At 68.0% G+C, this 56,175-nt stretch carries 56 protein-coding genes, 4 tRNA genes and 1 pseudogene (2 of these 61 only partly in view); 20 read left to right on the top strand and 41 right to left on the bottom strand.

Annotated elements, in window-relative coordinates:
• The 7 genes from tuf to hppD all read right to left on the bottom strand — a co-directional run.
• Positions 1–616: the 5' portion of an elongation factor Tu gene (gene tuf, locus AB0H54_RS04370; RefSeq protein WP_355273724.1), read on the bottom strand. The gene continues 575 nt to the left of window position 1, outside the view; the window shows 616 of its 1,191 coding nt (coding positions 1–616); its start codon is at positions 614–616; its stop codon lies off the left edge, out of view.
• Between the two features lie 115 nt (positions 617–731).
• Positions 732–2,834 (bottom strand): elongation factor G, encoded by a 2,103-nt coding sequence (gene fusA, locus AB0H54_RS04365; protein ID WP_355273726.1) that lies wholly within the window; start codon positions 2,832–2,834, stop codon positions 732–734.
• A 150-nt stretch (positions 2,835–2,984) separates the two neighbouring features.
• Positions 2,985–3,455 (bottom strand): 30S ribosomal protein S7, encoded by a 471-nt coding sequence (gene rpsG, locus AB0H54_RS04360; protein WP_019049358.1) that lies wholly within the window; start codon positions 3,453–3,455, stop codon positions 2,985–2,987.
• 1 nt (position 3,456) lies between these two features.
• The gene (rpsL, locus tag AB0H54_RS04355) at positions 3,457–3,831 is read right to left on the bottom strand and encodes a 30S ribosomal protein S12 (RefSeq protein WP_019049359.1); all 375 of its coding nucleotides are present in this window, start codon (positions 3,829–3,831) and stop codon (positions 3,457–3,459) included.
• 273 nt (positions 3,832–4,104) lie between these two features.
• On the bottom strand, positions 4,105–4,659 hold the full coding sequence (locus AB0H54_RS04350; RefSeq protein ID WP_355273730.1) for a DUF3558 domain-containing protein: 555 nt from the start codon (positions 4,657–4,659) through the stop codon (positions 4,105–4,107).
• Positions 4,656–5,183, bottom strand: coding sequence for a DUF3558 domain-containing protein (locus AB0H54_RS04345; RefSeq protein WP_355273733.1), 528 nt, complete (start codon positions 5,181–5,183; stop codon positions 4,656–4,658). The genes AB0H54_RS04350 and AB0H54_RS04345 overlap by 4 nt, the downstream gene beginning before the upstream one ends.
• 31 nt (positions 5,184–5,214) lie before the next feature.
• Positions 5,215–6,360: a 4-hydroxyphenylpyruvate dioxygenase gene (gene hppD, locus AB0H54_RS04340; protein WP_357342641.1), complete on the bottom strand. Its 1,146-nt coding sequence runs from the start codon at positions 6,358–6,360 to the stop codon at positions 5,215–5,217.
• A gap of 142 nt (positions 6,361–6,502) precedes the next feature.
• Between hppD and AB0H54_RS04335 the strand changes: the two genes are divergently transcribed.
• The gene (locus AB0H54_RS04335) at positions 6,503–7,018 is read left to right on the top strand and encodes an Lrp/AsnC ligand binding domain-containing protein (RefSeq protein ID WP_355273739.1); all 516 of its coding nucleotides are present in this window, start codon (positions 6,503–6,505) and stop codon (positions 7,016–7,018) included.
• Between the two features lie 4 nt (positions 7,019–7,022).
• Here the strand turns inward: AB0H54_RS04335 and AB0H54_RS04330 are convergent, their stop codons facing one another.
• The 9 genes from AB0H54_RS04330 to AB0H54_RS04290 all read right to left on the bottom strand — a co-directional run bounded on the left by AB0H54_RS04330 (position 7,023) and on the right by AB0H54_RS04290 (position 16,916).
• On the bottom strand, positions 7,023–7,658 hold the full coding sequence (locus tag AB0H54_RS04330) for a GntR family transcriptional regulator (RefSeq protein ID WP_355273742.1): 636 nt from the start codon (positions 7,656–7,658) through the stop codon (positions 7,023–7,025).
• Positions 7,659–7,665: 7 nt separating this feature from the next.
• The gene (locus AB0H54_RS04325; RefSeq protein ID WP_357342639.1) at positions 7,666–8,658 is read right to left on the bottom strand and encodes a 2-oxoglutarate and iron-dependent oxygenase domain-containing protein; all 993 of its coding nucleotides are present in this window, start codon (positions 8,656–8,658) and stop codon (positions 7,666–7,668) included.
• Between the two features lie 11 nt (positions 8,659–8,669).
• The gene (locus AB0H54_RS04320; RefSeq protein ID WP_357342637.1) at positions 8,670–9,839 is read right to left on the bottom strand and encodes a nitrate ABC transporter substrate-binding protein; all 1,170 of its coding nucleotides are present in this window, start codon (positions 9,837–9,839) and stop codon (positions 8,670–8,672) included.
• Between the two features lie 27 nt (positions 9,840–9,866).
• Positions 9,867–10,715, bottom strand: coding sequence for an ABC transporter permease subunit (locus AB0H54_RS04315; RefSeq protein WP_357342635.1), 849 nt, complete (start codon positions 10,713–10,715; stop codon positions 9,867–9,869).
• Positions 10,715–11,500: an ABC transporter ATP-binding protein gene (locus AB0H54_RS04310; protein WP_357342634.1), complete on the bottom strand. Its 786-nt coding sequence runs from the start codon at positions 11,498–11,500 to the stop codon at positions 10,715–10,717. The genes AB0H54_RS04315 and AB0H54_RS04310 overlap by 1 nt, the downstream gene beginning before the upstream one ends.
• Before the next feature lie 112 nt (positions 11,501–11,612).
• A complete protein-coding gene (locus AB0H54_RS04305) occupies positions 11,613–12,926 on the bottom strand; it encodes an amidohydrolase family protein (RefSeq protein ID WP_357342633.1) in 1,314 nt (437 codons plus the stop codon).
• Positions 12,927–13,054: 128 nt separating this feature from the next.
• Positions 13,055–14,167, bottom strand: coding sequence for a winged helix DNA-binding domain-containing protein (locus tag AB0H54_RS04300; RefSeq protein ID WP_357342632.1), 1,113 nt, complete (start codon positions 14,165–14,167; stop codon positions 13,055–13,057).
• A 59-nt stretch (positions 14,168–14,226) separates the two neighbouring features.
• Positions 14,227–15,201 carry an NADPH:quinone oxidoreductase family protein gene (locus AB0H54_RS04295; protein ID WP_355273763.1) on the bottom strand — a complete coding sequence of 325 codons (975 nt, stop codon included), beginning with the start codon at positions 15,199–15,201 and terminating at the stop codon, positions 14,227–14,229.
• 56 nt (positions 15,202–15,257) lie between these two features.
• On the bottom strand, positions 15,258–16,916 hold the full coding sequence (locus tag AB0H54_RS04290; RefSeq protein WP_357342631.1) for a protein kinase: 1,659 nt from the start codon (positions 16,914–16,916) through the stop codon (positions 15,258–15,260).
• Between the two features lie 142 nt (positions 16,917–17,058).
• Here AB0H54_RS04290 and AB0H54_RS04285 point away from each other — a divergent pair, with 142 nt between their 5' ends.
• The gene (locus AB0H54_RS04285; RefSeq protein WP_357342630.1) at positions 17,059–17,832 is read left to right on the top strand and encodes an acyl-ACP thioesterase domain-containing protein; all 774 of its coding nucleotides are present in this window, start codon (positions 17,059–17,061) and stop codon (positions 17,830–17,832) included.
• A gap of 33 nt (positions 17,833–17,865) precedes the next feature.
• Here AB0H54_RS04285 and AB0H54_RS04280 read toward each other — a convergent pair whose 3' ends face one another.
• A complete protein-coding gene (locus tag AB0H54_RS04280; RefSeq protein WP_357342629.1) occupies positions 17,866–19,533 on the bottom strand; it encodes an FAD-dependent oxidoreductase in 1,668 nt (555 codons plus the stop codon).
• Positions 19,534–19,691: 158 nt separating this feature from the next.
• Here AB0H54_RS04280 and AB0H54_RS04275 point away from each other — a divergent pair, with 158 nt between their 5' ends.
• Entirely contained in the window at positions 19,692–20,183 is a 492-nt protein-coding gene (locus AB0H54_RS04275) for a histidine phosphatase family protein (protein ID WP_355273775.1), read from the top strand.
• Between the two features lie 11 nt (positions 20,184–20,194).
• Here AB0H54_RS04275 and AB0H54_RS04270 read toward each other — a convergent pair whose 3' ends face one another.
• Complete coding sequence (locus tag AB0H54_RS04270) at positions 20,195–20,398, bottom strand: hypothetical protein (protein WP_355273778.1); 204 nt, start codon at positions 20,396–20,398, stop codon at positions 20,195–20,197.
• Positions 20,399–20,446: 48 nt separating this feature from the next.
• Here AB0H54_RS04270 and AB0H54_RS04265 point away from each other — a divergent pair, with 48 nt between their 5' ends.
• From AB0H54_RS04265 to AB0H54_RS04240, 6 genes and pseudogenes are all read left to right on the top strand, one after another.
• Positions 20,447–20,815 (top strand): VOC family protein, encoded by a 369-nt coding sequence (locus AB0H54_RS04265; RefSeq protein ID WP_218719632.1) that lies wholly within the window; start codon positions 20,447–20,449, stop codon positions 20,813–20,815.
• A gap of 89 nt (positions 20,816–20,904) precedes the next feature.
• The gene (locus AB0H54_RS04260; protein WP_357342628.1) at positions 20,905–21,369 is read left to right on the top strand and encodes a MerR family transcriptional regulator; all 465 of its coding nucleotides are present in this window, start codon (positions 20,905–20,907) and stop codon (positions 21,367–21,369) included.
• Positions 21,366–22,382, top strand: coding sequence for an aldo/keto reductase (locus AB0H54_RS04255; RefSeq protein ID WP_357342627.1), 1,017 nt, complete (start codon positions 21,366–21,368; stop codon positions 22,380–22,382). The genes AB0H54_RS04260 and AB0H54_RS04255 overlap by 4 nt, the downstream gene beginning before the upstream one ends.
• A gap of 55 nt (positions 22,383–22,437) precedes the next feature.
• Positions 22,438–22,899 (top strand): annotated as a pseudogene (locus tag AB0H54_RS04250) (carboxymuconolactone decarboxylase family protein); the annotation flags it as partial.
• Positions 22,900–22,914: 15 nt separating this feature from the next.
• Positions 22,915–23,253 (top strand): GNAT family N-acetyltransferase, encoded by a 339-nt coding sequence (locus tag AB0H54_RS04245; RefSeq protein ID WP_357344193.1) that lies wholly within the window; start codon positions 22,915–22,917, stop codon positions 23,251–23,253.
• Positions 23,250–24,239 carry a pirin family protein gene (locus AB0H54_RS04240; RefSeq protein WP_357342626.1) on the top strand — a complete coding sequence of 330 codons (990 nt, stop codon included), beginning with the start codon at positions 23,250–23,252 and terminating at the stop codon, positions 24,237–24,239. Before AB0H54_RS04245 ends, AB0H54_RS04240 begins: the two co-directional genes overlap by 4 nt.
• A 37-nt stretch (positions 24,240–24,276) precedes the next feature.
• Here the strand turns inward: AB0H54_RS04240 and AB0H54_RS04235 are convergent, their stop codons facing one another.
• Together AB0H54_RS04235 and AB0H54_RS04230 are read right to left on the bottom strand one after the other, a co-directional pair.
• Positions 24,277–24,756, bottom strand: coding sequence for an SRPBCC family protein (locus tag AB0H54_RS04235; RefSeq protein WP_355273790.1), 480 nt, complete (start codon positions 24,754–24,756; stop codon positions 24,277–24,279).
• Positions 24,753–25,085, bottom strand: coding sequence for a metalloregulator ArsR/SmtB family transcription factor (locus AB0H54_RS04230; RefSeq protein WP_357342625.1), 333 nt, complete (start codon positions 25,083–25,085; stop codon positions 24,753–24,755). Before AB0H54_RS04230 ends, AB0H54_RS04235 begins: the two co-directional genes overlap by 4 nt.
• 125 nt (positions 25,086–25,210) lie before the next feature.
• Here AB0H54_RS04230 and AB0H54_RS04225 point away from each other — a divergent pair, with 125 nt between their 5' ends.
• Positions 25,211–26,464, top strand: a complete 1,254-nt coding sequence (locus AB0H54_RS04225; RefSeq protein WP_357342624.1) for an FAD-dependent oxidoreductase — start codon at positions 25,211–25,213, stop codon at positions 26,462–26,464.
• Positions 26,465–26,589: 125 nt separating this feature from the next.
• Complete coding sequence (locus AB0H54_RS04220) at positions 26,590–27,267, top strand: hypothetical protein (protein WP_357342623.1); 678 nt, start codon at positions 26,590–26,592, stop codon at positions 27,265–27,267.
• A 4-nt stretch (positions 27,268–27,271) separates the two neighbouring features.
• Here AB0H54_RS04220 and AB0H54_RS04215 read toward each other — a convergent pair whose 3' ends face one another.
• Entirely contained in the window at positions 27,272–28,114 is an 843-nt protein-coding gene (locus tag AB0H54_RS04215; RefSeq protein ID WP_357342622.1) for a helix-turn-helix transcriptional regulator, read from the bottom strand.
• Positions 28,115–28,215: 101 nt separating this feature from the next.
• On the opposite strand from AB0H54_RS04215, the gene AB0H54_RS04210 reads away from it, so the two are divergent.
• Together AB0H54_RS04210 and AB0H54_RS04205 are read left to right on the top strand one after the other, a co-directional pair.
• Positions 28,216–29,232, top strand: a complete 1,017-nt coding sequence (locus tag AB0H54_RS04210; RefSeq protein ID WP_357342621.1) for an aldo/keto reductase — start codon at positions 28,216–28,218, stop codon at positions 29,230–29,232.
• Positions 29,233–29,293: 61 nt separating this feature from the next.
• On the top strand, positions 29,294–29,980 hold the full coding sequence (locus AB0H54_RS04205) for a hypothetical protein (RefSeq protein ID WP_357342620.1): 687 nt from the start codon (positions 29,294–29,296) through the stop codon (positions 29,978–29,980).
• Here the strand turns inward: AB0H54_RS04205 and AB0H54_RS04200 are convergent.
• A complete protein-coding gene (locus AB0H54_RS04200; protein ID WP_357342619.1) occupies positions 29,977–30,507 on the bottom strand; it encodes a CGNR zinc finger domain-containing protein in 531 nt (176 codons plus the stop codon). The two genes, AB0H54_RS04205 and AB0H54_RS04200, sit on opposite strands and share 4 nt — an antisense overlap.
• Positions 30,508–30,545: 38 nt before the next feature.
• Here AB0H54_RS04200 and AB0H54_RS04195 point away from each other — a divergent pair, with 38 nt between their 5' ends.
• On the top strand, positions 30,546–31,538 hold the full coding sequence (locus AB0H54_RS04195; protein WP_357342618.1) for a DMT family transporter: 993 nt from the start codon (positions 30,546–30,548) through the stop codon (positions 31,536–31,538).
• A 1-nt stretch (position 31,539) separates the two neighbouring features.
• On the opposite strand, the gene cynS is transcribed toward AB0H54_RS04195, so the two are convergent.
• Positions 31,540–31,989, bottom strand: a complete 450-nt coding sequence (gene cynS / locus AB0H54_RS04190; RefSeq protein ID WP_355273815.1) for a cyanase — start codon at positions 31,987–31,989, stop codon at positions 31,540–31,542.
• Between the two features lie 156 nt (positions 31,990–32,145).
• Here cynS and AB0H54_RS04185 point away from each other — a divergent pair, with 156 nt between their 5' ends.
• Genes AB0H54_RS04185 through AB0H54_RS04175 form a run of 3 tightly spaced genes read left to right on the top strand, consistent with a single transcriptional unit; the run spans position 32,146 to position 33,622 of the window.
• On the top strand, positions 32,146–32,973 hold the full coding sequence (locus AB0H54_RS04185; protein WP_357342617.1) for a formate/nitrite transporter family protein: 828 nt from the start codon (positions 32,146–32,148) through the stop codon (positions 32,971–32,973).
• Entirely contained in the window at positions 32,970–33,296 is a 327-nt protein-coding gene (locus tag AB0H54_RS04180) for a type II toxin-antitoxin system RelE/ParE family toxin (RefSeq protein WP_357342616.1), read from the top strand. Before AB0H54_RS04185 ends, AB0H54_RS04180 begins: the two co-directional genes overlap by 4 nt.
• Entirely contained in the window at positions 33,293–33,622 is a 330-nt protein-coding gene (locus tag AB0H54_RS04175; protein ID WP_357342615.1) for a helix-turn-helix transcriptional regulator, read from the top strand. The genes AB0H54_RS04180 and AB0H54_RS04175 overlap by 4 nt, the downstream gene beginning before the upstream one ends.
• A 40-nt stretch (positions 33,623–33,662) precedes the next feature.
• Here the strand turns inward: AB0H54_RS04175 and AB0H54_RS04170 are convergent, their stop codons facing one another.
• From AB0H54_RS04170 to rplJ, 6 genes are all read right to left on the bottom strand, one after another.
• The gene (locus AB0H54_RS04170) at positions 33,663–34,859 is read right to left on the bottom strand and encodes a DUF3558 family protein (protein ID WP_357342614.1); all 1,197 of its coding nucleotides are present in this window, start codon (positions 34,857–34,859) and stop codon (positions 33,663–33,665) included.
• 93 nt (positions 34,860–34,952) lie between these two features.
• Positions 34,953–38,906 carry a DNA-directed RNA polymerase subunit beta' gene (locus AB0H54_RS04165; RefSeq protein ID WP_357342613.1) on the bottom strand — a complete coding sequence of 1,318 codons (3,954 nt, stop codon included), beginning with the start codon at positions 38,904–38,906 and terminating at the stop codon, positions 34,953–34,955.
• A gap of 100 nt (positions 38,907–39,006) precedes the next feature.
• Positions 39,007–42,507 (bottom strand): DNA-directed RNA polymerase subunit beta, encoded by a 3,501-nt coding sequence (locus tag AB0H54_RS04160; protein ID WP_355273827.1) that lies wholly within the window; start codon positions 42,505–42,507, stop codon positions 39,007–39,009.
• Positions 42,508–43,038: 531 nt separating this feature from the next.
• Complete coding sequence (locus AB0H54_RS04155) at positions 43,039–44,109, bottom strand: ABC transporter ATP-binding protein (RefSeq protein ID WP_355273829.1); 1,071 nt, start codon at positions 44,107–44,109, stop codon at positions 43,039–43,041.
• Positions 44,110–44,352: 243 nt separating this feature from the next.
• Positions 44,353–44,739 (bottom strand): 50S ribosomal protein L7/L12, encoded by a 387-nt coding sequence (gene rplL / locus AB0H54_RS04150; protein WP_355273832.1) that lies wholly within the window; start codon positions 44,737–44,739, stop codon positions 44,353–44,355.
• A gap of 60 nt (positions 44,740–44,799) precedes the next feature.
• On the bottom strand, positions 44,800–45,330 hold the full coding sequence (gene rplJ / locus AB0H54_RS04145; protein WP_218719611.1) for a 50S ribosomal protein L10: 531 nt from the start codon (positions 45,328–45,330) through the stop codon (positions 44,800–44,802).
• Positions 45,331–45,733: 403 nt separating this feature from the next.
• Between rplJ and AB0H54_RS04140 the strand changes: the two genes are divergently transcribed.
• On the top strand, positions 45,734–47,344 hold the full coding sequence (locus AB0H54_RS04140; protein ID WP_357342611.1) for an MFS transporter: 1,611 nt from the start codon (positions 45,734–45,736) through the stop codon (positions 47,342–47,344).
• Between the two features lie 78 nt (positions 47,345–47,422).
• On the opposite strand, the gene rplA is transcribed toward AB0H54_RS04140, so the two are convergent.
• From rplA to AB0H54_RS04090, 10 genes are all read right to left on the bottom strand, one after another.
• Positions 47,423–48,136, bottom strand: coding sequence for a 50S ribosomal protein L1 (rplA, locus tag AB0H54_RS04135; RefSeq protein WP_336084266.1), 714 nt, complete (start codon positions 48,134–48,136; stop codon positions 47,423–47,425).
• Between the two features lie 80 nt (positions 48,137–48,216).
• Positions 48,217–48,651 carry a 50S ribosomal protein L11 gene (gene rplK, locus AB0H54_RS04130; RefSeq protein WP_019049397.1) on the bottom strand — a complete coding sequence of 145 codons (435 nt, stop codon included), beginning with the start codon at positions 48,649–48,651 and terminating at the stop codon, positions 48,217–48,219.
• Between the two features lie 239 nt (positions 48,652–48,890).
• Complete coding sequence (gene nusG / locus AB0H54_RS04125; RefSeq protein WP_355273838.1) at positions 48,891–49,685, bottom strand: transcription termination/antitermination protein NusG; 795 nt, start codon at positions 49,683–49,685, stop codon at positions 48,891–48,893.
• A gap of 112 nt (positions 49,686–49,797) precedes the next feature.
• A complete protein-coding gene (gene secE, locus AB0H54_RS04120) occupies positions 49,798–50,169 on the bottom strand; it encodes a preprotein translocase subunit SecE (protein WP_357342609.1) in 372 nt (123 codons plus the stop codon).
• A gap of 31 nt (positions 50,170–50,200) precedes the next feature.
• A tRNA-Trp gene (locus AB0H54_RS04115) sits at positions 50,201–50,273 on the bottom strand.
• Between the two features lie 197 nt (positions 50,274–50,470).
• A complete protein-coding gene (locus tag AB0H54_RS04110; protein WP_357342607.1) occupies positions 50,471–51,538 on the bottom strand; it encodes a fused (3R)-hydroxyacyl-ACP dehydratase subunits HadA/HadB in 1,068 nt (355 codons plus the stop codon).
• Positions 51,539–51,682: 144 nt separating this feature from the next.
• Positions 51,683–51,853 carry a 50S ribosomal protein L33 gene (rpmG, locus tag AB0H54_RS04105; protein ID WP_019049401.1) on the bottom strand — a complete coding sequence of 57 codons (171 nt, stop codon included), beginning with the start codon at positions 51,851–51,853 and terminating at the stop codon, positions 51,683–51,685.
• Positions 51,854–51,889: 36 nt separating this feature from the next.
• Positions 51,890–51,965, bottom strand: a tRNA-Met gene (locus tag AB0H54_RS04100).
• Between the two features lie 58 nt (positions 51,966–52,023).
• A tRNA-Thr gene (locus AB0H54_RS04095) sits at positions 52,024–52,096 on the bottom strand.
• A 311-nt stretch (positions 52,097–52,407) separates the two neighbouring features.
• Positions 52,408–52,490 (bottom strand) — tRNA-Tyr (locus tag AB0H54_RS04090).
• A 177-nt stretch (positions 52,491–52,667) separates the two neighbouring features.
• On the opposite strand from AB0H54_RS04090, the gene AB0H54_RS04085 reads away from it, so the two are divergent.
• Positions 52,668–53,159, top strand: a complete 492-nt coding sequence (locus AB0H54_RS04085) for a YajQ family cyclic di-GMP-binding protein (RefSeq protein WP_316576178.1) — start codon at positions 52,668–52,670, stop codon at positions 53,157–53,159.
• Positions 53,160–53,178: 19 nt separating this feature from the next.
• Here AB0H54_RS04085 and htpX read toward each other — a convergent pair whose 3' ends face one another.
• Entirely contained in the window at positions 53,179–54,042 is an 864-nt protein-coding gene (gene htpX / locus AB0H54_RS04080; protein WP_357342605.1) for a zinc metalloprotease HtpX, read from the bottom strand.
• Between the two features lie 37 nt (positions 54,043–54,079).
• Positions 54,080–55,102, bottom strand: coding sequence for a polyprenyl synthetase family protein (locus AB0H54_RS04075; RefSeq protein WP_355273851.1), 1,023 nt, complete (start codon positions 55,100–55,102; stop codon positions 54,080–54,082).
• Between the two features lie 145 nt (positions 55,103–55,247).
• Here AB0H54_RS04075 and AB0H54_RS04070 point away from each other — a divergent pair, with 145 nt between their 5' ends.
• On the top strand, positions 55,248–56,175 hold the 5' portion of the coding sequence (locus tag AB0H54_RS04070) for a geranylgeranyl reductase family protein (protein ID WP_355273853.1). 338 nt of this gene lie beyond the right edge of the window; the window shows 928 of its 1,266 coding nt (coding positions 1–928); its start codon is at positions 55,248–55,250; its stop codon lies off the right edge, out of view.

The raw sequence follows: 56,175 nt of genomic DNA, 5'->3' as shown, positions 1-56,175 counted from the left end.
GGACCGGGTCCGGGATCGACTCGTCGACGGCGTTCATCAGCTCGAGGACCGCGTCGGCCCACTTCTGGTCACCCTCGAGGGCCTTCAGGCCGGAGACACGCACGACCGGCGCGTCCTCGTCGAACTCCTGCGAGGCCAGCAGCTCGCGGACCTCCATCTCGACGAGCTCGAGGATTTCCTCGTCGTCGACCATGTCCGACTTGTTCAGCGCGACCAGGATGTAGGGCACGCCGACCTGACGGGCGAGCAGCACGTGCTCACGGGTCTGCGGCATCGGGCCGTCGGTGGCGGCCACGACCAGGATCGCGCCGTCCATCTGGGCGGCACCGGTGATCATGTTCTTGATGTAGTCGGCGTGACCGGGGGCGTCGACGTGCGCGTAGTGGCGCTTCTCGGTCTGGTACTCGACGTGGGAGATGTTGATCGTGATACCACGAGCCTTCTCCTCCGGCGCCTTGTCGATCTGATCGAACGCGAACGCGGCGTTCAGATCCGGGTACTTGTCAGCCAGCACCTTGGTGATCGCCGCAGTCAGCGTGGTCTTGCCGTGGTCGACGTGACCGATGGTGCCGATGTTGACGTGGGGCTTCGTCCGCTCGAACTTCGCCTTCGCCACTGTTGTCCTCCTGGACTAGTTAGTGCGTGCTTTTTTTGCAGCAGTGCGGTTATTAAGGGGGGTCGTGCTGACGCCCGGTTGCCGGGGCCAAGCGTACTTGGCCCCGGCAAGCGAATTACTCGCCGGTCGCCTTGGCGATGATCTCCTTGGACACGTTGGCCGGAACCTCCGCGTACTGGGCGAACACCATGGAGTAGTTCGCGCGACCCTGGGTCTTCGACCGCAGGTCACCGATGTAGCCGAACATCTCCGAGAGCGGAACCAGCGCCTTGACGACACGGGCACCACTGCGTTCCTCCATGGCCTGGATCTGGCCACGGCGGGAGTTGAGGTCGCCGATCACGTCGCCCATGTAATCCTCGGGCGTGATGACCTCGACCGCCATGAGCGGCTCGAGGATCACCGGACCGGCCTTACGGGCCGCTTCCTTGAGGGCCTGCGAGCCCGCGATCTTGAACGCCATTTCCGAGGAGTCGACGTCGTGGTACGCGCCGTCGAGCAGGGTGACCTTCAGGTTCACCAGCGGGTAGCCGGCGAGCACGCCGTACTGCATGGCGTCCTGGGCACCCGCGTCGACCGACGGGATGTACTCACGGGGCACGCGACCGCCGGAGACCTTGTTCTCGAACTCGTAGTGCGCGCCGTCCTCGCCGACGAAGGGCTCGACCGCGATGATGACCTTCGCGAACTGGCCGGAGCCACCCGTCTGCTTCTTGTGCGTGAACTCGAGCTTCTCGACGGCCTTGGTGATCGTCTCGCGGTAGGCCACCTGCGGCTTACCGACGTTCGCCTCGACCTTGAACTCGCGCTTCATGCGGTCGACGAGGATGTCGAGGTGGAGCTCGCCCATGCCGCCGATGACGGTCTGGCCGGTCTCGGCGTCCAGCTTGACCGAGAACGTCGGATCCTCGCGCGCCAGCTTCTGGATCGCGGTGCCGAGCTTCTCCTGGTCGGACTTGGTCTTGGGCTCGATCGAGACCTCGATGACCGGGTCCGGGAACGTCATCGACTCGAGGACGACCTGGTTCTGCGGGTCGGAGAGGGTGTCACCGGTGGTGGTGTCCTTCAGACCGATCACGGCGTAGATGTGGCCGGCCGACGCGGTGGTGACCGGGTTCTCCTTGTTGGAGTGCATCTGGAACAGCTTGCCCAGGCGCTCCTTCTTGCCCTTGGTCGAGTTGACGACCTGCGAGCCGGAGTCGACCTTGCCCGAGTACACGCGGACGTAGGTGAGCTCACCGAAGAACGGGTGCACCGCGATCTTGAACGCCAGCGCCGCGAACGGCTCGTCGACGTTCGGCTTGCGGGTGACGAGCTCCTCTTCCTTGCCCGGGATGTGGCCGGTGGTGGCCTCGACATCCAGCGGGGAGGGCAGGTAGTCGATGACCGCGTCGAGCATGGGCTGCACGCCCTTGTTCTTGAACGCGGAACCACACAGCACCGGGTACAGCTCGGAGTTGACCGTCATCTTGCGGATGGCGCCCTTGATCTCCTCGACCGAGAGCTCCTCGCCGCCGAAGAACTTCTCCAGCAGGGACTCGTCGGACTCGGCGACGGTCTCGAGCAGCTCCTGACGGTACTGCTCGGCCTTGTCCTTGAGATCGGCCGGGATCTCGACGACCTCGTACTCTTCGCCGAGCTTGGTCTCGCCCTTCCAGACCTTGGCGTTGTTCTCGACCAGGTCGACGATGCCCTCGAAGTCGTTCTCCGCGCCGATCGGCAGCTGGATGACCAGCGGCTTGGCACCGAGACGGTCCTTGATGGTCTGCACCGTGAAGTAGAAGTCGGCGCCGAGCTTGTCCATCTTGTTCACGAAGCAGATACGCGGCACGTCGTACTTGTCGGCCTGACGCCACACCTGCTCGGACTGCGGCTCGACACCCTCTTTGCCGTCGAACACGGCGACCGCACCATCGAGCACGCGCAGCGACCGCTCCACCTCGACGGTGAAGTCGACGTGCCCGGGGGTGTCGATGATGTTGATCTGGTTGTCTTTCCAGAAGCAGGTGGTAGCGGCGGAGGTGATGGTGATACCACGCTCCTGCTCCTGCTCCATCCAGTCCATCGTGGCCGCGCCGTCGTGGACCTCACCGATCTTGTACGTGATACCGGTGTAGAAGAGGATGCGTTCGGTAGTGGTGGTCTTGCCCGCATCGATGTGGGCCATGATGCCGATGTTGCGGACCTTGTTCAGGTCGGTGAGCACGTCCTGTGCCACGGAAATCTTCCCCGCTCGTTAGCTAGTTGGAATTCTCGGGAACGACCCTGGTTCGGGTCGTCACAATGTCAACGCCGGGGGCGGCACCGAAGTGCCGCGTCCCGACTGAAAGCCTTCCGGCGCCGACACTAGCGACGGGCCGGGCGGCAATCACCAGCGGTAGTGCGCGAAGGCCCGGTTCGACTCGGCCATCTTGTGGGTGTCCTCGCGACGCTTCACCGAAGCGCCGAGGCCGTTGCTGGCGTCGAGGAGCTCGTTGGCGAGACGCTCGACCATGGTCTTCTCGCGACGGGCGCGGGAGTAGCTGACCAGCCAGCGCAGCGCCAGGGTGTTGGCGCGGCCCGGACGGACCTCGACCGGCACCTGGTAGGTGGCGCCACCGACACGGCGGGGCTTCACCTCGAGGGCGGGCTTGACGTTGTCCAGCGCACGCTTGAGGGTGACGACCGGGTCGGTGCCGGTCTTCTCACGCGCCTGCTCGAGAGCACCGTAGACGATGCGCTCGGCGGTGGACTTCTTACCGTCCAGCAGGATCTTGTTGACCAGCTGAGTGACCAGCGGCGACCCGTAGACCGGGTCGTTGATCAGCGGACGCTTGGGTGCGGGGCCCTTGCGTGGCATATCAGCTCTTCTCCTTCTTGGCGCCGTAGCGGCTGCGGGCCTGCTTGCGGTTCTTCACACCCTGGGTGTCCAGCGAGCCACGGATGATCTTGTAGCGGACACCGGGGAGGTCCTTCACACGACCGCCACGGACGAGCACCATCGAGTGCTCCTGCAGGTTGTGGCCCTCGCCGGGGATGTACGCCGTGACCTCGACTGCGCTGGTCAGGCGAACACGCGCGACCTTACGCAGCGCGGAGTTCGGCTTCTTGGGGGTGGTGGTGTACACGCGAGTGCACACACCACGACGCTGCGGGCTCCCCTTCAGGGCCGCAGTCTTGGTCTTGGAGACCTTGTCGCGGCGACCCTTGCGGACCAGCTGGTTGATGGTTGGCATAGACCGGCTTTCCTTATTGGTAATTGCGGCTGTCGGAACACATGTCTTCAGTTCATCGAGCTTTCACTCGCACGTCCGACCGTGTTTCCGTTTACCCGCGGTCGGGCGTGTCGCGCGCAGCTCAGGGCCCTTTTTCTGGGCACGCTGGAACGTTCCGGCCGCTCTCGCTGGCCTACGTTCACGCACGAACTTGCCCGTAGCAATCCGGGCACAGGGATCCACGATACCCGCGTGCCCGAATCCGGGTCAAAGCGGGGTGGCCCGTCAAGGCTTCTACCGGGCCAGATCCAAGGTCAGCTCCACCAATTTCTGGGCGGCGGCGCACGGATCCGGATGGGCCGAACCGGGTTTGTAATTGATCCACCAGCCGACGACCCCGACATCGGCGGCCGGGGCGGTGACGCCGCAGGAGTCGTTGTCGTTCGGCCTGCGCACCTGCAGCGCCCTGCGGCCCTGCACGGTGATGTCGCCGGTGAGGTAGCCCAACTTGTCGTTGGTGGTCTTCTCGTTGTTCAGCGTACCCATCTCGTACCAGTTGAGCGTGGCCATGGCACTGCCGCCGGGGGCGTCCTCGATGTTCCACATGCAGACGGCGCCGCTGAACGAGGTGTTCACGTAGTCGGCGTTGCCGACGATCTCGCCGATCTTCTCGGGCGCGACCACCTCGCACTCGCGCAGCAGCTTGTCGAAGTTGGTGTTGATCGACTCGTCGCCGCCACCGCTGCCCAGTGGCTGCGCGGTGCCGGGAACCTTCGCACCACAGCCGGCCAGCGCCGCGGTGAGCACCAGCGCGGACGACAGGGCGGCGACGATCCGGCGCGCGCTCACTGCAGCCGTCCCACGGTCAGTTCGGCCAGTTGCCTGGCCTTGTCGCACGGATTGCCCGCGGCCGCGAACGCGCCGTACGACATCGACCACTCGAAGAAGTCGTCGTCCAGCTGAACGGCGAGATCACAGATCGTGCCGTCGGGGTCGAGGGCCTGGAAGCCGGGACGCCCGCCGACATCGATGGCCTGCGGGTTGCGGCCCACGTTGGACACCCAGGCCTTCTCCCGCTCGATCGGACTGCCGCGATAGGAGGCGAACGTCACACTGGGCGAGGACAATCCGGCCGACTCCCAGTTGCAGCCGGTGGCGTTCTTGTAGACCCGCGAGAGCTGGCCGATGCCGGCCATGGTGCGCACCTCGTCGTCGGTGACGTGGCCGCACTCGCCGACGAACGGGCCGAGCGAGGCCACCTTCGGTGGTGGTCGCATCGGGCCGGTCGGCGTATCGGAGTCGCCCCCCGATCCGCACGACGTCAGCACGACAACCAGAGCCATGCCGGTGATGATCGCCGAGGGGATCCGCATGCCATGAACTGTAATGGCAACGCCGCGGCACTCACAGGTTGCCGCGGGCCTCCTGCTCGCGTTCGATGGCCTGGAAAAGGGCCTTGAAATTGCCCTTTCCGAAGCCGAGTGAGCCGTGTCGCTCGATGAGTTCGAAGAAGACCGTGGGGCGGTCGGCGACGGGGCGGGTGAAGATCTGCAGCAGGTAGCCGTCCTCGTCGCGGTCGACGAGGATGCCGCGGCGCTGCAGCTCCCCCACCGGGACGCGCACGTGCCCGATCCGTTCGCGCAGTTCGGGGTCCTCGTAGTAGGCGTCGGGGGTGGGCAGGAATTCGACGCCCTCGGCGCGCAGCGCGTCGACGGTGGCGATGATGTCGCCGGTGGCCAGGGCGATGTGCTGGACGCCGGGGCCGCGATAGAACTCGAGGTACTCGTCGATCTGGGATCGCTTGCGGCCCACGGCGGGTTCGTTGAGCGGGAACTTGACCCGGTGGTTGCCGTTGGCGACGACCTTGCTCATCAGCGCGGAGTACTCGGTGGCGATGTCGTCGCCGACGAACTCGGCCATGTTCGTGAATCCCATGACGCCGCGGTAGAAGTCGACCCAGCGGTCCATCATGCCGAGCTCGACATTGCCGACCACGTGATCGATCGCCTGGAACAGCCGGGCGGTGCGCCGCTGATGGGTGGAGGTGCGCGCGACATAGCCGGGCAGGTACGGACCGTAGTACCGGGACCGGTCGACCAGCGTGTGCCTGGTCTCGCCGTAGGTGGCCAGCGCCGCGGAGCGGACGGTGCCGAATTCGTCGGTCGCGTCGTGTGGTTCGACCAGGATCCGCGCGCCGTGGTCGCGGGCCCAGGCGATGCAGCGGTCCACGTCGGGCACCTCGAGCGCGATGTCGACGATGCCGTCGCCGTGCCGGTCGTGATGGGCGACGAGCGGACTGTCCGGGTCGACCGCGCCCTGCACGACGAAGCGCGCTCCCCCACTGCGCAGCACGAACGCCTTGTGGTCGCGGTTGCCGGTCTCGGGACCGGAGTACGCCTCCAGCCGCATCCCGAACGCCGACTGCAGGTAGTGCGCGCTCTGGGTCGCGTTGCCGACGACCCACACCAGCGCGTCCCACCCGATCACCGGAAACGGATCGACACTGTCGTCGTGCTCGATCAGCCCGACGAGCTGCTGCTCAATGGTCATGACCTAGGAAATCTCGCCCCGGCCGAGCTAGGCAACTACACCGCCGAACCCTGAACAGGCTGACACGAGAAGCCACCGATTCCCCGCCGATGGTGGACAATTTGAATAGCACCCGACCGCGGACGGCACGGAGGTCTCCCGCATGCGCACGCCGGCGAAACTGGACGAACTCGATCTCGCGATCCTGACCGCGATGCACACGTATCAGAAGGCCGGAATCCTCGAGCTGTCGCGCCGCACGAAGGTCGCGCGGGCCACCGTGCAGGCGCGGATCAACCGGATGGAGGAGTCGGGGGTGATCGCCTCCTACGATCCGCAGATCGACGTCACCGCGGCCGGATTCGATGTGCAGGCCTTCGTGACGCTCGAGATCGCGCAGGGCGCGCTCGACACCGTCAGCGCCGAACTCGCGGCCATTCCCGGCGTGCTCGAGGCCTACGCGACCACCGGTTCCGGCGACGTGCTGTGCCGGATCGGCGCCGACTCGCACGCCGGTCTGCAAGCGGTGCTGCTCAGCATCGACCGGACCGGTTCGGTGGTGCGTTCGCACAGCGTGATCGTGCTGTCGACGGTGATCGCGCGGCGCACCATGCCGCTGCTGCGCACGCTGACCCCGGCGGGCACCGCGAAGGCGCCCGCCTACCGCGAGCCGCGCTGAACCGTCACTGCCTGCCCAGGCGGGTCAGCAGGCCGTGCACGTGCGCCTCGGCGGCCGCGCGGGCCGACTCGGGATGCCCGGATTCCAGCGCCTCGACGATGCGCCGGTGCTCGCGCAGGGCGACGCGGCGGTTGCGGGCCGAGCACCACAGGTCACCGCGGTAGAGGTGGGCCTTGGCTTCCAGCCGGGCCAGTTCGTCGACGACGCAGCTGTTGCCGGAGGCCTCCCGGATGAAGGTGTGGAACTCCAGGTCGAGCTGGGCGTCGCGGGCCGCGTCGGTGGCGTCGTCGAGGTTGGCTTCCTGGGCCGCGATGATGCTCGCGAGCTTGTCCAGGTCGGCCTCGGTGAGCCGGGTGGCGGCGGCCGCGGCGGCGAGCCCGTCGAGCGCGGCGCGGACCGCGAGGACATCGCGGATCTGCGCCGCGTCGACGGCGGCCACCTTCGCGCCCGCGTGCGGCGCGCTGACGGCCAGGCCCTCGTAGATCAGCTGCTGCACCGCCTCGCGGACGGGGCTGCGGCTGACCCCGAGCTGGGTCGCCAGCGCCGGCACGCTGAGCGATCGGCCAGGGGCCAGCTCGCCGGAGAGGACCATCTGCCGGATCTGCCGGTGCACCGACTGGCCGAGCAGCGCGGAGTTCATGCGCCGATTATCCCTGGGGCCGGTAGTTCGCCTGTACCCGCTGTTCCAGGAAGTCGGCGGCGGTGACGGGCGGGTACTTGCCCGCGGGGCCCTGGATGACCGCGTCGCGATCGGCCTGGGCGAAGTAGGCGATGCTGTAGCGCTCGCCCTGGTACTCGCCCTCACCCGGGCTGCGGACGCGGTGGAAGTTCGACGGCAGCAGGTCGTCGCTCCAGCGGGTCAGCATGTCCCCGATATTGCAGGTGATCAGGCTCGACGACGGGGTGATGGAGGTCCATTCCTGCTCGTCCATCTCCTTGCCGGGGCACACCTGCAGCCCGCCCTGCCCGTCGCGCTGGAACAGCAGGGTCAGGCAGTCGAAGTCGGTGTGCGCGCCCGCCCGCCAGCGGCCGGGGACGCCGCGCAGTTCCGCGGGCACCGCGAAGTAGTGCAGCAGGCGCAGCGCGCTCTGGTAGTCCGGCGAGGCGGGATCGTGCGCGGCGGTGAAGTGGTCGCGGGGCAGGCCGAGCCGGTCGGCGAAGCACGACAGCACCCGCATCGCCACCGCCCAGGCCCGTTCCTCGAAATCGAGGACACGGGCACGGAATCCGGCGAGTTCGGTCTCGCTGGGCCAGAGCTGATCCATGTGCGGCCGGGTGATCTGGTAGGACTCCTTCTGGTCCGGCACGCCGATCGACGGCCGCACCTGGCTCAGGCTCTCCCACCCCGCGTTGTTCTTCTTGACCAGCGGATACTGCCCTTTGACCGCCTCGGGCAGTGCGAAGAAATCGGCTGTCGCGCCGAACATCTCGTCGATCAGGTCCTGTGGGATGCCGTGGCCGGAGAGCTGGAAGAAGCCGATCTCGGTGGCGGCGGCCCACAGCTCCTCGGTGATCTCGGCGCGGCGGTTCTCGAAGTCGGTGAGGTCGACGACGCGGATCTCGCGGGCGTCGGTCTCCCGGCCGAGGCCGCCCATCTGCTTCTCGCGGGAGACCTCGGACAGGTCGTAACTGGTGGTCATGGGGTGACTCCTTATCCGGTGACGGAGATGGCGGGATCGAGGAATTCCTTGGTGACCAGGTCCTTCGCGGTCAGTCCGGTCGGCACGTTCGCGCCGCCCTTGCGCAGGATGGGGCCGAATTCGTCGATGATGCGCTGGACGCGGGCCTCGTCGAAACTGCCGAGGACACCGTCGGTGTCGTTGCCGATCAGGCCGCCGTCGATGAGGGCCGTCGACCCGAACGCGGCCAGTTCCGCGCTGTAGGGGTTGAGCTTGGGGTTCTTCGACACCACGTCGACGACGACGTCGTTGACCGGTGCTGGATCGGCCTTGAACCGCGCGGTCGCCTGCTGGATCATCGGCACCAGCTTCTGCAAGCAGGGCCGCAGTTCGGCGAGCTTGTCGGCGCGCACGTTCACGGTGCGGGCGTAGCCCTCGTAGCCGACGTCCTTGAGCAGCTGATAGGCGACGGGCTTGTTCCAGGCCCGCACCTCGTGCTCGTAGGTGAACGGCTCGGCGTTGGCGAAACCCTGCTGGGCGAAGGACGGATCGGTGACGAACCGCGACGGGGAGTTGTCGTAGGAGGCGTCGACCTGGTTCTGCTGCACCAGCCCGCGAGCGACCAGCCAGTCCGGGTACAGCTGTCCCTTCGACACCACAATCGGCTTGCCCGACTTGCCGATATCGGCGATGCCCTGCCACTCCGGGTGCGTCTTCGGATCCCACATCAGCATCTGCGGACTGTTGCGCAGCAGCGTGGTGACCGCGACGATCGGCTGCTGACCGGCGGCGGCGATGGCGTGCTCGGAATGGGCCAGGCCCAGCGTGATGCTCTGGTCGACATACATCTGCGACGGCACCGTCTGGAAGCCGATCGCCGGGCCGCCCGCCCGGATCTCCAGCTTCACCCCGGTGTCCTTGCCGTCGGCGACCAGCGGACCGGTGATCTTGTTGTTGTCGGCGTCGACCCGGTAGCCGGGACCGAGCAGGCCGAAGATCGGCCCGGAGTCGGTCTCCGGCGCCCATTGCAGCTGGACGACGACGGTGCTCGGGCAGGCCCCGGCGAGCTGCTGCTCGGCGGGCGCCGGTTCCAGTGCGACGGCGGGACCGTCGGCGGTGTCGTCGGAGCAGGCGGTCGCGGCGCCGGCCAGCAGCACGGCGAGCGCGGCGATGCCGACGCGCCGCAGGGGAAGTGTCTTCATGGTTGATCCTCTGTGCGGGGGGACGAGCTAGTGCGCGGAGTTGTGCCAGCGGCCGACGCTGACCTTCTGCACCACGGTGAAAACGGTGAACACGAGCACGCCGAACAGCGCGGCCAGCAGCAGCGCGCCGATCAGGTCCTCCGATTGCAGGCGGGCGCGGTAGGTGTCGAGCAGGGTGCCGATGCCGGGTTTGCCCTGCGCGAAGAACATGTCGCCGATGATCGCGCCGGTGACCGAGAGCCCGGCGGCGGTGCGCAATCCGGTCAGGGTCGAGGGCAGCGCGGCGGGCAGTTGCAGCGACCAGAGCCTGCGCAGCCTGCCCGCGCGGCCGAGGGTGAACAGTTCCTGGAGGTTGGCGTCGACGGATTTGATGCCGAACAGGGTCATCGCGATGATCGGGTGGATGGCGATGAGCACGCAGACCGTCGTGCGGGCGGCGAAACCGTAGCCCAGCCACAGCCCGATCAGCGGCACCACCGCGAGCACCGGAATGGCCTGCAGGACCACGGCATACGGGTAGACGACTTGTTCGATCGGCTTGGCCTGGCTCATCAGCACCGCGATGGCGACACCGAGCACCGCCGAGATCAGCAGCCCGGTGAGCGCGACGCGGGCGGTGACCGCCAGCGCCTCGACCATCACCTCGAGCTTGGCCGGGTCGGCGAGGGATTCGCCGAACACGACGTGTGGCGGCGGCAGCAGGAAGCGGCGGCTCTCGCTGAGCACCAGCATCGACACCGCGTACCAGGCGGCCAGCGCCAGCGCGATCGACACCGCGGGCGCGACGAGCACGCGGGCGAGCTTGCGGAGCTGTGGCACCGGCAGAGCCGGGCGCGAACGGGTGGGGGCGACGGCGCGGGCCGCGATACTGACCATCAGGCAGCCTCTTTCAGCGAGCGCGAGACGCGCGAGACGAGTTCGGTGAAGGCGGGGTCGAAGCGCAGCTCCCGGTCCCGCGGGTACGGCAGGTCCACATCGATCACCTCGTGGACGCGGCCGGGCCGGGCCGACATCACCACCACCCGCGAGGCCAGGAACACCGCCTCGGAGACCGAGTGGGTGATGAACAGCGCGGTGAAGGCGTTGTCGCGGTAGAGCCGCAGCAGTTCCTCCTGCATGTTCAGCCTGGTCATCTCGTCGAGCGCGCCGAACGGCTCGTCGAGCAGCATCAGCCGCGGTTCCAGCGAGAGCGCCCTGGCCAGCGAGACGCGCATCCGCATGCCGCCCGAGAGCTGGTGCGGCAGTTTGTTCGCGAAGTCGGCGAGACCGACCGCCGCGATGGCGCGCTCGACCCGCTCGCGGCGCACCGCCCGGTCGACCCCGGCCAGCTGGGCCGAGAGTTCGACATTGCGGCGGACCTTGCGCCACGGCAGCAGGGTGGCCTCCTGGAAGATGAAGCCGATCGAGTCCGTGCGGACCGCGACAGCGCCCGTGCTCACCGCTTCGAGTCCGGCGGCCAGGCGCAGCAGCGTCGACTTGCCGCAGCCGGACGGGCCGACCACCGCGACGAATTCGCCCTCGCGGAGGTCGAGGTCGATCTCGGTCAGGGCGAGCGTGCCCTCGTCGCCGCCGAATCGCTTGCCGACGCCGGCGAAGGAGACCTCCAGGCCGGACAGCAGCGTCCTCGCGTCGGCGTCGTTCACCGTGTCGTAGAGCGTCACCGTGATCACCTTCCCCTGCGGGTTGTCGATGTTGCGTGCAACTTGTGATTGACATCAGTGTGAATTGCCAGAATTACATGCAATGTGTTGTTCGTTTCCGACGTATTAACAATCAGCGCATGCGAAGCAGGCGCGACGCGAGGTCCTGCGCGTCGACCCGGGTGCTGACGCCGTCGCGGAGCACGGCCTCGCCGTCGACCCAGACGGTGTCGATCACCCGGGGTGACGCGGCGGTGAGCAGCGTGGCGCCGGGGTCGAGGACCGGCAGGCAGGCGAAGTCGCGATCGAAGCGGACCAGGGTGAGATCGGCGCGGTCGCCGACGGCGACGCCGGTGCGGGTCGGCCCGCCGAGGACGCGGCCCGCCGCGCCGGTGGCCATGTGCAGCATGTCGGCGAAGCCGAGCAGATCGGCCCGCTTGTTGGCCGCACGCTGCAGGAACGCACCGAAGCGCAGCGCCAGCAGCATGTCCTGGGTGTCGTTGCTGGCGGCACCGTCGACGCCGAGCGTCACGTCGACGCCCGCGGCAAGCAGCTCCGGCACCGGGGCGACGCCGCTGCCGAGACGCATATTGGAGACCGGGTTGTAGGACACGGCCACACCGCGCTCGGCGAAGACCGCGCGGCCGTGCGCGTCGAGGTTGACGCAGTGCACCGCCAAGGTGCGATCCCAGAGGAAACCGCTCGCGTCGAGGTAGTCGACGGCACCGGCGCCTGCATGCAATCGGCACATCTCGTCGTCGGTGGTGGTCTCCAGAACATGTATCGACACCGTCTTGCCGGTCGCCTTGGCGTATTCGCGGGTGGCGGCCATCCCCTCCGGGGTGAGGCAGCGGGGGTTGGGCACGGCCAGCGCGGTGGTGATCCGGGTGCCGCGCAGCTGCGCGTCGAGGGCGTCGACGTGGGCCAGCGCCTCGTCCAGCGGCTGCAGCAGGCGCGGATCCAGGCCCCACTTGCGGGTGCTGTCGGCGCGATCGGCGATGCCACGACCGAGCACGACCCGGATACCGAGCTCGTCGAGCGCCCGGATCATCGCCTGGTGGACCGCGTCCGACGGGTTCGGCCACAGGTGCTCGACCACCGTGGTGACCCCGCCGCGCAGCAGTTCCAGGCCACCGGCCAGGGCCGAGAGATAGGTCTGCTCCGGCGTGGCAGCGACCGTGAACTCACCGACGCAGCGCAACCATTCGAGCAGCGGCAGACCCTCACCGGCACCGCGCAGTACGGCTTGTTGCAGGTGGGTGTGGGTGTTGACGAAGCCGGGCAGCAGATAGCCGGAACCGCCGTCGAAACGGGGCAGACCGGCGTGTTCGGGACCGGCCGCCAGGGCGACGACGACACCGTCGCGGACGACGACTTCGCCGGGCGCCCAGCCCTGTTCGGTGTAGACGGTGACGTCGGTGATGACAACGGACGCGGGGGAACCCATGCGCGCACCTCTTCTGCGGATGCGGCTGGTTCGCCCGCCCGGATCAGCGGAGCACGTCGTCCGTTGCAGCCATGAACGTCGTGGCACCGACCCTAGGAAGCCGGTGTTGCCAGGGCGTTAAACGCGTGTCACGGCCGGACGTCCGCGCCGGGCGCGAGGATCTCCACGGCGGGCGCCGATTCCGGTTCGAGGAAGGCGAGCAGCGCCGCGGCCTCCGCTTCGACCTGCGCCGCTTCGGCTTTCGTCCAGGCGCGGACCGGGCTGATCCGCAATCGCGCGGTGCCGGACTTCACGAAGACCTTGTACATCCCGGCGAGGAAGCCGTCGATGAGCACCGGGGAGACCCAGGAGGCGAAGGCGCGCAGCGGCGGCGCGGAATCGTCGCCGAGGACGCGGCTGCGGTCCTGGTGGGACAGCAGCAGGTTGTCGTACCAGCCGAGCAGGCGGACCGGCGCGGGCTGATCGGGGTCGGCGAGGGTGAGGTCGGCGGCGTCGTAGAGGGTGCGGCCGCGTTCGTCGGTGTAGGTGCGGACCCGGTCACCCAGCGCGGCGACGGCCTGCTTCATGGCGGGCAGCCGGGACCAGGTCTGCATGTCCATCGTGCTGGCGGGCCCGAACGCGCGCAGGTAGCGCAGGATCAGTTCGGCCACCGGATAGTCCGGGTCGAGCGGGGCGCCCAGCCAGGGTTCGACCCGCGACCACACCGGCCTGCTGTTGTCGCGCCAGCGGCCGCGCGGCGGGGTCTGCAGGACCGGGAGCTGGTAGAGCCAGGTCTGCACGACCGGGCCGGGATCGCGGTCGGGGTAGAGCCTGGCCGCCTCGGTGCGCAGGTCGGCGGCGGCCATCGGCGCGTCGCCGAGCACGGATTCGCCGTGCGCGCGCAGCTCCTCGGGATCGAGACCGACCATCGCCCCGTAGTTGAAGCCCTTGCGGAACGGCACCTTCTCCAGTTCCGGCTGGATGTGCGGCGCGATCCGCAGCGCGTCCGGCGGGGTGACCAGGTGAATGGTGCCGCGCATCAGGGTGATCCGCACCAGCGACCGATCCTCCAGCCCCGCCGACACCGTCGCCGGATCGAAATCGGTGATCCGGCTCCACAATCCGACGAACGGCGGCGGCACATCCTGGGCCTGCAGGCCGATGAGGTGATCGCACATCTGCGGGGTGCTCAGCGTCGAGCGCTCCAGCAGGTGCTGACGCGCGAGCAGCGTCCGGTTCAGCACCCGATTCGACACCTGCATGCGACTCCTTCGACGGCCCGGTGACGAGGTGGACGATACTGGCCCACCCCGACCCGCGCTCAGCGCAGCTGGACGACGACCTTGCCGGTGGCGGTCCGGTTGTCCAGCGCCGCAACGGCTTCGGCGGTCTTCTCCAGCGGGTACAGCACCGGCTCCGGCGCGGGGATGGCGCCGGAGGCCAGCAGCGGCTCGACCTCGGCCCACTGTTCGGCCAGGTAGGTCGGGTGCGTCATCACCCACTCGCCCCACGCGGCCCCGACCACCTCGACGTTCTTGAGCAGCAGCCGGTTCACCTTCACGGTCGGGATCTCGCCCGCGGTGAAACCGACCACCAGCAGCCTGCCGCCGCCTGCCAGCGAGCGGACGCTGTCGGTGAAGCGGTCGCCGCCCACCGGGTCGAGCACGATGTCGACGCCGCGGCCGTCGGTGAGCTCCTTCACCGCGGCCAGCCAGCCCTCGGTCAGTACGACGTCGGTCGCGCCGTTGGCCTTGGCCACCTGCGCCTTCGACTCGGTGCTCACCACGGCGATCACCCGGCCCGCGCCCAACGCCCTGGCCATTCGCAGGGTGGAGGTGCCGATGCCGCCTGCCGCGCCGTGCACCAGCACCGTCTCGCCCTGGGCGATCCGGCCGCGCTTGGTCAGGCAGAAGTGCACGGTGAGGTCGTTGAACAGGATGCCTGCGCCGGCGTCGAGCGAGACGTTGTCGGGCAGCTTGAACACGGCGTGCTCGGGCGAGACGGCCACCTCGGCGACGGCGTTGCCGAGCATGGTCAGCGCGGCGACCCGATCACCAGGGCGCAGGGCTGAGCCCTCCGGCGCCTCGCGCACCACGCCCGCCACCTCGCCGCCGACGACGAACGGCAGGCCCGGCTTCATCTGGTACAGGCCGCGCGTCATCAGCACGTCCGGGAAGGCGATGCCCGCGGCGTGCACGTCGATCAGGACCCCGCCGGGATAGGCCACCGGCTCGGGCAGGTCGACGATCTCGATCGCCGACGGACCATCCAGCTTGCCGACCTGGGCTGCGCGCATTTTCCAAAACCTCTCTCGGTGACACCCTCTACCGCGAACATATCCCGGCGGGCCGATCAGCGATGGGCGAATTCCGTCACCGACTCGCTGGCCAGCACGGATCCACCCTTGACGATGGTGAGCCCGGCGGGACTGAGCTGATACTGCGTGCCGTCGGTCGGGTTGGTGGCGGTGAAACCGCCGCCGCCGGTCGGCACCGGGTCGTCGAGTTCGATGCCGAGACCGTCGCTGGCCCTGGCGCCCTTGTAGTAGTAGCGGTTGTCGCCGGTATGGCAGATGACCACGCGCGAACCGGTGGTGCGCGCGATCGTCATCGCGGCGTCGTTGTCGTTGCAGCGTGGGCTGTTCAGGAAGCCCTGGCCGTCGGCGCCGCTGACACTCGATTGCAGCGGCGGCACCGTCGTCCTGGTCGGGGTCGGCACGACCCGCGTGGTGGTGACGGTCTGGCTGACCGTCTCGATCACCGGCGGCGGGACGACCTCCCCGGTGGTCGTGATCGGCGGATCGGCGATGGTCTTCTGCTTGTCGTCACCGACGCTCAGCATCACCCACACCGCGACGCCGACGACCGCCACCACGATCAACGCGCCCAGTGCCCCGGCCAGGATCGGCGTCGAGGAACCGCGCTGCGGCGGCAGCGGCAGCGGCGCGGACGGATGGGTGTACCCGCCGACCCGGGTGGGCTGCTGCGGGGCGCCGACCTGGTAGCCCGGCGGCGGGGTCCACTGCGGCTGCGGACCGGAGACCTGCGGAACCACCACCTGGGGGCCGGACACGGTAGGCGGCGGTGGCGCACCGGTGTCGTAGGACCGGGGCCCGGTCACCGGGCCGACCACGGTCGCGGCCGCCACCTGCGGACCCGGCGCGGTACGCGGGGCGGCCCGCTCGCCCTGCACCAGCGCCGCGCGGGCGGCGCGGGCCAGGTCACCGGGGGTGGCGTAGCGCTGCCCCGGCCGCTTGGCCATGCCGCGATCGATCACCGGATCGAAGAACTCCAGCGCCGGGTCGACGGCGCTCGGGCGCGGCGGTGGCGCCATCTGATGCGAGCCGATCGCGCCCGCGAGGCTGTTCACCGGGTACGGGACCCGCCCGACCAGCGCCTCGTAGAGCACACAGGTGAGCGCGTAGGTGTCGACGGCGGCGGTCAGCGGCGCGTCCTCGAAGCGCTCCGGCGCCATGTAGGCCATCGAGCCGACGGCACTGCCGGTGCTGGTCAGCTGCGGATCGGAGTCGGTGTGGGCGATGCCGAAGTCGACCAGGTAGGCGAACATGCTGCTGGTGAGCAGGATGTTGGCCGGCTTCACGTCGCGGTGGATCAGGCCGATCTCGTGTGCGGCGTCGAGCGCGGCGGCGATCTGCTCCACCACCTGCACCGCCTCGCCGGGCGTCAGCCTGCCGTGCCGCTGCAGACGGTCCTTGAGATCGGTGCCCTTGACCAGCCGCATGTCGATGTAGAGGACGCCGTCGACCTCGCCCCAGTCGTGCACCGGGATGACGTGCGGTTCCTGCACACTCGCCATCGCGTGCGACTCCCGGCGGAATCGCTGCACGTAGACGGGGTCCCTGGCCAGCTCGCGGTTGAGTACCTTGACGGCGACAGTGCGACTCTTGGAGGTGTCGTAGGCCTCGTAGACCTCCCCCATACCGCCGACTCCGAGGAGTCTGCGCATTTCATAGCGCCCGAACATCGAGCCCGCCATCGCCCCGCCGGCCATTCCTGCAGGCTACCGGGAGCCGGTCGAATCCGATACCGCTTGCCCCGGCTCCGCGTGAGGGTGTGATCTGCGCCCCGTAAAGTCGTCAGCAGAACTACGCAAGAAGTCGCGGCACACCTGGTGCGCCGTGCAAGGAGCACACGTGTCACTCGAACAGCCACTGGCCCCGCTTCCCCAGGAGGGCATGGGTTTCGCCGCGGCGTGGCCCGTCCGGGCTGGCGACGTGGATCCCTATCACCGGCTGCGCTTCGATGCCGTGGCGCGCTATCTGCAGGACATCTCCTGGGACGAACTCCATCAGACGGCCCTGCACCGCACCGACCCCACCTGGATCGTGCGCCGCACCGTCATCGATGTCCTCCGGCCGGTCACCTGGCCCGATCAGGTGCACCTGACCCGCTGGTGTTCGAGCATGTCCACCCGGTGGACGAACATGCGCACCCGGATCACCAGTGACGGCGGCGGCCTGATCGAGACCGAGGGTTTCTGGATCAACCTCAGCGAGTCCAGCAACCAGCCCGCCCGGATCAGCGACGAGGGCCTGGCCTACCTGGCCCGATCCACCGATGAGCACCGGTTACGCTGGCGGCCCTATCTCACCGATCCGGCGCCGCGCGAATCCGACACCGATCTGCCGTTCCCGGTGCGCGCGACCGATATCGACCAGTACAACCACGTCAATCACACCTGCTACTGGCAGGCCGTCGAGCAGTTCCTGGTCGACTATCCCAAGCTGGTCGCCGGACCGCACCGCGCGGTCATCGAATACGTGGCTCCGGTGCTGGCCCGCGAGCACATCACGGTGCGCGGCCGCTACGAACCGGGTGACCGGACCGGCCGCCCGGTGCTGCGGCTGTGGTTCGTGGTCGGTGGGATCACCACGACCGTCGTCCGGATCATGCCCCTGCCGGACTAGCCCCGGCCCGCCGCGCGGACCGGGGCCTTCCGGCTAGCCCTTGGCCGCTTTGAGCAGGTCGGCGCGGGTGGTGAATTTGACCCGCGGCCTGCCCGCCGCCTTGCCCGCGGCCTTCTCGGCCTGGTCGATGGTCTTCCAGCCCTTGCGGTCGACCAGCTCCGGCTGCCGCTGCGCGAGCAGGGCCTGCAGCGCCGCCCGGTCACCGGTCGGCGCTGTCAGCTTGCCCGCGATGAAGTCGGCGATCAGCGCCTCCACCGTCTCCTCGGCGTCGACCCGGTTGGAGCCGATCACCCCGCGCGGACCGCGCTTGATCCAGCCGGAGACGTACACGCCCGGCACCGGCTCGGTCGCCTCGATGACGCGGCCGTGCTCGCTGGGCACGGTGCCGCGCCGCTCGTCGAACGGCAGGCCCGCGATCGGCACGCCGCGGTACCCGATCGAGCGCAGCACCAGGCCGGTGTCCAGCGACTCGGTGCGGTCGGTGGCGGTGGCCACCAATTGCCCGTTCTCCTCGGTCAATTCGTTGTGCGCGAACTCGATCGAGGTGGCCTTGCCCTCGCCGTGCACGGCGGTCGGCGTGGTCAGGTAGCGGAAGACGATCCGCTTGTGCGCCGGGTCGTGCTCCGCGGTGGCGTACTCCTGGGCGAGGGTGTACTTCAGCCGCAGCGACGGCTCGATGTTCGGGTCGTCCAGCAGGGCCTGGCTGTGCGGATCCAGGACCATATCGGCCGGATCGACGACGACGTCGACACCCTTCAGGTGCGTCAGCGACAGGAACTCCGGGGTGCTGTAGGCGGCCTGCAGCGGGCCGCGCCTGCCGAGGATCACCACCTCGCGGATGTTGCTGTTGCGCAGCGCGTCCAGGGCGTGGTCGGCGATGTCGGTCTTGGCGAGCTCGTCCGGGTCGACGGTGAGCACGCGGGCGACGTCGAGCGCGACGTTGCCGTTGCCGACGATCACCGCGCGCTCGCCGGACAGGTCGAACTCGCGATCGGCGAAGTCGGGGTGACCGTTGTACCAGGCGACGAACTCGGTGGCCGAGTGGCTGCCGGGCAGGTCCTCGCCGGGCACGCCGAGCTTGCGGTCGCTGGACGCGCCGACCGCGTAGATCACCGCGTGGTGGTGATCGAGCAGTTCCTGGTGGTCGATGTGCTGACCCACCTCGACGTTGAGGTAGTACTGCAGCGTCTCGCGGCGGAAGGCCGAGTCGAACATGTTCGCCACGTTCTTGGTGCCCGCGTGGTCGGGCGCGACGCCCGCCCGCACCAGCCCCCACGGGGTCGGCAGCCGGTCGAACATCTCGACCTCGACGTCGCTGCGGCGCAGCAGTTCGTCGGCGGCGTAGCAGGCGGCCGGGCCGGCGCCGACGATCGCGACGCGCAGCGTGCCCAGGTCCTTGGGCGGACGGGTCGGGGTGGCCAGCGGATCGAAGTTCGACTCCAGCGGGTGGCGCTGGAAGTAGGCGGCGTTGATCTCGCGGTACCTGGCCAGCGAGGCGAGCAGGTCGTCCTCGGAGAAGATGGCGTCCACCGGGCACGCGTCGACACAGGCTCCGCAGTCGATGCAGGTGTCGGGGTCGATGTACAGCATCTCCGCCGTGGCGAACTCCGGCTGATCCGGAGTCGGGCGAATGCAGTCGACCGGGCACTCGGTGACGCAGCTGGCGTCGTTGCAACAACGCTGCGTGATGACGTAGGCCATAGTGTGCAGATCCTCGAAATGTGTGGTCGGTGGCTCGAGACGTCGTCCGGAGCGGGCCCGCGGCGGGTGTGCCACGAACACATCTACGGTGACGCAGCTTTCAGTGTGCCTCGAGTGTGACCGCGACCTCACCCGCGGTCGGGATTACGGTGGTTCCCATGGTGGCGACCCTCATCCTGATGCGGCACGGAAAATCGGCGTACCCCGACGGAGTCGGCGATCATGCCCGCCCGCTGGCGCCGCGTGGGCAGCGGGAGGCGGCCCTGGCCGGTGCCTGGCTGCGGGACACCCAGCCACCGATCGACGCGGTGCGCTGCTCGACGGCCACCCGGACCAGGCAGACGCTCGCCGCGACCGGGATCGACGCGCCGGTGGAGTACACCGACGACATCTACGAGGCGAACCCGCACACCCTGATCGAGCTGATCCAGCTCACCGACGATGCCGTCGGCACCCTGCTCGTCGTCGGCCACGTGCCCGGAATCCCGTGGACCGCTTGGGAACTCGCGGCCAATCGCGACTCCGATCAGGCGACCGAGCTCAGCCGCAAATTCCCCACCTCGGCGCTGGCCGTGCTCGAGTTCGACCGGCCGTGGGCACAGCTGGACCCGGGTTCGGGTGAACTCACCTTCTTCCACGTTCCGCGCTGAGGCGGCCGCGGCTACTTGAGCAGCTTGCCGCCGACGACGATGCCGACCCCGAGCAGGGCGAGCAGCACGAAGGCGACGAAACCGTTCGTCAGCCACCACACCACGCCGAGCACCAGCACCACCGGCGCCACCGCGATCGCGGTGATCACCGGGCTCTCCTTGACCGTCTCCCAGGCCGATCGGGCCCTGACGCGGTCGATGTTCTTACCAGCCATGTGATCCAGACTACGTTTCTGTCGGCCACCGGTGCCATGCTGAACGGCATGGATTGGAAAATCGAGCTCGTTGCCATCCCGGTCACCGACGTCGATCGGGCCAAGGACTTCTACACCAGCATCGGCTTCAACGCCGATCACGACCACACCCCGAGCCCCGACATCCGCTTCGTCCAGCTCACCCCGCCCGGCTCGGGCTGCTCGATCTGCATCGGCCGCGGCCTGACCAGCGCCGCCCCCGGCAGCGTCGAGGGCATGCAGATGGTCGTCCCCAGCGCGCAGCAGGCCTACGAGCAGCTCGTGGCCGCCGGCGTGGAGGCCAGCCCGGTGCAGGACATGGGCTGGGGCCTGTTCACCTTCTTCGCCGACCCCGACGGCAACCGGTGGGCCGTGCAGGAGCTGCCGAAGTACAACTGAATTCGCTCGTCCCGCGAGAACAAGTCTTGCTTGGAGCGCACTCCAGGTGGATAGCGTCGGTGGGGTTCCACGAGAAAGGGACGAGCACGATGGACAAGGACGCGGCCCTGCGCACCACCGCCGGGGACGACGATCGCGAACGCCCGCGCTACTCGATCGGCCAGGTCGCCGAGCGCTCCGGTCTCAGTCGCGACACCCTGCGCTGGTACGAGCGGATCGGGCTGATGGGCTACGTCGGCCGCGACCACACCGGCAACCGGCGCTTCAGCGACCGTGACCTGGAATGGCTCGAGCTGATCAGCCGGTTGCGGCTCACCGGCATGCCGGTGGCCGACATGATCCGCTACGCCGAACTGGTCAGGGCGGGTGAGCAGACCTACCCGGAGCGGCTCGAGATGTTCCGGCAGACCAGGTCCGACGTGCTCGACAAGATCGCGGAACTCCAGCAGACCGTGGCCGTCCTCGACTACAAGATCGCCATCTACGAGGGCAGATCCGAGGCCGATCGGCCGGCCACGGGCACCGCGCACACGAGCGAAGGAACCGATACATGAGCACCACCGCGACGCTGCCGACCACCGCCCTCGGCACCGACGGCCCGCTGGTCGGCGTGCAGGGCCTGGGCTGCATGGGCATCAGCGAGTTCTACGGCGAGACCGACGAGGCCGAATCGCGCGCCACCCTCGAGCACGCGCTCGAACTCGGCGTCACCCTCTTCGACACCGCCGACATCTACGGCTCGGGCCACAACGAGGAGTTCCTGTCCGGGTTCGTCCGCGCGCACCGCGACGAGCTGGTGATCGCGACCAAGTTCGGCATCGTCCGCAAGGCCGACGACCCCGGCTACCGCGGCTTCGACAACTCCCCCGGCTACATCCGCGCCGCGGTCGACGCGAGCCTGCGCCGCCTCGGCATCGACACCATCGACCTGTACTACATGCACCGCCGCGATCCGCGGGTGCCGATCGAGGAGACCGTCGGCACGCTGGCCGAACTCGTCGCGGCGGGCAAGGTCCGCGCGCTCGGGCTCTCCGAGGTGACCGGCGACGAGCTGCGCGCCGCGCACGCGGTGCACCCGATCGCGGCCGTGCAGTCGGAATGGTCGCTGTTCTCCCGCGACGTGGAGCGCACCGCGGTGCCCGCCGCCGCCGAACTCGGCGTGGCCTTCGTGCCGTACTCGCCGCTGGGCCGCGGCTTCCTCACCGGCGCCTTCCGCACCGCGAACGACCTCGGCGACAAGGACTTCCGCAGGTTCCAGCCGCGCTTCACCGGCGACAACGCCGAGCACAACGCCGCGCTGCTCGCCCTGCTGGCGGCGATCGCCGAGGCCAACGGAATCACCAGGGCACAGGCGGCGCTGGCGTGGGTGCACGCGCGCGCCGAGGCGCACGGCCTGCCGGTCGTGCCGATCCCCGGCACCCGCAAGCGCGCCCGGCTGGCCGAGAACGTCGCGGCGGCCACGGTCCGGCTCACCGCCGAGGAGCTCGCGACGCTGGAGCCGATCGCCGCGCAAGTGGCGGGCAACCGGTACGCCGACATGTCCTTCACCTCCGCGGGCCGGGAGTAACCGTCGGCGCGCCGCGGTCCGACCGGCCGCGGCGCGCGGCGCTAGCATCGCCAGGGTGACCGAACGCCACGACCGCGTATGGATCGACAAGCAGCATCCGGCGATCTTCAAGGCACTCAGCGCGACCGCCGCCGAGATCCGCGCCGCCGCCGCGGCCGCGGGGATCGAGCGGCGGCTGATCGAATTGATCAATCTGCGGGTCTCCCAGATCAACGGCTGCCCGTACTGCCTCGACGTGCACGAGCACGCGGGCCTGGGCGCCGGCCTGTCGGCGCAGGAGATCGCGGTGCTGCCCGCGTGGCGGCGCGGCGGCACGTATTCGGCCGCCGACCGGGCCGCGCTCGGGCTGGCCGAGGCCGTCACCACGCTGCCCGACGAGGAGCGCACCGATCGGGAATACGAGATCGCGCGCGAGCATTGGTCCGATGAACAGATCTCGGTGATCGTCTGGATCGCCGTCGCGATCGGCGCGTTCAACCGCGTGTCGATCCTGAGCGCGCACCCTGTTCCGGTGCGGAAGGAGCGCAAGAAGATGTCCGAGACCACCCCCGCCGCCCAGCCCGCGTCGACCGAGCCGGAGCGCCGCGTCGTCAACAACCCGGAGAAGAACCGCTACGACGTGTTCTACGACGGCGAACTGGCCGGCTTCGCCGAGTACATCGAGCGCGACAACGACACCGATTTCATCCACACCGAGATCGACGGCGCGTACGCGGGCAAGGGGCTGGGCGGCGTGCTCGCCCGCCAGGCCGTCGAGGACGTGATCGCGCGCGGCCGCACCATCACCCCGCACTGCCCGTTCATCCGCGGCTGGCTCGACAAGCACCCCGAGTACGACGCGCACGTCGTCGGCAAGGGCATCGCCAAGTGAGCGATATGGAGCTCGATCCCGCCGAGGCGCTGTGCGAACCGTCGCCGAGTCCGGGACCGATCACCGAGCTGTACCCCGCCAGGGAGGTACCGCTGGGTGGCGTGCGCGGCGTATACGTGGAACGCACCCTGCCGCAACGTGATCTGCCGACCGTCGGCGCGTGGTGCTTCCTGGACCGGTTCGGCTCACCGACCGTCACCAGGACCGGCGCGTCGCCCGACATCCTGCCGCACCCGCACATCGGCCTGCAGACGGTGACCTGGCCGTTCGACGGCCGGATCCGGCACCGGGATTCGGTGGGCTCCGACGTCGAGATCGAGCCGGGTCAGCTGAACCTGATGACCTCGGGTCGCGGCATCGTGCATTCGGAATTCGGGGTCCCCGGCGCGCACGCGGGCAACGGCCTGCAGCTGTGGATCGCCCTGCCCGGCACGGCGACCGGCGTCGAACCGCATTTCGAGCAGCATCGCGAGCTGCCCGGGTACGAGGAACCCGGGCTGCGGGCCACCGTGCTGATCGGCTCGCTGGGCGGTGTCACCTCGCCGGCGCGGGCCTACACCCCGATCGTCGGGGCCGATGTCGTGCTCGACCCCGGCGCCGAGGTGCGGCTGCCGCTGGAACGCGCGTTCGAGCACGCGGTGCTGGTCATCGAGGGCACGGTCGTCGTGGACGGCACCGAGCTCACCGCCGGGCCCCTGCTGTACCTGGGCACCGACCGGGCCGAACTGCGCCTGGCGAGCACCGAGGGCGCGCACTTCGCCCTGATCGGCGGCGAGCCGTTCGCCGAGGAGCTGGTGATGTGGTGGAACTTCGTCGGCCGCAGCCACGACGAGATCATCGCGGCCCGCGATGCCTGGGAATCGCACGACACCAGCCGTTTCGCCGGGGTGGTCGGCCATCCGCCTGAGGAACGGATACCCGCTCCGCCGCTGCCGCCGCTGCGCTTGAAGCCGCGCAAGCGGGCCACCGGCTGCGCCCACCGCTGATCCGGCACCGCCTGCCGCGGCGCCGGATCGACGATCGCTAGCGGCCCTCGGCCAGCAGTACGTCGAGGGCGCGGTAGCTGTCGTTGAGGCCGCCTTCCATCCCCGAGGCGAGCATGCCCGCGCATTCCTCGGCGGTGTGGAAGATGCTGTCGGTGACCACCCTGGTGCGCCCGTTACCCAGGTCGACGAAGGTGGTCGAGTCGATCGAGATGTGCGCGGGCATGCCGTCCCATTCGAAGGACTGCACGATCCGCTCCTTCGGGGTGATCTCGCGGAAGCGGCCCTCGAACCCGTAGGACTCGTCGCCGTCGTGCTCGACGAAGCGCCAGTGCCCGCCCTTGCGGAATTCCCAGCGTTCGACGTCGACCACATGCCCGCGGCCCCACCAGCGCGAGAGCTGCTCGATCCGGCTGTAGGCGTTCCACACCCGGTCCAGCGGTGCATCGAAATCGCGTTCGATGTGGACTTCGCGGTCCGAGGTCGAGGTGATGACCGCGTCGTTGGTCGTTGTGCTCATTGCTCTGGCTCCGTTCGTTCGAGGAATTCACCGAGACGGTCCATCCGGGCTTCGAGCATCTGCCGATAACCCTGCATCCAGGCCACCTCCCGGTCGAAGACGTGGTCGCCGATCCGGCAGTACCGGACCCGCCCACGCTTCTCGGTGACCACCATGCCCGCGTTCTCCAGCAGACCGATGTGCTTCTTGATGCCGGTCAAGGTCATCTCGAAGCGCTCGGCCAACTCGCTGATACTGGCGGGCCCACGCCCGAGTCGCTCGAGGATGCCCCGCCGGGTGGGGTCCGCGAGCGCCCCGAACGAGGCATCCAGGAAGTCATACTGAACCATCCAGTTCAGTATTGCGCGCCCAGCTCCGACCGTCAAGGGCTGCCCGGAATTTCCGAAAACCATGGACCGCGCCCGGATTCGCCTACTACGCTTTGTCGTAGACAATGGCGTTCGAGGGGGTTCTCATGGACAAGACCACGTGCTGCATCGTCGGCGGCGGACCGGCGGGCACGATGGCGGGCCTGCTGCTGGCCAGGGCGGGCGTCGAGGTGACGGTGCTGGAGAAGCACCCCGACTTCCTGCGGGATTTCCGCGGCGACACCGTGCATCCGTCGACCGTGCGGCTGCTCGACGAACTCGGCCTCGGCCCGGACTTCGCCCGGCTGCCCCAGTCCGCGCTCACCAGGATGTGCATGTACGCGGGCGACCGGATGGTCGTCGCCGCCGATCTCACCCGGATCCCCGGCCGGTACCGGCACATCGCGATGGTCCCGCAGTGGGATTTCCTCGATCTGCTGGTCCGCGCCGCCGCCACCGAGCCGACCTTCACCCTGCGCATGCGCTCGACCGTCACCGGGCTGATCCACGAATCCGACATGGTCACCGGCGTGCGCTATCGCGACGCCGACGGCATCGAGCACACCCTGCGCGCCGATCTGGTGCTCGCCTGCGACGGCCGCGATTCGGTGGCGCGCGAGGCCGCCGGCCTGCGTCAGCGGACCGAGGACGTACCGATGGACATGTGGTTCTTCCGCATCCCGAAATCCGCCGACGACACCGAGGGCGGCGCGGTACAGGCCCGCTTCACCAGCGGGAACTCCGCGGTGGCGATCGACCGCGGCGACTACTACCAGACCGGCTACATCATCGAGAAGGGCCGCGACGCGACGCTGCGCGCGGCCAACGACGTGGCCTGGCTGCGCGACCGGATCACCGAACTGTTCGGCTGGTCCGCCGAGGCGACCGCGGCGATCGGCTCCTGGGACGACGTCAAGCTGCTCGAGGTGACGGTCGGCATGCTCGACCGCTGGTACGTGCCCGGCCTGCTGTGCATCGGCGACGCCGCGCACACGATGTCGCCGGTCGGCGGTGTCGGCGTGAACCTGGCGATACAGGATGCCGTCGCCGCCGCGCGCCTGCTCGCCCAGCCGCTGCTCGACGGCACGGTGGGCCTCGCCGACCTGGACAAAGTGCAGCGCAGGCGGATGCTGCCCGCCAGTTTCACCCAGCGTTCCCAGCGCGGCGAGCACGACCTGCTCATCGCCCCCGCCCTGCGCGGGACCCTGCACACCGCTCCCCTCCCGCTGCGAGTCGTCGACGCGGTGCCGGTCCTGGCCGGGCTCACCGCGTACCTGGGCGGTATCGGCCTGCGCCCGGAACACGCACCGGAGTTCGCCCGTCGTCCACCCACGGCCGACCTGTCCTCCGCGGCCCGCTGACCATCGGCCCCACGCACGCGCGCGACAGTCCGACAACTTTCCGAAAAGCGTGCCAGCGGTTAGGTTTGCCGCGACGGACGGGACGATCGGCTCCCGGATGGTTGGACAGCGGGAGGCTTGGCGGGATGAGGATCGGCACGGGGATCGGCACGGCGCTGCTGGCTATGGGGGTCACCCTGGCGGGTACGGGAGTGGGTGCCGCCGAGCCAGGGCAGCCCGGGATCACGCCGCTCCCCACCCAGACCACCGAGCCCGCCCCCGCGGGCGCTCAGCCCGGCATCCAGCTGCGCGGCGTCGACAAGGACGTGAACTACCAGGTCGGCGTGTCCGAGGACCGGCGCGCCGTGGTGACCACGCTCGACGCGGGCCGGTTCCAGCTGGTGCACGACGCGAAGGTCGTCACCGTCACCGATGCCGCGGGCACGGTGATCGCCGCGCTGCCGATGGTCGTGCGGCTCGGCGAGCACGAGGTGCCGCTGACCCCGGCCATCGACGCGGCGGGCACCAGCCTCACCCTCACCCCGATCGGCGAATCCGACACCCCGGTGCGCGACATCAGCGCCCAGGAACGCTTCTTCGCCGAGACCCAGCGGCTGCAGCCGGAGATCATCCAGGGCGCGGTGATCGGGGCCGCGATCGGGTTCGTCCTCGGGTTCCCGCTCGGGCTGTTCGTCCTCGATTTCATCACCGTGCCGGTGGCGACCGTGGCGGGTGCCGCGATCGGCGCGCTGGCCGGATACGCGCTGGCGGGCGGGCAGCCCGCCGTCGACACCGCGCTCGCCTACGTCACCGGGGCGCCCTGACGCCTCACGCCGGGCTGAGCCGCTGGGTGCCGATCACCCGCAGCAGCGCCATCTTCTCCGCGGCGTCGGTGCCGGGCCGGGGCAGGTAGACCAGCAGGCGCTGGGCCGCGTTCCGGGTCACCAGCACCTCGCAGACGGTGTCGATCAGCCCCACCTCGGGATGGACGAAGCGTTTGGCGTCGGTGACCCGCACCGCCACTTCGTGTTCGTTCCACAGCGCCTCGAATTCCGGGCTGTTGCGCCGTAATTCGGCGATGTAGTGGGTGACCTCGGGGTCGTCGGCCCGGCGCGCCGCGGTGGCGCGCAGGTCGGCGACGTGACTGCGACTGAGCCGCCCCCAATCATCTTCCGGGAAGACGGTTCTGGCGGCGTGATCGGTGAACCAGCGCCAGGCGTAGTAGCGATCGAGCCCGCTGCGGTCGCCGTGATCGCCCGCCAGCAGGGTGTGCATGCGGTTCTGCACGAGCACCTCACCCAGCTCGGTGACCACCGCGGCCGGCGTGTCGTCGAGCTTGGACAGCATGTGCAGCAGCCCGGGGCCGACGTGCTTGTCCCGCAGCTCGCGGTCCGGTGACGGGTGCCCGCACAGGTGGAACAGGTGGTCGCGTTCGTCGGCGCTCAGGCGCAGGGCCCTGGCCAGCGCGGTGAGCACCTGGGTCGACGGACGCGGACCGCGCGCCTGCTCGAGCCGGGTGTAGTAGTCGGTCGACATGCCGGTGAGCAGGGCGACCTCGTCGCGGCGCAGGCCCGGCGTCCGGCGGCGCACCCCGGGCGGCAGGCCCACGTCGGCGGGCGTGAGCTGTTCGCGGTGCCTGCGCAAGAAGTCGGCGAACTCGGTGCGGTCCATGCCTCCATGGTGCGCCGACCGCCCGCCGCCCAGCCAGGGACCGGCGATCCCCCGATGCGCGCTCTCTGCCGCGCGCCGCCCGGCCCGCGCAGGCTGAGGTCATGACGAACTCCCCGCACTCCCCCTCGACCACCCTCGGTACCGGCGGCCCCCGCGTCAGCCGCATCGGCCTCGGCGCGATGGGCATGTCCGGCATGTACGGCGCCACCGACGACCGCGAATCGACCGCCACCCTGCACGCCGCGATCGACGCGGGCATCACCCTCGTCGACACCGGCGACTTCTACGGCGCGGGCCACAACGAACTGCTGATCGGCAAGGCCATCGCCGAACGAGCCCGCGAGGACGTGCTGCTCAGCGTGAAGTTCGGCGCGCTGCGCGGCCCCGACGGCTCGTTCGCCGGCTTCGACGGCAGGCCCGCCGCCGTCCGCAATTCCCTCACCTACAGCCTCACCCGGCTCGGCGTCGACCACATCGACATCTACCGCCCGGCCCGGCTCGACCCCGATGTGCCGATCGAGGACACCGTCGGCGCCATCGCCGACCTGGTCGAGGCGGGCTACGTCCGCCACATCGGCCTGTCCGAAGTCGGCGCCGACACCCTGCGCCGGGCCGCCGCGGTGCATCCGATCGTCGACCTGCAGATCGAGTACTCGCTGATCACGCGCGGCATCGAGGACGAGATCCTGCCGGTGGCACGGGAACTCGGCGTCGGCATCACCGCCTACGGCGTACTCTCCCGCGGCCTGCTCAGCGACACCTTCCGCGCGGGTGGCGCGCCCGCCGACGCCACCGACTTCCGCACCCACAGCCCGCGCTTCCAGGGCGAGAACCTCACGCGGAACCTGCGTTTGGTCGACGCGCTCGCCGACATCGCCGCCGCACGCGGTGTTTCGGTGGCGCAGCTGGCGATCGCCTGGGCGCTGAGCCGGGGCACCGACATCGTCCCGGTGATCGGCGCCCGCACCCGGGCCCGGCTGAGCGAGACGCTCGACGCCCTCACCGTCGCCCTCACCCCGGCGGAACTGGCCGACCTGGAGGCCGCCGCCCCGGCCGCCGCGGTCGCGGGCGATCGCTACGCGCCCGCGCAGATGGCGGCGCTCGACAGCGAGCGCTGAGGGCCGTGCGGACTCTCCGCTACCGTTGACGGAAGGAGAGTTCACACGTTGTGAGTGGGTGGTGAGAGACGTGTTCGACCCGCTGGCCGATATCGATCGGGCCCTGGCCGAGCAGGCGGGCTGGACCTGGTTCGACGACTACCTGCTGTACACGTGCGGCGTGGTCGAACTGCTCGCCGCGGGCCACGGCGACCGGATTCCCTCCACCGCGACCAGAGTCCGGCTAGACCCAGGCGAGATCTGCTTCGCCGACGGCGGCGTCCAGTGGTTCACCTGGCGTGGACCGGGCACCGGCAAGTGGGTGCGCGGCCAGGTACGGGCCGACGGGCGGACCCCGCTCGGCGCCGTCGCGCACCTGGGCAACGCGGTGCGCAACGAGTCACGGCGGCTGCGGGCCGAGGCAGCGGCCCAACCGCGCTGGGTGGCCGAGCGCCCCGGGTCGGCGATGATCTCCGATCGGCGGATCCACCTGGCCAATCCGGAGCGGTCGTTCTCGCTGCACTGGTCGGCGCTGGAGAGCGTCGACCTGACCGCGCCCGATCTGGTCGGCTGCCGATTCCCCGACCGCGGCGGGGCCATGCAGCAGTTGCAGATCCGGAGTGCTTGGGCGCCACTGATCTTCGTCACCGCGGCCCTGCGGCATTTCCCCCACCATCCCCTGCTGCGCACCGGGACGTGGCTGCCCGCCGGCTTCGAGGACAAGTGCCATCTGGCGGGCAAGAAGTGCCCGAAGGTGCGCTCGCTCTAACGCTGCCTGGCCCGATAGGCCGCGACCGCGTTGCGGTTGCCGCAGGCGGTGCTGCAATAGCGGCGGGACCGGTTGCGGGACAGGTCGAGGACCAGGCCGTCGCAGGTGTCGTCGGCGCAGATCGACAGGCGGCTCAGGTCGTCGGCGCGGATCAGGTCGATCATGGCCATCGCGGTCTCGACGGCGATGCGGACCGGCAGCGGGGCCTCGGGCGGGACGGCGTGCACGTGGTAGTCGACGTCGCCGTGCCGGACCAGCTGCGGCACCGCGCGGTGCTCGGCCAGCGTCTCGTTCACCAGCACGACCGCGCTGTCCCGGTCGCTGGTGAGCATCCGGCGCAGCGGAGCGCGTAAGGCCCGGACCGCGGCCAGTTCCGCGGCGTCGCCGGTGTGCGCACCGGTGTAGACGTGCCGCACGAAGAACTCGTCGAGCTGGTCGGCGCCGGTGAGGGTGTCGGGGTCCTCCGCGGAATTGACCAGTTCGACCGCCGCCAGCAGCGCCGCCTCGGTGTCATGAGCGAAAACCACGTTGACATATTACCGCAGCCTCCTTACCGTCATTAGTCATGGCGACTTTGACTCATGACGGACTGGCGAGCAGCCGGATCCGCACCGGCCTGCTCTTCGCGCTGGCCTCCGCCACCTCGTTCGGCCTGTCCGGCCCGCTCGCGCGCGGCCTGATGAATGCGGGCTGGAGCGCGGCCGCCGTGGTCGCCGCGCGGGTGCTACTCGCCGGAGTCGTCCTGCTTCCCATCGCGCTCCCCCAGCTGCGCGGCAACTGGAATCTGGTGCGCGCCAACGCGACCCTGATCGGGCTGTACGGACTGCTCGCCGTCGCGGGCACCCAGCTGGCCTATTTCAACGCGGTCGCGCACATGGAGGTCGGCGCCGCGCTGCTGATCGAGTACACCGCGCCGATCGCCGTCGTCGGCTGGATGTGGGCGCGCCACCGCCAGCGCCCCGGCGCGGCCACCCTCGCCGGCGCCGCGCTCGGCATCACCGGGCTGCTGCTGGTGCTCGACATCCTCGCCGGGGTGTCCACCGATCCGATCGGCATCACCTGGGCGCTGGCCGCGATGATCGGCGCCGCGGCGTACTTCGTGCTCTCCGCCCAGGGCGGCGAGTTGCCCGGCACGGTGCTGGCGGCGGGTGGTCTGCTGATCGGCGGGGTCACGCTGGTCCTAGCCGGACTGGTCGGCATCGTGCCCCTGCGCGCAACCACCGCGACGGTCGTGTTCGACGACTTCAGCACGCCATGGTGGGTGCCGATCCTGCTGATCGGCGTCGTCACCGCCGCGATCGCCTACGTCACCGGCATCGCCGCCACCCGCCGCCTCGGCTCCCGGCTGGCCTCGTTCGTCGCGCTCACCGAGGTGCTGGCCGCACTGCTGTTCGCCTGGGCCCTGCTCGGCGAGGCGCCCCGCCCGATCCAATTGCTCGGCGGGGCGCTGATTCTCGCCGGTGTGATCATCGTCCGCCTCGGCGAACCCGAACCGCTGCCGGTCGGCGATCCCGAGGCGCGGGCCGTCGCCGAGGTGCCAGCGCGCCCCGAGGCCTGACCTACCAGCGGTAATCGAGGAACTTGCCGTCGAGGGTGATGACGACGCGGTCGCCGTCGGGGTGCGGGCGGCGGGCGATGTCGATGTTGAAGTTGATGGCGCTCATGATGCCGTCGCCGAATTCCTCGTGGATCAACGCCTTGAGCGCCGGGCCGTAGACCGAGACGGCCTCGACGAGGCGATAGATGGTGGGATCGGCCAGTTGCGCCGGGTCGGCGCCGCGCGAGGGCTGCAGGCGCAGGCTCTCCGCGACCGTCTCGTCGAGTTCGAGGAGCGCGCAGACCGCGGCCGCCTGCTCCTCGGTCATCGGGTGCTGGCCGAGCAGGGCCGCCGTCGTCCAGACCAGCGGCGCGCCCAGCGATTCCGCGATGGCGGCCCAGGTCAGGCCCTTGCGGATGCGGGCGGCGACGACGAGGTCGGCGGCGGCGGACTTGCTCATGATCGGTTGCATTCGGGCTCCTCGGTCGGGGACCCCGCCAGCCTGCCATCCGCCCACACTCGACCGCCATAGTGGAATACCACTATTTACCCGGCGGCAACTTCCGGTGATCGCGAGGCAATCTCGGCCGCGAAAACTACTGTGCTGGAAGCACTACGAAGGGGTCGTATGTCCTATCTCAAACCAGCGGACTTCGTCGAGAAGATGGTCGACGCGGGCGAAGCCAAGGCGTTCATGTCCACCAGGGACACCGTGATCCGCGCCTACATGGCGGGCGCGATCCTCGCCCTCGCCGCGGCGTTCGCGGTCACCATCACCGTCAACACCGGCCAGCCGCTGCTGGGCGCCGTCCTCTTCCCGGTCGGCTTCTGCATGCTGTATCTGCTCGGATTCGACCTGCTCACCGGCGTTTTCACGCTGGTGCCGCTGGCCCTGCTGGACAAGCGCCGCGGCGTCACCGTGCGCTCGATGCTGCGCAACTGGGGCCTGGTCTTCGTCGGCAACTTCGCCGGCGCGTTCACCGTCGCCGTGATGATGGCGATCATCCTGACCATGGGCTTCTCCATGGACCCCAGCGCCGTCGGCCAGAAGCTCGGCGAGATCGGCGAGTCCCGCACCCTCGGCTACGCCGAATACGGCGCCGCCGGCATGCTCACCCTGTTCATCCGCGCCGTCCTGTGCAACTGGATGGTCTCCACCGGCGTGGTCGCCGCCATGATGTCCACCTCGGTCTCCGGCAAGGTCATCGCGATGTGGATGCCCATCATGCTCTTCTTCTACATGGGCTTCGAACACTCCATCGTCAACATGTTCCTCTTCCCCTCCGGCCTCCTCCTCGGCGGCGACTTCTCCCTCGCCGACTACCTCATCTGGAACGAAATCCCCACCGTCGTAGGCAACCTCGTAGGCGGCCTCACCTTCGTAGGCCTCACCCTCTACGCCACCCACGCCCGCACCGCCCCCACCCGCCAACCCGCCGAGTCCGCTGGTTCATGAAGCTGTGCGAGTCCGACCCGGCCTCAGCAGCCTTGATCGAGCAGGCGTTGGACCGACTCGCCGCAGTCGGTCCCTCACTGGGCAGACCTCTGGTCGATACGCTCGAACACAGTCGGCTGAACAATTTGAAAGAGCTGCGCCCGGGCTCGCGTGGACGCTCGGAGATCCGGATGCTGTTCGTGTTCGATCCGGATCGCCAAGCGATCATCCTGGTCAGCGGAGACAAAGCCGGGCGGTGGTCCCACTGGTACGACGACGCGATCCCGTTGGCAGAAAATCGCTATGCCGACTACCGCGTCGAGAAGGCGAAGGAGGAACGATGACTGGCGCACGCAATTGGCGTGAGGTGAAAGAAGAAGCCCACCGGTTGCATCCGGAACTGGCTGACCCCGAGGTCCAGGCGGCAGCAGCGGCACAGTTGGATGGCCGAATCGCCGGGCACCACCTCAAGGAGCTCCGCCAGACGATCGGCAAAACGCAAGCCGAACTGGCCACCGCCCTCGGTGTCAGCCAGGCGAGAATCTCGCAGATCGAGAACGGCGACCTCGCCGCCATGGAACTCGACACCCTCCGCGCCTACGCCCGCGCCCTCGGCGGACACGTCGACATCAGCGTCAGCGTCGGACCACACACGATCAAGGTCGCTTGATCCCGTTCGAGGTGGGAACCGTGTGCGGATGCCACGGTCGCTACCGGCTCGGTGGAAGATGAGCGACGAGTAATTCCGCGATGCTGACGAGGTCCTTGCAGACCGCGTTCGGCTTTCGGTCGTTGTCGTCCCACAGTTCGATGCCAACGCGGCCGACCGGGATACCGTTCTTCGTGCCGAATGGCGTGTCGAACCCGAGCTCGCAGTAGCCGTCGTCGACATCGTGATCGGCGCCACCGAAGGACTTGGCGACCAGCAGTGCCTGCCGGTCCCGAACCTTGGCCGGTCGCGGAGTCGGGTACCAGCCGTAATGGCTGTAATACACCGCATGGAAAGCTTCGTCGGTCGACTCGATCGCCAAGGTGTACCCGTCCCCCTTCCATGCACATCGACTCCCCTTCCCCTCCTCACCTGTCTGCTCGGTCGCAGGCTGTAACCGCGCCTCCGCAATCGCGGATTCCGGTATCGAGCAGGGGTCCCACACCGGCTGATTCACCTCTTGCCTTGCTGTGCTGGTCGACGTCGCGGGGCGGGTCGCAGGTTCGCTCGTCGCGGTGGGCAGGGTCGGCGGGAGCTCGCGGGCGAGCTCAGCGAGGATCGCTTCGGCACCCGAGCTCAGACCGTCGCGCATCGTCGGGGAACTCCACACCGGCGGGGTCGAGCCACCGCTCCAGTCCATACCGGACGTGATGACCTCGATTCTGATGTTGTCGACCACCGCGGTCGCCCAACTTCGCATCGTTCCGGCGTTGTCTTCTACCCTGAGCATCGCGTCGTCGCCGATTCCGTCGAGCTGTCGCGGCGTGCCGAATCCCTTACGCTCCGGGGCATCCGAAGCCATGGGCGGTCTCGTTGTGCGATATTCCCCCGGCACCACCGGGCCACGGTCGAGGTTGATGGTCACGGTACGCAGCAGTGGCCCAGCTTTGGGCATGAATTCACCCGCTGGTACCGGGTCGGCGTCGAAGCTCACCGTGCAGATGAGCTCGTCCGCACCGAGCGGCGATCCGGTGTCCAACGATTGCAGCCGCGTCTCGGGTTTTTCGAGGTACCCGGCGAATTGAACCAGCGACTCTCGCGCTGCCACATCCACCTCCGCGCAGGACGACGGCAACGACGCGTACGACCGATCCTCGGGTACAGCGCTTCCCGGCATCCCGCTGTTTCCGGTCGAGCAGCCCGACGCAAACGCCAAGGCGCACAGGGCTATCAGCGATGGACGCGAGGTGGTGAACACCCGCAACAACTATCACACCCGGATCGACCTCGGGAAACAGATCGGCCCCGCTCCGGGAAGGAGCGGGGCCGAATTGTTGTGCCTGGCTAGGACTTAGCGGTAGTCGCTGAAGCCGTAGTCGTCCAGCGGCACCGCGGCGCCGGTGGAAGAGCCGAAGCTGTCCGGCGAGTAGTAGGTGTCGTCGTAGGACGGCACCGCGTACGCGGCGGCGCGGGCTTCTTCGGTCGGCTGCACCTGGATGTTGCGGTAGCGGTTGATACCGGTACCGGCCGGGATGAGCTTACCGATGATCACGTTCTCCTTCAGGCCGATCAGCTTGTCGGAGCGGCAGTTGATGGCCGCGTCCGTCAGCACTCGGGTGGTCTCCTGGAAGGAGGCCGCCGACAGCCACGAATCGGTGGCCAGCGACGCCTTGGTGATACCCATCAGCACCGGACGGCCGGAGGCGGGCTCGCCGCCCTCGGCCACCACGCGACGGTTCGAGGCCTCGAACTCGGCGCGCTCGGTGAGCGAACCGGGCAGGAACTCGGTCGCACCCGAATCGATGATCGTCACGCGACGCAGCATCTGGCGCACGATGACCTCGATGTGCTTGTCGTGGATCGACACACCCTGCGAGCGGTAGACCTCCTGGACCTCGTGGACCAGGTGGACCTGCACCTGACGGGGACCCATCACGCGCAGCACCTCGTGCGGATCGGCAGCGCCCTCGAGCAGCTGCTGACCCACCTCCACGTGGTCACCGTCGGCCAGCAGGCGCTCGGTGCCGTCGTCGTGCTTGAACACACGCAGACGCTGACGCTTCGAGAGCTTGTCGTAGACGACCTCGTCCGACCCGTCATCAGGGATGATCGTGATCTTGTAGAAGCGGTCGTCGTCCTCGAGCCGCACGCGGCCCGAGACCTCGGCGATGGGCGCCTTGCCCTTGGGCACACGAGCCTCGAAGAGCTCCTGCACGCGGGGCAGACCACCGGTGATGTCGTCACCCGCGACACCACCCTGGTGGAAGGTACGCATGGTCAGCTGGGTACCCGGCTCACCGATGGACTGGGCGGCGACGATGCCGACGGCCTCGCCGATGTCGACCAGCTTGCCGGTGGCCATCGAGCGGCCGTAGCAGGTGGCGCAGACGCCGGTGCCGGTGGTGCAGGTCAGCACGGAGCGGACCTTCACCTCGGTGATACCGGCCTCGAGCAGCGCCTCCAGGGCCGGGTCGCCGAGATCGGCGCCCTTGGCCACGACGACGTTGCCGCCTCCGTCGACCGCGTCGGTCGCCAGGGTGCGAGCGTAGGTCGAGGTCTCGACGTGCGCGTCCCGGATGAGCGAGCCGTCGGCCTGCTTCTCCGCGATCGGCACGACGATGCCGCGCTCGGTGCCACAGTCGTGCTCGCGCACGATGACGTCCTGCGAGACGTCCACCAGACGACGGGTCAGGTAACCCGAGTCGGCGGTACGCAGCGCGGTGTCGGCCAGACCCTTACGAGCACCGTGGGTGTTGATGAAGTACTCGAGCACGGTCAGGCCCTCACGGAACGAGGACTTGATCGGGCGCGGGATGAACTCACCCTTCGGGTTCGTCACCAGGCCCTTCATACCGGCGAGGGTACGGGTCTGGGTGAAGTTACCGGTCGCGCCCGAGTCGACGATCGTGATGATCGGGTTGTCGGCCGGGTAGTGCGAACGCAGCGCCGTACCGACCTCTTCGGTCGCTTCCTGCCAGATCTTGACCAGGGCGTTGTTGCGCTCCTGGTGATCGAGCGCACCACGCTGGTACTTCTTCTCGATCTGATCCGCCATGGCCTCGTACCGCTCCATGATGTCGGCCTTCTCCGGCGGAACGAGCACGTCCGACATGGAGACGGTGACACCCGAACGCGTGGCCCAGTAGAAGCCGGCGTCCTTGAGCTTGTCGACGGTCTGCGCGACGACGATCATCGGGTAGCGCTCGGCCAGATCGTTGATGATCGTGGCCTGCCGCTTCTTCGGCATCGGCTCGTTGATGAACGCGTAGTCCGCCGGGAGCAGATCGTTGAACAGCACGCGACCCAGGGTGGTCTCGGCCAGCCACGCGTCACCGCGGTGCCAGCCCTCCGGGAACAGCTCCGCCTCGATCTCGCGGGGCGGGCGCTGCTCGGTGAGACGCACCTTGATCATCGAACGCACGGTCAGCTCACCGCGGTCGACGGCCATCTGGGCCTCGGCGGGCGAGGAGTACACGCCCGACTCGGGCTCGTCCTTGCCGCCGGCCTGGTAGGTGCCGACACCCTTCTCGTCGAGACGGGTCAGGTAGAACAGGCCGGTCACCATGTCCAGACGCGGCATCGCCAGCGGGCGACCCGACGCCGGGGACAGGATGTTGTTCGACGACAGCATCAGGATGCGCGCCTCGGCCTGCGCCTCCGCCGACAGCGGCAGGTGCACGGCCATCTGGTCACCGTCGAAGTCGGCGTTGAACGCCTCACACACGAGCGGGTGCAGCTGGATGGCCTTGCCTTCGACCAGCTGCGGCTCGAAGGCCTGGATACCCAGGCGGTGCAGGGTGGGCGCGCGGTTCAGCAGCACCGGGTGCTCGGCGATGACCTCTTCGAGGACATCCCACACCTGGGGACGCTGACGCTCGACCATCCGCTTGGCGGACTTGATGTTCTGCGCGTGGTTCAGGTCGACCAGACGCTTCATGACGAACGGCTTGAACAGCTCGAGCGCCATCAGCTTGGGCAGACCACACTGGTGCAGCTTCAGCTGCGGACCGACCACGATGACCGAACGGCCCGAGTAGTCGACACGCTTGCCGAGCAGGTTCTGACGGAAACGACCCTGCTTGCCCTTGAGCAGATCGCTCAGGGACTTCAGCGGGCGGTTACCCGGACCGGTGACCGGGCGACCACGACGGCCGTTGTCGAACAGGGCGTCGACCGACTCCTGCAGCATCCGCTTCTCGTTGTTGACGATGATCTCGGGCGCGCCCAGATCGATCAGTCGCTTGAGGCGGTTGTTGCGGTTGATGACGCGGCGGTACAGGTCGTTCAGGTCGGAAGTGGCGAAGCGGCCACCGTCGAGCTGGACCATCGGGCGCAGCTCCGGCGGGATCACCGGAACGGCGTCGAGCACCATGCCCATGGGCGAGTTGCCGTTGGCCTGGAAGGCCGCGACGACCTTGAGCCGCTTGAGCGCGCGCAGCTTCTTCTGGCCCTTGCCCGAGCGAATGGTCTCGCGCAGGTTCTCGGCCTCGGCGTCGATGTCGAAGTTCTCCATCAGCTTCTGGATGGACTCCGCACCCATGGCGCCGGTGAAGTACTCGCCGTAGCGGTCGACGAGCTCGCGGTAGAGCACCTCGTCGACGATGAGCTGCTTGACCGACAGCTTGGTGAAGGTCGTCCAGATCTCGTCGAGGCGGTCCAGCTCGCGCTGGGCGCGGTCGCGCAGCTGACGCATCTCGCGCTCGCCGCCGTCCTTGACCTTGCGGCGCACGTCGGACTTGGCACCCTCGGCTTCCAGCTCGGCCAGGTCGGCCTCGAGCTTCTGCGCGCGGGCCTCGAGGTCGGCGTCGCGCTGATCGGCGACAGCCTTCTTCTCGACCTCCATCTCGGCCTCGAGGGTGCTGAGCTCGTTGTGGCGCAGCTCCTCGTCGACACCGACGATGACGTAGGCGGCGAAGTAGATGATCTTCTCGAGATCCTTCGGCGCCAGATCCAGCAGGTAGCCCAAGCGCGACGGAACGCCCTTGAAGTACCAGATGTGGGTGACGGGTGCGGCCAGCTCGATGTGGCCCATCCGCTCACGACGCACCTTGGCGCGAGTCACCTCGACGCCACAGCGCTCACAGATGATGCCCTTGAAGCGGACACGCTTGTACTTGCCGCAGTAGCACTCCCAGTCCCGGGTGGGGCCGAAGATCTTCTCGCAGAAGAGCCCGTCCTTCTCCGGCTTGAGCGTGCGGTAGTTGATGGTCTCCGGCTTCTTGACCTCGCCATAGCTCCACTGGCGGATGTCTTCAGCGGTGGCCAGGCCGATCCGGAGTTCATCGAAGAAGTTGACGTCTAGCACGTAACTTCCTTTCCCCTGTTCGGGTCGAATTCGAGCAAAAGTTCACTAGTTGATCGTGCGCGGTGCGCGGTGCGGGACGAGCCCGCACCGCGCGTACCACCTAGTTCGCCAGATCGTCGACTGTGGCCGCTTCGTTCCTGGACAGGTTGATGCCCAGGTTCGCCGCGGCGCGCTCCAGATCCTCGTCGTCGCCGTCACGCATCTCGATCGCGGCGCCGTCCGAGGACAGCACTTCCACGTTGAGGCACAGCGACTGGAGTTCCTTGAGGAGCACCTTGAACGACTCCGGAATGCCCGGCTCCGGAATGTTCTCGCCCTTGACGATCGCCTCGTAGACCTTCACGCGGCCGACCACGTCGTCGGACTTGATGGTCAGGAGCTCCTGCAGCGTGTACGCCGCGCCGTAGGCCTGCATGGCCCAGCACTCCATCTCACCGAAACGCTGACCACCGAACTGCGCCTTACCACCCAGCGGCTGCTGCGTGATCATCGAGTACGGACCGGTCGAACGGGCGTGGATCTTGTCGTCGACCAGGTGGTGCAGCTTCAGGATGTACATGTAACCGACCGCGACCGGGTACGGGAACGGCTCGCCGGAGCGGCCGTCGAACAGGGTCGCCTTGCCGTTCTCGTCGACCATGCGCTCACCGTCACGGTTCGGCAGGGTCGAGCCGAGCAGACCGGTCAGCTCCTCGTCGCGGGCACCGTCGAAGACGGGGGTCGCGATGTTGGAGTCGGCCGGGGCACCCAGCATCTCCTCCGGCAGGTTGGCCGCCCAGTCCGGGCGGGTGCCGTCGGTCGCCACGTCGACATTCCAGCCGGCCTTACCGATCCAGCCCAGGTGGGTCTCCAGGATCTGGCCGATGTTCATACGACGCGGAACACCGTGGGTGTTCAGGATGATGTCGACCGGGGTGCCGTCGGGCATGAACGGCATGTCCTCGGTGGGGAGGATCTTGCCGATGACGCCCTTGTTGCCGTGGCGGCCCGCGAGCTTGTCGCCGTCCTGGATCTTGCGCTTCTGGGCCACGTAGACGCGGACCAGCTCGTTGACACCGGGGGGCAGATCGTCGTCGTCCTCGCGCGAGAACACGCGGATGCCGATGACCTTGCCGGACTCGCCGTGGGGCACCTTCAGCGAGGTGTCGCGCACCTCGCGCGCCTTCTCACCGAAGATCGCGCGGAGCAGGCGCTCCTCGGGGGTCAGCTCGGTCTCGCCCTTCGGGGTGACCTTGCCGACCAGGATGTCGCCGTCGCGAACCTCGGCGCCGATGCGGATGATGCCGCGCTCGTCCAGGTCGGCCAGCACCTCGTCGGAGACGTTCGGGATGTCCCGGGTGATCTCCTCGGCGCCCAGCTTGGTGTCGCGGGCGTCGATCTCGTGCTCTTCGATGTGGATCGAGGTGAGAACGTCCTCTTCCACGAGGCGCTGCGACAGGATGATCGCGTCCTCGTAGTTGTGGCCTTCCCACGGCATGACGGCGACAAGAAGGTTCTTGCCGAGCGCCATCTCACCGTTCTCGGTGCAGGGGCCGTCCGCGAGGACCTGCCCCTTCTCCACCCGCTGGCCCTCGTCCACGATCGGACGCTGGTTGGAGCAGGTGCCCTGGTTCGAGCGGTTGAACTTGCGCATCCGGTAGGACTTGCGGCTGCCGTCGTCGGCCATCACGGTGACGTAGTCGGCCGAGACCTCCTCGACCACACCCGGCTTCTCGTTCACCACGACATCGCCGGCGTCGACCGCGGCGCGCAGCTCCATGCCGGTGCCCACGATCGGGGACTCGGAACGGATCAGCGGCACGGCCTGACGCTGCATGTTCGCGCCCATGAGGGCACGGTTGGCGTCGTCGTGCTCGAGGAACGGGATCATGGCCGTCGCGACCGACACCATCTGGCGCGGCGAGATGTCCATGTAGTCGACCTGCGCCGGGGTCACGAACTCGACCTCTTCGCCGGCGCGCCGCACGAGGACCTTCTCCTCGATGAAGCGGCCCTGCGCGTCGACCGGGGAGTTGGCCTGCGCGCGGACGTAGCGGTCTTCCTCGTCGGCGGTGAGGTACTTGACCTCATCGGTGACGGCGCCGTCGACGACCTTGCGGTACGGGGTCTCGATGAAACCGAACGGGTTCACCCGCGCGTACACCGACAGCGAACCGATCAGGCCGATGTTCGGGCCTTCCGGGGTCTCGATCGGGCACATGCGGCCGTAGTGCGACGGGTGGACGTCGCGGACTTCCAGGCCGGCGCGCTCACGGGACAGACCACCCGGGCCGAGCGCCGACAGGCGGCGCTTGTGGGTCAGACCCGACAGCGGGTTGTTCTGGTCCATGAACTGCGACAGCTGGGAGGTTCCGAAGAACTCCTTGATCGCGGCGACGACCGGGCGGATGTTGATCAGGGTCTGCGGCGTGATCGCCTCGACGTCCTGAGTCGTCATCCGCTCGCGGACCACGCGCTCCATGCGGGAAAGGCCGACCCGGATCTGGTTCTGGATCAGCTCGCCGACGGTGCGCAGGCGACGGTTGCCGAAGTGGTCGATGTCGTCGATCTCGACGGGGACCTCTTCGCCACCGGGGGCGGTCATCGAGCGATCACCGGCGTGCAGACGCACCAGGTACTCGATGGTGGTGACGATGTCTTCCTTGGTCAGCACCGAGGAGGTCACCGGCTCGTGCACGTGGATGCCGAGCTTCTTGTTGATCTTGTAGCGACCGACGCGCGCCAGGTCGTAGCGCTTCTCCTTGAAGAACAGGTTCTCCAGCAGGGTCTGCGCGGACTCCTTGGTCGGCGGCTCGCCCGGACGCAGCTTGCGGTAGATGTCGAGCAGCGCCTCGTCCTGGCCGGGGGTGCTGTCCTTCTCCAGGGTGGACATCATGATCTCGGAGAAGCCGAAACGCTCGACGATCTCCTCGGTGGTCCAGCCCAGCGCCTTGAGCAGCACGGTGACCGGCTGACGGCGCTTGCGATCGATGCGCACGCCGACGGTGTCGCGCTTGTCGACGTCGAACTCCAGCCACGCGCCGCGCGACGGGATGACGCGCACGCTGTGCAGGTCCTTCTCGGTGCCCTTGTCGATGCTGTGATCGAAGTAGACGCCCGGGGAGCGGACCAGCTGCGAGACGACGACGCGCTCGGTGCCGTTGATGATGAAGGTGCCCTTGTCGGTCATCATCGGGAAGTCACCCATGAAGACCGTCTGGCTCTTGATCTCACCGGTGTTGTTGTTGATGAACTCCGCGGTGACGAACAGGGGCGCCGCGTAGGTCATGTCCTTCTCTTTGCACTCTTCGATGGAGGCCTTGACCTCTTCGAAGCGCGGATCGGAGAACGACAGGGACATCGAACCGGAGAAGTCCTCGATCGGCGAGAGCTCCTCGAGCACCTCCTCCAAGCCGCCTGCGAGACCGACGTCGCCGCGTGCGGCCGCCTTCTCACGCCAGTCGGGGGTACCGACCAACCAGGCGAACGAGTCCGTTTGTAGGTCGAGAAGTCCGGGCACCTCCAAGGGCTCACGGATCTTCGCGAACGAAACCCTCAACGGGGCTCCGGGGATTCCAGCCTTGGTCTGGGTGGAGACTGCCAAGATGCGTCCTTCCAGCACCTCACGCGCGTCGCGTGGTGGTCCGCGACCGTCGCTTGTCTGCTACGAATTCCGCTGGTTACAACCCGAACGAAACCCGAACAGGCAGCAGCGGAAGTAACACCGGAAGGTGGAACTTACGTGTGCGAATCAAGGTGTGGACAGGAGGCAGCCAGCGCAACGTCCAAACTTACACCCACATATAGAGGGGTGTCAACATACCATCCGTGCGACCGCTCACACGGCAAACGCGCCGAACTCCCGTGACGCTGGCCGCGTCGGTCGTTCTGGGCGCTGGGGCCCCTGCGCAGCTGACACTGCTGTGAATAGGGTGACGGTTCGCGCGCGCCTCGTCAAGTGGCGCGGCGCGGTCTGTCCGAGAAGTGAGATCGCCTGGCGCGCTGGGCATCCCCGGCCGGAACCGCGGCTATTTTACTCGCGACACGCCGAAGACGCCAACCCGGGAAATGCCCGTTCAGCGGCTGTTTTCCGACATGAACGCAGCGAGCCCCGGCCGTGACGGCCGGGGCTCGCTGGTATCGCCGGGTGCGCTCAGCCGTTGATCTGGCCGTGCGGAATCGTCTTGCTGTCGAAGGCCGCGGTGGGGTGCTCGCTGCCGTAGGCGGCCATCACCTGGGTGTCGTCGGACTGGTCCAGCGACTCGCGGATGGCGACCTGCGCCGCGTGCGGCAGGGTGTGCATGATCTCGCGCACCCGCGCCTGACGACGGAACACGGCCTGGCGAACCGGCATGCCGGGCTCGGCCTTCATCTGCGGGATGATGCCCTCGATCTCCTCGGCGCCACCGTGGTGGTGACCGGCGTCGACGAGCGCCTGCTCGCGCGCCATCTGCGCCTCGTCCTTCTCCTCGGACATACCGATCGGGCCGATCATGCGGCCGTTGAGGAACTGCTTGACCACGGGCTCGTCGCTGGTCAGCAGCACCTCACGCGGGCCGAACATGACCAGCTGGCGGCGGAAGAGCATGCCGATGTTGTCCGGCACGGTACGGGCCAGGTTGATGTTGTGCGTCACGATCAGGATCGTGGCGTCGATCTGCGCGTTGATGTTGAGCAGCAGCTGCGCCAGGTACGAGGTACGCACCGGGTCCAGGCCGGAGTCGGGCTCGTCGACGAGGATGATCTGCGGGTCGAGGACCAGGGCGCGGGCCAGGCCGGCGCGCTTGCGCATACCGCCGGAGATCTCGCCGGGCAGCTTGCCCTCGGCGCCGAGCAGACCCGTCAGCTCGAGCTTCTCCATGACGATGCGCTTGATCTCGGTTTCCGACTTCTTCGTGTGCTCACGAAGCGGGAAAGCGATGTTGTCGAACAGATTCATCGAGCCGAACAGCGCGCCGTCCTGGAAAAGGACGCCGAACAGTTTGCGGATCTCGTAGAGCTCCTTGTTGGAGCAGGTGGTGATATCGGTGCCATCGATGAAGATGGAGCCACGCTCGGGCCGCAACAGGCCGATCAGCGACTTCAGGAACACCGACTTACCCGTACCCGAAGGGCCGAGCAGGGCGCTCACCTCGCCCGAAGGGAGCGTGATCGACACGTCCTGCCAAATACGCTGCGACCCGAAGGATTTGGTAACACCCTCGGTCCTGACCTCGACGCCCACGCCTACCTCCATTGTTGCCTGCGAGCAGCCCACCCCGCTGACCGCGCGCTTACATCACGGCGGTGCGTCACGACACTGTGGGTCCGGTCACTGTATCCCATCAGTGAGACAGGGCACACCCTTCATCTGACTGAAGAGTAACCCACCCGGTTGATACAGCGCGTATCACCATCCCATGTCGGGATGAACAACAAACGGGCGGCCCCCGAAGGGACCGCCCGTTCGCGAACGCGAAGCGCCGAATTACTTGACGGCAACCTTGGCGCCGGCCTCTTCCAGCTTGGCCTTGGCGGCGTCGGCGGCCTCCTTGGTGACCTTCTCCAGGATCGGCTTCGGGGCACCCTCGACCAGGTCCTTGGCTTCCTTCAGGCCCAGGCCGGAGACGATCTCACGGACCACCTTGATGACCTGGATCTTCTTGTCGCCGGCACCCTCGAGGATGACGTCGAACTCGTCCTGCTCCTCGGCGGCGTCAGCCGGAGCAGCGCCACCGGCGACCGCGGCGACGGCGACGGGGGCAGCAGCGGTGACCTCGAACTTCTCCTCGAACGCCTTCACGAAGGAGGACAGCTCCAGGAGGGTCATCTCCGAGAAAACGTCGAGCAGCTCTTCGGTGGACAGCTTGGCCATGATTGTTCCTTTCGGTAGTGAATGTCTGTTTGCGCGGGCGGTAACACCCACACGGGGGTATTACTCGGCAGCGCCTTCGGCCTGCTTCTTCTCCTGCAGCGCGGCGGCCAGACGGGCCACCTGACCGGCAGGAGCCGAGAACAGCCCGGCAGCCTTGGACATGTTGCCCTTCATCGCACCGGCCAGCTTGGCCAGCAGGACCTCGCGGGTCTCCAGGTCGGCGATCTTCTCGACCTCGGACACGGACAGCGCAGCGCCGTCCATGTAGCCGCCCTTGATGATGAGCGCCTTGTTGTCCTTCGCGAAGGTCTTGAGGGCCTTCGCGGCGTTGACCGGCTCACCCTGGATGAAGGTGATGGCGGTCGGTCCGACGAACAAGTCGTCCAGGCCCTCGACGCCCGCTTCCGCGGCCGCGAGCTTGACCAGGGTGTTCTTGGCGACGGAGTACGTGGCCTCGGCGCCGAGCGCGCGACGCAGCTCGGTGAGCTTGCCGACCGAAAGACCACGGTATTCCGTGACAACAGTGGCCGTGGAGTTCTTGAACTGCTCCGCGATCTCCGCGACAGCGGTGACCTTTTCAGGCTTCGCCATACTTCGCCTCCTCTCTGATGTCGGTTCGTGAACGCGCACTACCGAATTCAGGGGCCGGCGACAAAACTAACGCCCCGGACGCAAGGCGTACCGGGGCGCGAAAATATCGGCCTCAGCTCTCCCTGCGTGGGCCGCCGGCAATGTCGCCGGACCTTCGATCGACACCGCGCAAGCGACATCGACGACCAACGGTCTTCGGTAGAACGAATGGGTAGTCATCGAACATGTCGATGACCGGAGTCCACTGTACCGGCACCCGCCCCGATCTGCCAAAACGCCCCCGGCGGTGCCGGATTCGCCGACTTTCGAAGTGACCCAGCTCACATTCGATGGTTCGAAGTGGCAGCAATCTCACCGGAAAGGTGTTACGTTCGGTGACAGTAACCTGCTTCACTTCTCAACTATGGCAACCTCCATAGTCGCTCCACCAGTGCTGCTGGACCGGCGTCCGCAGCGATTCCTCGCACTCGTCGTCATCTGCCTGGCCGAACTGCTGGTCGTCCTCGACAACACCATCGTCAACGTCGCCCTCCCCTCCATCGGCGTCCAGTTGCAGACCGGCGTCTCCGGCCTGCAGTGGGTCGTCGACGCCTACACCCTGACCTTCGCCGGACTGCTGCTCGCCGCCGGCAACCTCGGTGACCGCTACGGCCGCAGGCGGATCATGATCGTCGGCCTGATCGGCATCGCGGTGATGTCGGTCGGCGGCGCGCTCGCCGGATCGATGACGCAGGTCATCGCGGCCCGCGCGGCGATGGGCGTCTTCGCCGCCGCGGTCTTCCCGGCCACCCTGGCCCTGATCATCAACATCTTCACCGACAAGCGCGAACGCGCGCTGGCCATCGCCGCCTGGACCGCGATGGCGGGCTTCGCCATCGCCATCGGCCCGATCTCGGGCGGCTGGCTGCTCGAACACTTCAGCTGGCACTCGGTGTTCTGGATCAATGTGCCGGTGGCCCTGGTCGCGCTGGTCGCGACGCTGATCTGGGTGCCGGAATCGCGCGCCGAACAGGTCGGCAAGCTGGACCTGCCCGGCATCTTCCTCTCGATCGCGGGCATCACGCTGGTGGTGTGGGCGATCATCGAGGCGCCGCACAACGGCTGGCTCTCGCTCACCACGCTGTGCACCGCGACCCTCGGCGCCCTGCTGCTCGCCGCGTTCGTCGTCTGGGAATTGCGTTCCACCGCACCGATTCTCGATATGCGGCTGTTCCGGAATCGCCGATTCTCGCTGCCCGCCTTGGCCATCGCGATCGGGTATTTCTCGATGTTCGGCTTCCTGTTCCTGATCACCCAGTATTTCCAGGGCGTGCGCGAATACACGCCACTCGAATTCGGTATCGCGTCTTTGCCGTTCGCGTTCTCGGTCGCGATCGGCGCGCCGGTGGCCACGCTGCTGGCACAGCGGGTCGGCACGACCGCGGTCCTGGTGATCGGCCTGCTGCTCACCGGGCTGGGGCTCTATCTCGGCGGCCAGGTCACCGTGGACAGCACTTACCTGATCGGGGTGCTGCCGTCGATGGTGTTCATGGCGCTGGGCCTCGGCATCGTGCAGGGCCCCGCGACGGAATCGATCATGTCCTCGCTCCCGCTGGACGAGGCGGGCGCCGGGTCGGCGGTGAACGACACCACCAGGGAGATCGGCGGCACCCTCGGCGTCGCCGTGCTCGGCTCGATCGTGGCCTCGTACTACACCAGCCGAATCGGCTCCAGGATCGACGCCATCCCGGTCGGCATCATGAACGAGCGGGAGAAGGAACTGGTCAAGGCGAGTCCGCTCAGCGTGCTCGAGCTGCGCAAACGCGAACTGGCCCCGTTCTTCGAGACCCAGCGCGAGAACCTCATCGTCGCGATGAAGTCCGCGACGCTACAGGGCGCGCACGCCGCCTCCCTCGTCGCCGCGGGCGCGGTGCTGGTGTGCGCGATCATCGTGGCGATCTTCCTGCCGTGGAAGCCGCAGGGCGGCGATTCGGTGCTGCTCGGCTGGCGCACCAAAACCGACGACCAGGACTGACCCGGAAAAACCGCGAGGGTGGGAACGCAGTGCGTTCCCACCCTCGTGGTCGATCAGGAGCTACCTGTCAGTCGAAGCTCACGCATCCTCGTCGAGGAGGTTGCGGGTGCGGTTCGGGTCCACCGGGATGCCCGGTCCGGTGTTGGTCGAAACCGTGATCTTCTTGACGTAGCGGCCCTTGGCGGTCGACGGCTTCACACGCAGGATCTCGTCCAGCGCGGCGCCGTAGTTCTCCACCAGCTTGGCGTCGTCGAAGGACGCCTTGCCGATGACGAAGTGCAGGTTGGCCTGCTTGTCGACGCGGAAGTTGATCTTGCCGCCCTTGATGTCATTGACGGCCTTGGTCACATCGTTGGTGACGGTGCCCGTCTTCGGGTTCGGCATCAGACCACGCGGGCCGAGGACACGCGCGATGCGGCCGACCTTGGCCATCTGGTCCGGGGTGGCGATCGCGGCGTCGAAGTCCAGCCAGCCGCCCTGGATCCGCTCGATCAGGTCCTCGGCGCCCACGGCGTCGGCACCGGCGGCCTCGGCCTCGGCGGCCTTCTCGCCGGCGGCGAACACGATGACGCGGGCGGTCTTACCGGTGCCGTGCGGCAGGTTGACGGTGCCACGGACCATCTGGTCGGCCTTACGGGGGTCGACGCCGAGACGAACGGCGACCTCGACGGTCGCGTCGGTCTTGGTGGTCGAGGTCTCCTTCGCCAGGCGCGCGGCGGCCAGCGGGGAGTACAGCTTGTCGCGATCGACCTTCTCAGCAGCGGCGAGATACGCCTTGCTTCGCTTTGCCATGATTCTCTGTCCTTAATGTTCTGGTGTCAGATGTGGTTTTCCGGGCCTGGCCGGCCCTCCCACATGGAGCGAGAGTTCGCTCAGCCCTCGACGGTGATACCCATCGAACGGGCGGTACCGGCGATGATCTTCGCGGCCTGATCGAGATCGGTGGCGTTGAGATCCTCGGCCTTGGTCTTGGCGATCTCCCGGACCTGGTCCATGGTGACCTTGGCGACCTTGGTCTTGTGCGGCTCGGCCGAGCCCTTCTGCACACCGGCGGCCTTGAGCAGCAGACGCGCGGCGGGCGGGGTCTTCAGCTTGAAGTCGAACGTCCGGTCCTCGTACACCGAGATCTCGACCGGGATGACGTTGCCACGCTGCGACTCGGTCGCGGCGTTGTACGCCTTGCAGAACTCCATGATGTTGACGCCGTGCTGACCGAGCGCGGGGCCGACCGGAGGAGCCGGGTTCGCGGCGCCGGCCTGGATCTGCAGCTTGATGATCCCGGCGAGCTTCTTCTTCTTGGGGGGCATCTTTCTTCCTTGGGTTTCGGGTTCCTTACGGTTGCCGTAAGCCTGTTGCGGGATCGCTCCCACGCCGGGTCCAAACCCGGCATTCGCGCACGACCGCGACACCGGGCGGAAAACGCCTGGCGCGGGTCTACACACGAACTGTCACACTCTACCGAACCGCGCCGAAGCGGCCGCAGCCGGGAGGGTCGATCAACGACAACGGCACCGCCGAGGCGGTGCCGTTGCGAAGCTGGTTCGAGCTAGATCTTGGAGACCTGGGTGAAGTTCAGCTCGACCGGGGTCTCGCGGCCGAAGATCGAGACGAGCACCTTGAGCTTCTGCTGCTCGGCGTTGACCTCGCTGATGCTGGCGGGCAGCGTCGCGAACGGGCCGTCCATCACGGTCACCGACTCGCCGACCTCGAAGTCGACCTCGATGATCGGCTTGGCCGACACCTCGCCGGTGGACTCCGCACCGGTCGATGTCGTCGCCGCCGCGGCCGCCTTCTTCTGCTGCGCACCGGCCGGGACCAGGAACTTCACGACCTCGTTGATGGTCAGCGGGGTCGGCTTGGCGCCGGGGCCACCGCCGGTCATACCGACGAAACCGGTGACGCCGGGGGTGTTACGGACCGCGCCCCACGACTCGTTGTTCAGTTCCATCCGGACCAGGATGTAGCCCGGCAGCACCTTGCGGTTGACGTGCTTGCGCTGGCCGTTCTTGATCTCGGTGACCTCTTCGGTCGGCACCTCGACCTGGAAGATGTAGTCCTCGAGGCCGAGGTTCTGCACGCGGGTCTCGAGGTTGGTCTTGACCTTGTTCTCGTAGCCGGCGTAGGAGTGCACGACGTACCAGTCGCCGGGGACGCGGCGCAGCTTGGCCTTCATCGACTCGACCGGGTCGGCTTCGGGGTCTTCCTCGGTGGCGACGGCCTCGACGACGGTCTCGTCGGCGTCAGCGAGCTCGGTGGTGGCCTCGACCTCGTCGGTGGCGTTCTCCGCCACGGCGTCGTCGACCGGGAACTCGTCGTTTGTTTCGTTCTCCGGGGTGCTCACTGGGGCACTCGCTTCCTGTGTCGTCACTACATCCTCTGGGCCGGGTCGGGGGCGCGGAGCGCACACTCCGCCGTTCCGGCCCGGGATCGGCTACCGGCGTCGGTGTCGGCGATCAGCCGAACAGCCAGTCGACACCCTTGATGAACGCCGTATCCAACCCGAATATGAACGCGACCATGAAGACCACGAACACCAGAACGACGGTCGTGTAGGTGACCATCTGCTTCCGGTTGGGCCAGATCACCTTACGCAGTTCCGCGATGACCTCTCGCAGGAACTTGATCAGCCGCTTGAACGGGTTGCCCGTGGACTTCCCCGCAGTCTTGTCCGCCTTGCGAGCGGACCGATCCAGCGTGGCCACCGAACCGGTGTCCACCGGCGCATCCGACGTGCGCGCACGGCGAGCTGTCCGCTTGCCGCTCGGCCGAGTGGCAGCGGCGGTATCGTCGCCGTCTTCGGCGCGAGTATCCCGCTCGTCGCTCACGTCGATCCTTCCTCGTCGCTGGCATTCAGGGCAGGGGCGACAGGACTTGAACCTGCAACCTGCGGTTTTGGAGACCGCTGCTCTGCCAATTGAGCTACGCCCCTTCGGTTGGACCAGCCTGAGCTGTCGTGCCCAACCACAGTCGATATTCGATTATCGAGCTCTGGTGCCACACAACATGCGCGCCGCTTCCATGGGGATCAGATCCCCGGGAAGATCAGCGCGCAGCAGCCGGTGACCCCAGAGTCCCGAGTGTACGTTACCGCGTGCGGTATTTGCCAATCCGGGACAGCCGACCAGGTCAGGACAGCTGAACGGTAGCCGTGGCCCGCCCGAAGATCTTCTTGCCCGCCGACTTCGCCGTGATGGCGACGACCGCGGTCCTGGTCTCCGGATCGACCGACTTCACCTTACCGGTGAACTCGACCTCGGCCGGTGCGTCGGAGCCGACGTAGACCGGGCTGGTGAAGCGGACGTTGTACTCCTTGACCGCGCCGGGATCGCCGAGCCAGGAGGTGACGAAGCCGCCGCCGAGACCCATCGTGAGCATGCCGTGCGCGACCACGTCGTCGAGGCCGACGAGCTTGACGATCTCGTCGCTCCAGTGGATCGGGTTGGCGTCACCGGAGACGCCCGCGTAGTTCACCAGATCGCCACGGGTGAGCCGGACGGTGCGCGGAGGCAGTTCATCGCCGGCCGTCACGCTGTCGAAGGACAGGGCGCGCGTACTGAAGAACGGCTCCGGCTGCTTGGTGACCGGATCCGGGGTGATCTCGGTGGGCAGGTCGGCGGGCGCGTGATGCGCGGGCTCCTCGAGGCCGTGCATCAGGATGTTGCGCACCGCGTCCGACATCGTGGGATCGATGTCACCGCCGCTGCGGCCGATGAGCGTGGTGTAGGTGGTGAGCACCAGCTCGTCGTCCTGCGCGGTGACGATGTTCTTGGTCACGATGATGTCGCCGCCGAAGGCCTGCCGGAAGGAATGCAGGTACACATCACAGGTCAGCTGGTCGCCCACCCGGATGGGGCGATGGAATTCCAGGATCTGGTCGGTCTGCATGATCTGGCTCAGGTCGTAGCCCGTGACGATCTGCTCGAACAGCTTGCGCTGGGCCAGGATGCCGACCAGCGAGATGAAGGTGAGCGGGGCGAGCAGGCCGTCGTGGCCGTGCTCGCGCGCGACCTCTTCCTCCCAGTGCACCGGGTGGTAGTCCTGGACGGCACGGGCGTATTCGCGCACCTTCTCGCGGCCGACCTCGTAGTAGTCGTCGACGCGGTAGTGGTGGCCGACCATCGCCGCGGCGTGCGCGGCGGGATCGACCGGTGCGGCGGCTGCGGCGGTGACCGCTTCGTCGGTTCCGGTGTTCACTGTCACACCGTGGACCTTACTCACACGTAGCCGGGTCACAACGTCGAGCGGGGTGTATTCACCCGCTCGGCCGGGTACTGTATCGCCCCCGCAAACGCACGAAAGGCCGGACTCTCGTCCGGCCTTTCGGCAAAGCTTGGTGAATCAGCGCGACTCGCGGTGCGCCCGGTGGGTTCCGCAGTTCGGGCAGAACTTCTTCAGCTCGAGGCGGTCCGGGTCGTTGCGCCGGTTCTTCTTGGTGATGTAGTTGCGGTGCTTGCACTCTTCGCAGGCCAAGGTGATCTTTGGCCGGACATCGGTGGACTTCGCGGCCACGATTTGCCTTCTTTCCGGTCTGGGCTGAGTCGTTATTGGTAGCGATGGCCGGACTTGAACCGGCGACACAACGATTATGAGTCGTTTGCTCTACCGACTGAGCTACACCGCCACGGCGGACCTGTTACGGTGGGCCGGCGGGAATGTCGGTCACCACCGGCAATCCGGCGAGCCCCCTAACGGAATCGAACCGTTGACCTTTTCCTTACCATGGAAACGCTCTGCCGACTGAGCTAAGGGGGCATGACTACGTGGCACAAGGTGTCTTGGTCGGCGAACCGATCCGAGCGACCCCGTGCTCCGGCGTCCTGAAAGAGATTACACACTTCCACCGAAGAGCACCAAATCGCCAGGTGAGACCCCATTTTTACCCCCTGGCAACCCACTGATCACGCACGAACATGGGTAACTCCCCCACCACCTCGACCCCGAGCGAGAACAACGCGAGCCCGAGACCGAACAGTCGAGCTACCGGAAGACACGCAAAATCTCGGGGAGGCGGGCCAGCACATACCAAAGAACCCCGCCGATCTGATGATCGACGGGGTTCGATGTGGCAGATGTAGGATTCGAACCTACGTAGGCTTTCACCGACAGATTTACAGTCTGCTCCCATTGGCCGCTCGGGCAATCTGCCTTGTGCGCCGTTTCCGGTGCGCTGAGCAGCTTACAACGAACCCACACCCACAATGCAAACCGCCTGCACAACGACCCTGCGAGCACGGTCGACGGGGGCATACGGGTACAACTGTCTCGGTGGCCGGCACACCTGTCGGCCCACCCGTTGGCAGACCGTGAGGGACAGGAGCGCAGTGTGGCTGATTCGTCATTCGACGTGGTGAGCAAGGTCGATCGTCAGGAGGTCGACAATGCGCTGCACCAGGCGGAGAAGGAGCTGAACTCCCGCTACGACTTCAAGGGCACCGATGCGGCGATCGCGTGGTCGGGCGAGGAAGCCATCGTGCTGACCGCGAACGCCGAGGAGCGGGTCAAGGCCGCGCTCGAGGTGTTCAAGGAGAAGCTGATCCGCCGCGACATCTCGCTGAAGGCGTTCGACGCGGGCGAGCCGCAGGCCTCGGGCAAGGTGTTCAAGATCACCGGCACTTTGGTGCAGGGCATCGACACCGAGAAGGCGAAGAAGATCTCCAAGAAGATCCGCGACGAGGGTCCCAAGGGCGTGAAGGCGCAGATCCAGGGCGAGGAGCTGCGGGTCAGCAGCAAGAAGCGCGACGACCTGCAGGCCGTGATCTCGCTGCTCAAGGGCGAGGACTTCGGCATCGCCCTGCAGTTCGTGAACTACCGATAGATCGGCGGCACGGCGGCGCTCAGTGCCGGTGGGTGCCGCCCGCCATCTCTTCGAGTCGCTTGATCCGCTCCGCCATGGGCGGGTGCGTCGAGTACCAGCGGGCGATACGGTCGCCGGCGCGGAACGGGTTGGCGATCATCAGGTGCGATTCGCTGGTGAGTTTGGGGTCCGGCGGCAGCGGAGCCACCTGGACGCCGCGTTCGATCTTGCGCAGGGCCGAGGCCAGCGCCAGCGGGTCACCGGTGAGTTCGGCGCCGGACTGATCGGCCTGGTACTCGCGGGAGCGGGACACGGCCATCTTGATCAGGCCCGCCGCGATCGGGCCGAGCAGCGAGACCAGCAGCACGGCGATGATGTTCGGACCCTGTCCGTCCCGGCTGCCGAACGAACTCGCGAAGAAGGCCATATTGGCCAGGCCGGTGATGATCGAGGCCATCGCGCCCGCCACCGACGAGATCAGGATGTCGCGGTTGTAGACGTGCGACAGCTCGTGCCCGAGCACCGCGCGCAGCTCCCGCTCGTCGAGCAGCTGCAGGATGCCGCTGGTACAGCACACCGCGGCATGGCGGGGATTGCGCCCGGTCGCGAACGCGTTGGGGGCGTTGGTCGGGCTGATGTAGAGCCGCGGCATCGGCTGCCGGGCCGTGGTCGCCAACTCGCGCACGATCCGGTACATGACCGGCGCTTCCAGTTCGCTGACCGGTTGCGCGTGCATCGCCTCGAGCGCCAGTTTGTCGCTGTTGAAGTAGGCGTAGGCGTTCATGCCGACGGCCAGCACGATCGAGATGATCAGGATCGCCGGGCTGCGGAACATCGCCCCGATGGCGACGATGAGCGCCGACAGCCCGACCATCAAACCGAAAGTTTTGATCCCATTGGGCATGATCGGAGAACGTGTCTGCGGCCGGGATAGTTCCTGGTCAGCCGACCCGTTCGATGGTGTAGCGGACAAGGCGGGTGAGGGCCTCGTTGGCCGGGCCCGCCGGGAGGGCGGCCAGTTCGGCGTCGGCGAGGTCGGCGTATTCCTGGAGCTTGGCCTTGGCCTTGGCCATGCCGGGTGAGCGACGCAGCAATTCCAGCGCCTCCTCGACCTCGGCGTCGGTGTCCAGCGGGTGGTCCAGCAGCGTGCGCAGGCGGTCGCTGTCGGCGCCGGACTCGCGCAGGGCGTAGAGGACGGGCAGGGTGTGCACGCCCTCGCGCAGGTCGGTGCCGGGAGTCTTGCCGGACTGCTCGGCCGAGGACGAGATGTCGATGATGTCGTCGGAGATCTGGAAGGCGGTGCCGACGGCGTCACCGAGGCGGGCCAGCCGCTCGACGTGCTCGGGGCCCGCGCCGGAGAAGGTGCCACCGAAGCGGCCCGCGGCGGCGATGAGCGAGCCGGTCTTCTCCCAGACCACGCGCAGGTAGTGCTCGACCGGGTCCTGGGTCTGCTTGGCACCCATGGTTTCCCGCATCTGGCCGGTGACCAGCTCGGCGAAGGTCTCGGCGATGATCCGGACCGCGTCGGGGCCGAGCGTCGAGGTGAGGCGGGAGGCGTGGGCGAACAGGTAGTCGCCTGCCAGGATCGCGATGTTGTTGCCCCACCGCGCGTTGACGCTGACCGCGCCGCGCCGCTGGGGCGCCTCGTCCATCACGTCGTCGTGGTAGAGCGTGGCCAGGTGCACCAGCTCCACCACCGTGCCCGCGGTGACCAGGGCCGGATCGGTGGGATTGGGACCGAGCTGACCGGTGAGCACGGTGAACAGCGGCCGGAAGCGCTTGCCGCCCGCGCGCGCGAGATGCAGCGCCGCTTCCTGCAGGAATTCCGCACCGTCGGAGAGTTCGTCGACGAGCAGTTTCTCGACCGCGGCCAGCCCGTCGCGCACGGTGGCGGCGAGTTCGGGATCGACGAGATCGACCCCGGCAACCACGGTGCTCTCGTCGCTCACAGCCGATGTGCTCATTATCTTCTCCCAGCGATGCGTCCGACCCCGACGGGTAGCAACCTAGCGTGTTCCGGCGCCAGGGCCGATGAACACGGTCACACAGTGACTATTCCCGGTGTACCCGACACTCTCGCACAGCGGCCGGGGGTGCCAGTATTGAGCCATGGGTTCACCGGATCTCACCCCCGCCGACCACGCGCCGCTGCCCGCCCACGTCGAGGTGCTGGTGGTCGGGGCCGGACCCGCGGGATCGGCGTCGGCGGCCTGGGCCGCGCGGGCCGGACGCGATGTCCTGCTGCTCGATTCCGCGGTCTTCCCCCGGGACAAGACCTGTGGTGACGGCTTGACACCGCGGGCGACCGCCGAGCTGGAGCACCTGGGTCTGGGCGAGTGGCTGCGCGCGCACACGGTGAATCACGGGCTGCGGATGGCCGGCTTCGGCCGGGAGGCGCTGCTGCCCTGGCCGGGCGGGTCGTTCCCGACCTACGGGAGTGCCGTTCCCCGAACCGAACTCGACGACAAACTGCGCGAGACCGCGATCAAATCGGGTGCGCGGATGGTCGACGGCGCCAAGGTCACCGAGGTGCTGCGCGAGGGCGAGCGGGTCGGCGGGGTGACCGTGCGGATCGGCGAGACCACCCACACCGTGCGCTGCCGGGTGCTGGTGGTTGCCGACGGAGTGCGCTCCCCCATCGGAAAGCAGCTGGGCCGCACCTGGCATCGGCGCTTCGCCTACGGCACCGCCGCGCGGGCCTACATCAAGTCGGGGCGCAGCGACGATCAGTGGATCTCCTCGCACCTGGAATTGCGCAATGCCGCCGACGAGCTGGTCCCCGGCTACGGCTGGATCTTCCCGCTGGGCAACGGCGAGGTGAATATCGGCGTCGGCTCGCTGGCCACCGAGCAGCGGCCCTCGCACATCGCGCTCAAGCCGCTGATCGAGCACTACACCCGGTTGCGCCGGGAGGAGTGGGAGCTCGAGGGCGAGTTGCGCGCGGTCGCGTCGGCGCTGCTGCCGATGGGCGGTGCGGTCTCGAACGTGGCCGGGGTGAACTGGGTCCTGGTCGGCGACGCCGCGGGCTGCGTGAACC

The organism is Nocardia sp. NPDC050718 (assembly GCF_040654235.1).
Lineage (GTDB): Bacteria > Actinomycetota > Actinomycetes > Mycobacteriales > Mycobacteriaceae > Nocardia.
This window is presented reverse-complemented; position numbering and strand designations above follow the sequence as displayed.

Bases quoted from the DNA above. Each gene is read 5' to 3' on its own strand.
- rpsG (WP_019049358.1), bottom strand. From the start codon at position 3,455: ATGCCACGCAAGGGCCCCGCACCCAAGCGTCCGCTGATCAACGACCCG.
- rpsL (WP_019049359.1), bottom strand. From the start codon at position 3,831: ATGCCAACCATCAACCAGCTGGTCCGCAAGGGTCGCCGCGACAAGGTC.
- AB0H54_RS04345 (WP_355273733.1), bottom strand. From the start codon at position 5,183: ATGCGGATCCCCTCGGCGATCATCACCGGCATGGCTCTGGTTGTCGTG.
- hppD (WP_357342641.1), bottom strand. From the start codon at position 6,360: ATGACCATTGAGCAGCAGCTCGTCGGGCTGATCGAGCACGACGACAGT.
- AB0H54_RS04335 (WP_355273739.1), top strand. From the start codon at position 6,503: ATGCGCACGCCGGCGAAACTGGACGAACTCGATCTCGCGATCCTGACC.
- AB0H54_RS04330 (WP_355273742.1), bottom strand. From the start codon at position 7,658: ATGAACTCCGCGCTGCTCGGCCAGTCGGTGCACCGGCAGATCCGGCAG.
- AB0H54_RS04325 (WP_357342639.1), bottom strand. From the start codon at position 8,658: ATGACCACCAGTTACGACCTGTCCGAGGTCTCCCGCGAGAAGCAGATG.
- AB0H54_RS04320 (WP_357342637.1), bottom strand. From the start codon at position 9,839: ATGAAGACACTTCCCCTGCGGCGCGTCGGCATCGCCGCGCTCGCCGTG.
- AB0H54_RS04315 (WP_357342635.1), bottom strand. From the start codon at position 10,715: ATGGTCAGTATCGCGGCCCGCGCCGTCGCCCCCACCCGTTCGCGCCCG.
- AB0H54_RS04305 (WP_357342633.1), bottom strand. From the start codon at position 12,926: ATGGGTTCCCCCGCGTCCGTTGTCATCACCGACGTCACCGTCTACACC.
- AB0H54_RS04300 (WP_357342632.1), bottom strand. From the start codon at position 14,167: ATGCAGGTGTCGAATCGGGTGCTGAACCGGACGCTGCTCGCGCGTCAG.
- AB0H54_RS04295 (WP_355273763.1), bottom strand. From the start codon at position 15,201: ATGCGCGCAGCCCAGGTCGGCAAGCTGGATGGTCCGTCGGCGATCGAG.
- AB0H54_RS04290 (WP_357342631.1), bottom strand. From the start codon at position 16,916: ATGGCCGGCGGGGCGATGGCGGGCTCGATGTTCGGGCGCTATGAAATG.
- AB0H54_RS04280 (WP_357342629.1), bottom strand. From the start codon at position 19,533: ATGGCCTACGTCATCACGCAGCGTTGTTGCAACGACGCCAGCTGCGTC.
- AB0H54_RS04275 (WP_355273775.1), top strand. From the start codon at position 19,692: ATGGTGGCGACCCTCATCCTGATGCGGCACGGAAAATCGGCGTACCCC.
- AB0H54_RS04270 (WP_355273778.1), bottom strand. From the start codon at position 20,398: ATGGCTGGTAAGAACATCGACCGCGTCAGGGCCCGATCGGCCTGGGAG.
- AB0H54_RS04265 (WP_218719632.1), top strand. From the start codon at position 20,447: ATGGATTGGAAAATCGAGCTCGTTGCCATCCCGGTCACCGACGTCGAT.
- AB0H54_RS04260 (WP_357342628.1), top strand. From the start codon at position 20,905: ATGGACAAGGACGCGGCCCTGCGCACCACCGCCGGGGACGACGATCGC.
- AB0H54_RS04255 (WP_357342627.1), top strand. From the start codon at position 21,366: ATGAGCACCACCGCGACGCTGCCGACCACCGCCCTCGGCACCGACGGC.
- AB0H54_RS04245 (WP_357344193.1), top strand. From the start codon at position 22,915: ATGTCCGAGACCACCCCCGCCGCCCAGCCCGCGTCGACCGAGCCGGAG.
- AB0H54_RS04235 (WP_355273790.1), bottom strand. From the start codon at position 24,756: ATGAGCACAACGACCAACGACGCGGTCATCACCTCGACCTCGGACCGC.
- AB0H54_RS04230 (WP_357342625.1), bottom strand. From the start codon at position 25,085: ATGGTTCAGTATGACTTCCTGGATGCCTCGTTCGGGGCGCTCGCGGAC.
- AB0H54_RS04225 (WP_357342624.1), top strand. From the start codon at position 25,211: ATGGACAAGACCACGTGCTGCATCGTCGGCGGCGGACCGGCGGGCACG.
- AB0H54_RS04220 (WP_357342623.1), top strand. From the start codon at position 26,590: ATGAGGATCGGCACGGGGATCGGCACGGCGCTGCTGGCTATGGGGGTC.
- AB0H54_RS04215 (WP_357342622.1), bottom strand. From the start codon at position 28,114: ATGGACCGCACCGAGTTCGCCGACTTCTTGCGCAGGCACCGCGAACAG.
- AB0H54_RS04210 (WP_357342621.1), top strand. From the start codon at position 28,216: ATGACGAACTCCCCGCACTCCCCCTCGACCACCCTCGGTACCGGCGGC.
- AB0H54_RS04195 (WP_357342618.1), top strand. From the start codon at position 30,546: ATGGCGACTTTGACTCATGACGGACTGGCGAGCAGCCGGATCCGCACC.
- cynS (WP_355273815.1), bottom strand. From the start codon at position 31,989: ATGCAACCGATCATGAGCAAGTCCGCCGCCGCCGACCTCGTCGTCGCC.
- AB0H54_RS04185 (WP_357342617.1), top strand. From the start codon at position 32,146: ATGTCCTATCTCAAACCAGCGGACTTCGTCGAGAAGATGGTCGACGCG.
- AB0H54_RS04180 (WP_357342616.1), top strand. From the start codon at position 32,970: ATGAAGCTGTGCGAGTCCGACCCGGCCTCAGCAGCCTTGATCGAGCAG.
- AB0H54_RS04175 (WP_357342615.1), top strand. From the start codon at position 33,293: ATGACTGGCGCACGCAATTGGCGTGAGGTGAAAGAAGAAGCCCACCGG.
- rplL (WP_355273832.1), bottom strand. From the start codon at position 44,739: ATGGCCAAGCTGTCCACCGAAGAGCTGCTCGACGTTTTCTCGGAGATG.
- rplJ (WP_218719611.1), bottom strand. From the start codon at position 45,330: ATGGCGAAGCCTGAAAAGGTCACCGCTGTCGCGGAGATCGCGGAGCAG.
- AB0H54_RS04140 (WP_357342611.1), top strand. From the start codon at position 45,734: ATGGCAACCTCCATAGTCGCTCCACCAGTGCTGCTGGACCGGCGTCCG.
- rplA (WP_336084266.1), bottom strand. From the start codon at position 48,136: ATGGCAAAGCGAAGCAAGGCGTATCTCGCCGCTGCTGAGAAGGTCGAT.
- rplK (WP_019049397.1), bottom strand. From the start codon at position 48,651: ATGCCCCCCAAGAAGAAGAAGCTCGCCGGGATCATCAAGCTGCAGATC.
- htpX (WP_357342605.1), bottom strand. From the start codon at position 54,042: ATGCCCAATGGGATCAAAACTTTCGGTTTGATGGTCGGGCTGTCGGCG.
- AB0H54_RS04075 (WP_355273851.1), bottom strand. From the start codon at position 55,102: ATGAGCACATCGGCTGTGAGCGACGAGAGCACCGTGGTTGCCGGGGTC.